This is a genomic window from Pyxidicoccus caerfyrddinensis (genome assembly GCF_010894405.1).
Taxonomy (GTDB): Bacteria; Myxococcota; Myxococcia; order Myxococcales; family Myxococcaceae; genus Myxococcus; species Myxococcus caerfyrddinensis.
Map to the genome: position 1 here is coordinate 171,482 of NZ_JAAIYA010000007.1, position 55,086 is coordinate 226,567.

At 71.3% G+C, this 55,086-nt stretch carries 53 protein-coding genes and 1 other RNA gene (2 of these 54 only partly in view); 21 read left to right on the top strand and 33 right to left on the bottom strand.

The window, feature by feature from the left end; translation table 11 throughout:
• Window positions 1-403, bottom strand: the beginning of a protein-coding gene (locus G4D86_RS18480) for a hypothetical protein (protein WP_163995296.1). 1,259 nt of this gene lie to the left of the window's left edge; only the first 403 of its 1,662 coding nucleotides appear in the window; it begins with the start codon at window positions 401-403; its stop codon lies off the left edge, out of view.
• 219 nt (window positions 404-622) lie between these two features.
• On the opposite strand from G4D86_RS18480, the gene G4D86_RS18485 reads away from it, so the two are divergent.
• The gene (locus G4D86_RS18485; RefSeq protein WP_240360329.1) at window positions 623-1,726 is read left to right on the top strand and encodes an alpha/beta hydrolase; all 1,104 of its coding nucleotides are present in this window, start codon (window positions 623-625) and stop codon (window positions 1,724-1,726) included.
• A 7-nt stretch (window positions 1,727-1,733) separates the two neighbouring features.
• Here G4D86_RS18485 and G4D86_RS18490 read toward each other — a convergent pair whose 3' ends face one another.
• The gene (locus G4D86_RS18490; protein WP_163995297.1) at window positions 1,734-2,642 is read right to left on the bottom strand and encodes an NAD-dependent epimerase/dehydratase family protein; all 909 of its coding nucleotides are present in this window, start codon (window positions 2,640-2,642) and stop codon (window positions 1,734-1,736) included.
• Window positions 2,643-2,757: 115 nt separating this feature from the next.
• Between G4D86_RS18490 and G4D86_RS18495 the strand changes: the two genes are divergently transcribed.
• Window positions 2,758-3,822: an AraC family transcriptional regulator gene (locus G4D86_RS18495; RefSeq protein ID WP_163995298.1), complete on the top strand. Its 1,065-nt coding sequence runs from the start codon at window positions 2,758-2,760 to the stop codon at window positions 3,820-3,822.
• Here the strand turns inward: G4D86_RS18495 and G4D86_RS18500 are convergent.
• From G4D86_RS18500 to G4D86_RS18510, 3 genes are read right to left on the bottom strand one after another with little or no spacing between them, the layout of a single operon-like run.
• The gene (locus G4D86_RS18500) at window positions 3,704-4,507 is read right to left on the bottom strand and encodes a hypothetical protein (RefSeq protein ID WP_163995299.1); all 804 of its coding nucleotides are present in this window, start codon (window positions 4,505-4,507) and stop codon (window positions 3,704-3,706) included. The two genes, G4D86_RS18495 and G4D86_RS18500, sit on opposite strands and share 119 nt — an antisense overlap.
• A 36-nt stretch (window positions 4,508-4,543) precedes the next feature.
• Window positions 4,544-5,731 carry an ABC transporter substrate-binding protein gene (locus tag G4D86_RS18505; RefSeq protein ID WP_163995300.1) on the bottom strand — a complete coding sequence of 396 codons (1,188 nt, stop codon included), beginning with the start codon at window positions 5,729-5,731 and terminating at the stop codon, window positions 4,544-4,546.
• A gap of 36 nt (window positions 5,732-5,767) precedes the next feature.
• Entirely contained in the window at window positions 5,768-6,505 is a 738-nt protein-coding gene (locus G4D86_RS18510; RefSeq protein ID WP_163995301.1) for a PspA/IM30 family protein, read from the bottom strand.
• Between the two features lie 253 nt (window positions 6,506-6,758).
• Between G4D86_RS18510 and G4D86_RS18515 the strand changes: the two genes are divergently transcribed.
• The gene (locus G4D86_RS18515; RefSeq protein WP_240360330.1) at window positions 6,759-8,126 is read left to right on the top strand and encodes a sensor histidine kinase; all 1,368 of its coding nucleotides are present in this window, start codon (window positions 6,759-6,761) and stop codon (window positions 8,124-8,126) included.
• A gap of 5 nt (window positions 8,127-8,131) precedes the next feature.
• On the opposite strand, the gene G4D86_RS18520 is transcribed toward G4D86_RS18515, so the two are convergent.
• From G4D86_RS18520 to G4D86_RS18540, 5 genes are all read right to left on the bottom strand, one after another.
• Window positions 8,132-9,472, bottom strand: coding sequence for a 5'-deoxyadenosine deaminase (locus G4D86_RS18520; protein WP_163995303.1), 1,341 nt, complete (start codon window positions 9,470-9,472; stop codon window positions 8,132-8,134).
• A gap of 20 nt (window positions 9,473-9,492) precedes the next feature.
• Window positions 9,493-9,897 (bottom strand): cytidine deaminase, encoded by a 405-nt coding sequence (locus G4D86_RS18525; protein ID WP_163995304.1) that lies wholly within the window; start codon window positions 9,895-9,897, stop codon window positions 9,493-9,495.
• Window positions 9,898-9,933: 36 nt separating this feature from the next.
• Complete coding sequence (locus G4D86_RS18530) at window positions 9,934-10,302, bottom strand: PilZ domain-containing protein (protein WP_163995305.1); 369 nt, start codon at window positions 10,300-10,302, stop codon at window positions 9,934-9,936.
• A gap of 391 nt (window positions 10,303-10,693) precedes the next feature.
• Window positions 10,694-11,107: an SET domain-containing protein-lysine N-methyltransferase gene (locus tag G4D86_RS18535; RefSeq protein ID WP_163995306.1), complete on the bottom strand. Its 414-nt coding sequence runs from the start codon at window positions 11,105-11,107 to the stop codon at window positions 10,694-10,696.
• 85 nt (window positions 11,108-11,192) lie between these two features.
• Window positions 11,193-12,497 (bottom strand): thymidine phosphorylase, encoded by a 1,305-nt coding sequence (locus G4D86_RS18540; protein ID WP_163995307.1) that lies wholly within the window; start codon window positions 12,495-12,497, stop codon window positions 11,193-11,195.
• Between the two features lie 76 nt (window positions 12,498-12,573).
• Between G4D86_RS18540 and G4D86_RS18545 the strand changes: the two genes are divergently transcribed.
• The 5 genes from G4D86_RS18545 to G4D86_RS18570 all read left to right on the top strand — a co-directional run bounded on the left by G4D86_RS18545 (window position 12,574) and on the right by G4D86_RS18570 (window position 19,091).
• Window positions 12,574-13,764, top strand: coding sequence for a BMP family lipoprotein (locus G4D86_RS18545; protein WP_163995308.1), 1,191 nt, complete (start codon window positions 12,574-12,576; stop codon window positions 13,762-13,764).
• A gap of 38 nt (window positions 13,765-13,802) precedes the next feature.
• On the top strand, window positions 13,803-15,530 hold the full coding sequence (locus G4D86_RS52930; RefSeq protein ID WP_275899122.1) for an ABC transporter ATP-binding protein: 1,728 nt from the start codon (window positions 13,803-13,805) through the stop codon (window positions 15,528-15,530).
• Complete coding sequence (locus G4D86_RS18560) at window positions 15,523-16,641, top strand: ABC transporter permease (RefSeq protein ID WP_163995309.1); 1,119 nt, start codon at window positions 15,523-15,525, stop codon at window positions 16,639-16,641. Before G4D86_RS52930 ends, G4D86_RS18560 begins: the two co-directional genes overlap by 8 nt.
• Window positions 16,634-17,563: an ABC transporter permease gene (locus tag G4D86_RS18565; protein ID WP_163995310.1), complete on the top strand. Its 930-nt coding sequence runs from the start codon at window positions 16,634-16,636 to the stop codon at window positions 17,561-17,563. The genes G4D86_RS18560 and G4D86_RS18565 overlap by 8 nt, the downstream gene beginning before the upstream one ends.
• Window positions 17,564-17,936: 373 nt before the next feature.
• Window positions 17,937-19,091 carry a sensor histidine kinase gene (locus G4D86_RS18570; protein ID WP_240360331.1) on the top strand — a complete coding sequence of 385 codons (1,155 nt, stop codon included), beginning with the start codon at window positions 17,937-17,939 and terminating at the stop codon, window positions 19,089-19,091.
• Between the two features lie 15 nt (window positions 19,092-19,106).
• On the opposite strand, the gene G4D86_RS18575 is transcribed toward G4D86_RS18570, so the two are convergent.
• The 4 genes from G4D86_RS18575 to deoC all read right to left on the bottom strand — a co-directional run bounded on the left by G4D86_RS18575 (window position 19,107) and on the right by deoC (window position 22,835).
• On the bottom strand, window positions 19,107-19,748 hold the full coding sequence (locus G4D86_RS18575; RefSeq protein ID WP_205519628.1) for a hypothetical protein: 642 nt from the start codon (window positions 19,746-19,748) through the stop codon (window positions 19,107-19,109).
• 56 nt (window positions 19,749-19,804) lie between these two features.
• Window positions 19,805-21,532: a phospho-sugar mutase gene (locus G4D86_RS18580; RefSeq protein ID WP_163995311.1), complete on the bottom strand. Its 1,728-nt coding sequence runs from the start codon at window positions 21,530-21,532 to the stop codon at window positions 19,805-19,807.
• A gap of 63 nt (window positions 21,533-21,595) precedes the next feature.
• Window positions 21,596-21,988 carry a TraR/DksA family transcriptional regulator gene (locus G4D86_RS18585; RefSeq protein ID WP_163995312.1) on the bottom strand — a complete coding sequence of 131 codons (393 nt, stop codon included), beginning with the start codon at window positions 21,986-21,988 and terminating at the stop codon, window positions 21,596-21,598.
• A gap of 16 nt (window positions 21,989-22,004) precedes the next feature.
• Window positions 22,005-22,835, bottom strand: coding sequence for a deoxyribose-phosphate aldolase (gene deoC, locus G4D86_RS18590; protein ID WP_163995313.1), 831 nt, complete (start codon window positions 22,833-22,835; stop codon window positions 22,005-22,007).
• Between the two features lie 113 nt (window positions 22,836-22,948).
• On the opposite strand from deoC, the gene G4D86_RS18595 reads away from it, so the two are divergent.
• Genes G4D86_RS18595 through G4D86_RS18605 form a run of 3 tightly spaced genes read left to right on the top strand, consistent with a single transcriptional unit; the run spans window position 22,949 to window position 25,795 of the window.
• Window positions 22,949-24,181 (top strand): ComEC/Rec2 family competence protein, encoded by a 1,233-nt coding sequence (locus tag G4D86_RS18595; RefSeq protein ID WP_163995314.1) that lies wholly within the window; start codon window positions 22,949-22,951, stop codon window positions 24,179-24,181.
• Window positions 24,178-25,539: an MBL fold metallo-hydrolase gene (locus G4D86_RS18600; RefSeq protein WP_163995315.1), complete on the top strand. Its 1,362-nt coding sequence runs from the start codon at window positions 24,178-24,180 to the stop codon at window positions 25,537-25,539. Before G4D86_RS18595 ends, G4D86_RS18600 begins: the two co-directional genes overlap by 4 nt.
• A 13-nt stretch (window positions 25,540-25,552) precedes the next feature.
• Window positions 25,553-25,795 (top strand): DUF3006 domain-containing protein, encoded by a 243-nt coding sequence (locus G4D86_RS18605; protein WP_163995316.1) that lies wholly within the window; start codon window positions 25,553-25,555, stop codon window positions 25,793-25,795.
• Between the two features lie 2 nt (window positions 25,796-25,797).
• On the opposite strand, the gene G4D86_RS18610 is transcribed toward G4D86_RS18605, so the two are convergent.
• Window positions 25,798-27,006: an MFS transporter gene (locus G4D86_RS18610; protein WP_163995317.1), complete on the bottom strand. Its 1,209-nt coding sequence runs from the start codon at window positions 27,004-27,006 to the stop codon at window positions 25,798-25,800.
• Window positions 27,007-27,018: 12 nt separating this feature from the next.
• Window positions 27,019-28,716: an AgmX/PglI C-terminal domain-containing protein gene (locus tag G4D86_RS18615; protein WP_163995318.1), complete on the bottom strand. Its 1,698-nt coding sequence runs from the start codon at window positions 28,714-28,716 to the stop codon at window positions 27,019-27,021.
• 156 nt (window positions 28,717-28,872) lie between these two features.
• Between G4D86_RS18615 and G4D86_RS18620 the strand changes: the two genes are divergently transcribed.
• On the top strand, window positions 28,873-29,163 hold the full coding sequence (locus G4D86_RS18620; RefSeq protein WP_163995319.1) for an FYDLN acid domain-containing protein: 291 nt from the start codon (window positions 28,873-28,875) through the stop codon (window positions 29,161-29,163).
• Window positions 29,164-29,285: 122 nt separating this feature from the next.
• Here the strand turns inward: G4D86_RS18620 and G4D86_RS52145 are convergent, their stop codons facing one another.
• Window positions 29,286-29,450: a hypothetical protein gene (locus G4D86_RS52145; protein ID WP_205519629.1), complete on the bottom strand. Its 165-nt coding sequence runs from the start codon at window positions 29,448-29,450 to the stop codon at window positions 29,286-29,288.
• Between the two features lie 183 nt (window positions 29,451-29,633).
• Window positions 29,634-30,416: a cupredoxin domain-containing protein gene (locus G4D86_RS18625; RefSeq protein WP_163995320.1), complete on the bottom strand. Its 783-nt coding sequence runs from the start codon at window positions 30,414-30,416 to the stop codon at window positions 29,634-29,636.
• Window positions 30,417-30,575: 159 nt separating this feature from the next.
• Between G4D86_RS18625 and G4D86_RS18630 the strand changes: the two genes are divergently transcribed.
• The 3 genes from G4D86_RS18630 (at window position 30,576) to rnpB (ending at window position 32,088) form a co-directional block, all read left to right on the top strand.
• A complete protein-coding gene (locus G4D86_RS18630) occupies window positions 30,576-31,307 on the top strand; it encodes a zinc ribbon domain-containing protein (RefSeq protein ID WP_163995321.1) in 732 nt (243 codons plus the stop codon).
• A gap of 20 nt (window positions 31,308-31,327) precedes the next feature.
• The gene (locus tag G4D86_RS52935; RefSeq protein WP_240360332.1) at window positions 31,328-31,600 is read left to right on the top strand and encodes a hypothetical protein; all 273 of its coding nucleotides are present in this window, start codon (window positions 31,328-31,330) and stop codon (window positions 31,598-31,600) included.
• A 90-nt stretch (window positions 31,601-31,690) separates the two neighbouring features.
• Window positions 31,691-32,088, top strand: an RNA gene (gene rnpB / locus G4D86_RS18640) — RNase P RNA component class A.
• A gap of 40 nt (window positions 32,089-32,128) precedes the next feature.
• Here the strand turns inward: rnpB and G4D86_RS18645 are convergent.
• Window positions 32,129-32,686 carry a hypothetical protein gene (locus G4D86_RS18645; protein WP_163995322.1) on the bottom strand — a complete coding sequence of 186 codons (558 nt, stop codon included), beginning with the start codon at window positions 32,684-32,686 and terminating at the stop codon, window positions 32,129-32,131.
• A gap of 69 nt (window positions 32,687-32,755) precedes the next feature.
• Here G4D86_RS18645 and ftsY point away from each other — a divergent pair, with 69 nt between their 5' ends.
• On the top strand, window positions 32,756-34,318 hold the full coding sequence (gene ftsY / locus G4D86_RS18650) for a signal recognition particle-docking protein FtsY (protein WP_163995323.1): 1,563 nt from the start codon (window positions 32,756-32,758) through the stop codon (window positions 34,316-34,318).
• Window positions 34,319-34,327: 9 nt separating this feature from the next.
• Here ftsY and G4D86_RS18655 read toward each other — a convergent pair whose 3' ends face one another.
• Complete coding sequence (locus G4D86_RS18655; RefSeq protein ID WP_163995324.1) at window positions 34,328-36,178, bottom strand: M1 family aminopeptidase; 1,851 nt, start codon at window positions 36,176-36,178, stop codon at window positions 34,328-34,330.
• Between the two features lie 53 nt (window positions 36,179-36,231).
• Here G4D86_RS18655 and G4D86_RS18660 point away from each other — a divergent pair, with 53 nt between their 5' ends.
• Window positions 36,232-36,825 (top strand): hypothetical protein, encoded by a 594-nt coding sequence (locus G4D86_RS18660; protein ID WP_163995325.1) that lies wholly within the window; start codon window positions 36,232-36,234, stop codon window positions 36,823-36,825.
• A 57-nt stretch (window positions 36,826-36,882) separates the two neighbouring features.
• Here G4D86_RS18660 and G4D86_RS18665 read toward each other — a convergent pair whose 3' ends face one another.
• The gene (locus tag G4D86_RS18665; RefSeq protein ID WP_163995326.1) at window positions 36,883-37,968 is read right to left on the bottom strand and encodes a PEGA domain-containing protein; all 1,086 of its coding nucleotides are present in this window, start codon (window positions 37,966-37,968) and stop codon (window positions 36,883-36,885) included.
• Window positions 37,969-38,162: 194 nt separating this feature from the next.
• On the opposite strand from G4D86_RS18665, the gene G4D86_RS18670 reads away from it, so the two are divergent.
• Window positions 38,163-38,576, top strand: a complete 414-nt coding sequence (locus G4D86_RS18670; RefSeq protein WP_240360333.1) for a hypothetical protein — start codon at window positions 38,163-38,165, stop codon at window positions 38,574-38,576.
• A gap of 64 nt (window positions 38,577-38,640) precedes the next feature.
• On the opposite strand, the gene G4D86_RS18675 is transcribed toward G4D86_RS18670, so the two are convergent.
• From G4D86_RS18675 to ftsE, 9 genes are all read right to left on the bottom strand, one after another.
• Window positions 38,641-40,170 (bottom strand): cellulose synthase family protein, encoded by a 1,530-nt coding sequence (locus tag G4D86_RS18675; protein WP_163995327.1) that lies wholly within the window; start codon window positions 40,168-40,170, stop codon window positions 38,641-38,643.
• Window positions 40,171-40,495: 325 nt separating this feature from the next.
• A complete protein-coding gene (locus tag G4D86_RS18680; RefSeq protein ID WP_163995328.1) occupies window positions 40,496-41,476 on the bottom strand; it encodes a D-alanine--D-alanine ligase in 981 nt (326 codons plus the stop codon).
• Between the two features lie 210 nt (window positions 41,477-41,686).
• The gene (locus G4D86_RS18685; RefSeq protein ID WP_163995329.1) at window positions 41,687-41,926 is read right to left on the bottom strand and encodes a hypothetical protein; all 240 of its coding nucleotides are present in this window, start codon (window positions 41,924-41,926) and stop codon (window positions 41,687-41,689) included.
• A gap of 2 nt (window positions 41,927-41,928) precedes the next feature.
• On the bottom strand, window positions 41,929-43,836 hold the full coding sequence (locus G4D86_RS18690) for a PEGA domain-containing protein (protein ID WP_163995330.1): 1,908 nt from the start codon (window positions 43,834-43,836) through the stop codon (window positions 41,929-41,931).
• A 69-nt stretch (window positions 43,837-43,905) separates the two neighbouring features.
• Window positions 43,906-45,297 carry a S41 family peptidase gene (locus G4D86_RS18695; protein ID WP_163995331.1) on the bottom strand — a complete coding sequence of 464 codons (1,392 nt, stop codon included), beginning with the start codon at window positions 45,295-45,297 and terminating at the stop codon, window positions 43,906-43,908.
• A gap of 45 nt (window positions 45,298-45,342) precedes the next feature.
• A complete protein-coding gene (locus tag G4D86_RS18700; protein ID WP_163995332.1) occupies window positions 45,343-46,203 on the bottom strand; it encodes an alpha/beta fold hydrolase in 861 nt (286 codons plus the stop codon).
• Window positions 46,204-46,273: 70 nt separating this feature from the next.
• Window positions 46,274-47,407, bottom strand: coding sequence for a murein hydrolase activator EnvC family protein (locus G4D86_RS18705; RefSeq protein WP_163995333.1), 1,134 nt, complete (start codon window positions 47,405-47,407; stop codon window positions 46,274-46,276).
• Window positions 47,404-48,306 carry a cell division protein FtsX gene (locus G4D86_RS18710; RefSeq protein ID WP_163995334.1) on the bottom strand — a complete coding sequence of 301 codons (903 nt, stop codon included), beginning with the start codon at window positions 48,304-48,306 and terminating at the stop codon, window positions 47,404-47,406. The genes G4D86_RS18705 and G4D86_RS18710 overlap by 4 nt, the downstream gene beginning before the upstream one ends.
• Window positions 48,303-48,998, bottom strand: coding sequence for a cell division ATP-binding protein FtsE (ftsE, locus tag G4D86_RS18715; RefSeq protein WP_163995335.1), 696 nt, complete (start codon window positions 48,996-48,998; stop codon window positions 48,303-48,305). The genes G4D86_RS18710 and ftsE overlap by 4 nt, the downstream gene beginning before the upstream one ends.
• A gap of 120 nt (window positions 48,999-49,118) precedes the next feature.
• On the opposite strand from ftsE, the gene G4D86_RS18720 reads away from it, so the two are divergent.
• On the top strand, window positions 49,119-50,591 hold the full coding sequence (locus G4D86_RS18720; protein WP_163995336.1) for an SLC13 family permease: 1,473 nt from the start codon (window positions 49,119-49,121) through the stop codon (window positions 50,589-50,591).
• A gap of 115 nt (window positions 50,592-50,706) precedes the next feature.
• On the opposite strand, the gene G4D86_RS18725 is transcribed toward G4D86_RS18720, so the two are convergent.
• A complete protein-coding gene (locus G4D86_RS18725; protein WP_163995544.1) occupies window positions 50,707-51,264 on the bottom strand; it encodes a nickel-dependent hydrogenase large subunit in 558 nt (185 codons plus the stop codon).
• Between the two features lie 236 nt (window positions 51,265-51,500).
• On the opposite strand from G4D86_RS18725, the gene carF reads away from it, so the two are divergent.
• Window positions 51,501-52,355, top strand: a complete 855-nt coding sequence (carF, locus tag G4D86_RS18730) for a plasmanylethanolamine desaturase (protein ID WP_163995337.1) — start codon at window positions 51,501-51,503, stop codon at window positions 52,353-52,355.
• A gap of 69 nt (window positions 52,356-52,424) precedes the next feature.
• Here the strand turns inward: carF and murI are convergent, their stop codons facing one another.
• The gene (gene murI, locus G4D86_RS18735) at window positions 52,425-53,240 is read right to left on the bottom strand and encodes a glutamate racemase (RefSeq protein ID WP_163995338.1); all 816 of its coding nucleotides are present in this window, start codon (window positions 53,238-53,240) and stop codon (window positions 52,425-52,427) included.
• A 124-nt stretch (window positions 53,241-53,364) separates the two neighbouring features.
• On the bottom strand, window positions 53,365-54,369 hold the full coding sequence (locus G4D86_RS18740) for a hypothetical protein (RefSeq protein WP_163995339.1): 1,005 nt from the start codon (window positions 54,367-54,369) through the stop codon (window positions 53,365-53,367).
• A gap of 158 nt (window positions 54,370-54,527) precedes the next feature.
• Here G4D86_RS18740 and G4D86_RS18745 point away from each other — a divergent pair, with 158 nt between their 5' ends.
• Window positions 54,528-55,086, top strand: the 5' portion of a protein-coding gene (locus G4D86_RS18745; RefSeq protein ID WP_163995340.1) for a MotA/TolQ/ExbB proton channel family protein. 152 nt of this gene lie beyond the right edge of the window; the window shows 559 of its 711 coding nt (coding positions 1-559); its start codon is at window positions 54,528-54,530; its stop codon lies off the right edge, out of view.

A 55,086-nucleotide genomic window follows, 5' to 3' on the forward strand; every position in this document is an offset into this window, starting at 1 on the left:
CGTCCGCGTCCTTCACGCCGACGATGGAGACGGCACGGTTGCCGCCGAGGAAGGCCGCGCCCGCGCCGCGTCCGGGGGCGATGCCCGCGGCCTCCAGCGCCTGGCGGCTGCGCAGGTCCACGCCCACCTGCCGCATCACCGCGGAGACGTAGCCCTCGGCAGTGGAGAAGTTCTGGAGCTGCGCGGCGAAGGAGGCGACCTTGAGGTTCTGGAAGCGGGCCAGCTTCTCCCCGAGCGAACCGAGGTCGTTGATGACCACGGCGGCCTGGGCGTCTCGCGGAAGGTAGCGGGCGGGACCCGCCGCGGCGCTCGAGCCGGTGGGGCCGGCGTCCTTGCCGCAGCGGGAGCAGCCCGCGACGGCGAGCACGAGGAGGAGGGTCGGAAGCCAGGCTCGGCGGAACATCCCGGCAGGACAGGATGCCTGGGCCGGAGAGTCAATTTATTCGTGGGTGCCGTGTAGGACCGACCCCAGGGCAAGGGGGCGGATGACGGGCAGGCAACGTCCGGGTCCGGGTTTCACGCGTGGCGTGGGTTGCCGGGGTGGCCGGGGACTCTCTTGAGCGGTCCCCTCCCCTGCTGGAAGCCTGCCCGCCCTCACGCACCACGGAAGGACACCCACCCCATGCATCCGTCATCCCCCCGTCCGGCGCTCGTGCCGGGCCTGCTGCTGGCATTGCTGCTGAGCTCCGCGGCCAGCGCCACCACCCTCCGCGTCCACTACGACGTGGGCTATGGCAACCGGATTACCGTTCGCGGCAGTGCGGCGCCGCTGTCCTGGACGGCCGGGCAGAACGCGACCTGGACGTCGGGCAACGTGTGGACGTACTCGTGGCCCAACAGCGCCGGGGACGTGGACCTCAAGCCGCTCATCAACGACACGCAGTGGTCCACCGGCGCCAACTACCGCGTGCGCTCGGGCACCACGGTGGACGTGTACCCGTTCTTCGGCACCGCCGTGGGCACGCGGCAGCAGTTCGACAACTTCTGGTCGCCGCAGCTGGGCAACACGCGCACGCTGCGCTTCTACCTGCCGCCCAGCTATTCGGCGAACCCGCTCAAGCGCTACCCCGTGCTCTACATGCACGACGGGCAGAACCTCTTCGACGCGGCCACCGCGTCCTACGGCGTCGAGTGGGGCGTGGATGAGACGGTCAACAACCTCATCGGCTCCGGGCAGATGGACGAGGTCATCGTCGTGGGCATCGACCACACGGGCTCCAACCGCATCTACGAGTACACGCCGTGCTGTGACTCCACCTACGGCGGCGGCGGCGCGGACCTGTACGAGCGCTTCATCCTCGAGAGCGTAAAGCCCTTCGTCGACGCGAACCTGCGCACGCTGCCGAGCAAGGCGAACACCGCGCTGATGGGCTCGTCGCTGGGCGGGCTGGTGTCCTTCTACATCGGCCGCCGGCACCCGGAGGTCTTCTCGAAGGTGGCCGGGCTCTCCAGCTCGTTCTGGTGGAACAACCAGGCGATGACGGTGCAGGTGGAGCAGTCCACCGTGAAGCTGCCGCTGCGCTTCTACCTGGACGCAGGCACGAACAACGACGGGCTGACGGAGACGACTCGCATGCGCAACGCGCTGGCGGCCGACGGGCACGTGCAGGGCGCGGACCTGTACTACTACGTGGCCCAGGGCGCGGGGCACACCGAGTCCGCCTGGGCGGCCCGGGTGTACCTCCCCCTCACGTACCTGTTCCCCTGGCAGAGCACGGTGTACTGAGCCGGGCTCAGCGACCCCGCCCCAGTGAGGCGAGGTCCGCTTCGAGCGTCGGCCGGGAGCGGTACGGCTCCCAGCCGAGCTCGGAGCGGGCCCGCACATTCGACACGCGGTTGTCCACCGCGAGGAGCGTCGCGAAGAACGGGCCGAAGTGGTCCACGGCCTGCTCGGGCAGGAGGCCCTGCGCTGGCACCCCGAGAGCCCGCGCCACGCCTTCCGCGAAGTCGCGCAGGGAGATGTCGGAGCCGCAGCCGTTGTAGACGCGGCCCGACGGCGCGGCCTCCAGGGCCCGCCCGTAGAGGTCCGCCAGGTCTTCGAGGTGGACGCACGGCAATCTGTTTTCACCCGAGCCCATCCAGCACGACCTGCCCGTTCGGCGAGCAGTGGCCAGGAGCCGCCCCAGGGGGCCGCCCCCCGCGGCCGTGTGCACCAGGATGGGCACACGGATGACGCTGGCGCGCACGCCCTTCGCGGCCTCGGCGAGCACGTCCACCTCGATGCGGTGGCGAATCGCCAGGCGAAAGTTCTCCTGCGGCGGGTGGTCCTCATCGACCGGTGTTGAGCCCGTATTGCCCAGCAGGCCGGTGGCCGAGGTCACCACCAGGGGCTTGCTCGTATTCCGAAGCGCCGAGGCAAACGCCGCGACCACCGACTGGTCTCGCGCCACCGCCGCCGCGAGGTCCGTCGAGTGTTCGAACGCGAGGTGCACCACGCCATCGCAGTCCCTCGCGGCGTCCGCGAGCCTGTCCGGTTGCTGCAAGGACGCGACGAGCGGTTGGGCCGGAACACGCTGGTCCTTCAAGCGGTCCGCCGCGGCCGCGTCTCGCACGGCGGCAACCACCGTGTGACCTCGCTCGATCAAGCGGGCCGCCACCCGTGAGCCGATGAAGCCCGTTGCACCTGTCATCAAGACTCGCATCACCCTCGCGCCTCCGTGCTTCGCGGCGAGCTCGCCGCGCAGGAAGCACAGTGGGCCGTTCGCCCTGGAGCGTGAATGCTTGCGGGTACGGATTTCCTAACCCATCGTCCGGGACATGGACCTGCTGAGCGACGTCCTGCGTGACTTGCGGCTCGAGAGCGCCGTGCTGAGCCTGGGCGAGTTCCGCGCGCCATGGGGCTTCGACAAGGGCACCGCCGGGGGCGCGCCGTTCCATGTCGTCGTCGAAGGACGCTGCCTCCTGCAAGTCGAAGACAGCGCCCCCATCGAGCTCACGCCGGGCGACCTGGTCGTGCTCCCGCAGGGGACCCGCCACGCCCTCATGTCGGACCGCCGTGCCCCGCGCACGCCCTTTCAGAAAGTCTTGGAGGCCAACGGCCATGACGGCGCCTGGACGCCGGACAGCCGCATCGAGGGCCTGAACCGGCTTCGCCTCGGCGGCCAGGGCCCGCTCACGCGAATCATCAACGGCGTCTTCAGCTTCCGTGACGGCCGTCGCAATCCGTTCCTCGAAGCGCTGCCCACCGTCCTGCTCGTGCGGGGGCGTCCGAGCTGGCTCGAAGGCTCGCTCCGCCTCCTGATGGATGAAGCCATCTCCGGACGGCCGGGGTTCCAGACCATCGCCGAGCGCGTGGCGGACATCGTCTTCGTCCAGGCCGTCAGAGACCATGCCGCGAACCTGCCTTCGAATGGGAGCGGCTGGCTTCGCGGCCTCACCGACCGGCAGATTGCGCACGCGCTCGCGCTGGTGCACCGGCGGCCAAGTGAGGCGTGGACGGTGGCTTCCCTCGCGCGGGCCGTGGCGCTGTCACGCACCGTCTTCGCCCAGCGCTTCCGAGGGCTCGTGGGCTCGGGCGTCATGGAGTACGTCACCGCCCGGCGCATGCACGTGGCGGCGGGCCTGCTGACGGGCTCCACGGAGACGCTGGCGGACATCGCCAACACCGTGGGCTACGAGTCCGAGATTTCCTTCAGCAAGGCCTTCCGGCGCTGGGCGGGAGTCCCGCCCGGGCAATACCGGCGCCGCGCGAATGGCGCTCCGCTCAGCGCACCCGAGTCCCGTGCGGCAGCGGGCCGCGCGTCTCCTCGGAGAACTCCAGGAACTGCTCCATCTGCCGCACGGACTCCTCGGTCGCCTCGGCCTCCGCGCTCAGCACGGTGAGCTGGCGGTTGACGCTCTCCGGGTCGCGGATGGCAATCGACTGCTCGTGCGTCAGGCGCATCAGATCTTCGATGCCCGCGAGCTGGTGGCTCACCACCTCGCGGCTCTCGCCCGCCTGCTCGAAGCGCGCCAGGCGCTTTCGGAGGATGTCCACCCGGTTCGCCTTCACGTCCTTCAGGCGCGGGTTCGTCTCGCGGGCCAGGTCCTCCTCCAGCTCGCGCACGTCGCGCTCCAGGTGCTCGCGGTCCGAGCTGTTGAGGAACGCGCGATACTGGTTCAGCGTGGAGATGAGCCGCAGGAAGGACGTGAGCAGCGCGTCCAGCCGGGGCTCGCTGTCCGCCTCCAGCACCTTGCCGCCCGGCAGCTTCCGGTAGTTGGCGAGGATCTTCTCCTTCAGCCCCAAGAGCTGCTGGTAGTGCTCGCGCTGCGACGGCGCCAGGTCTGACTGGAGCGCGTCCACCGCCTTGCGAGCGGCCTCCGGGTCGTCGGGCGTCTTCGCTCGCACCGCGCGCTGGAAGCGCGACATCGACGAGAGCACGCCCAGGTAGAGGCCCTCCAGGCCCAGGGCCACCAGCATCGGCAGCGGCTCGCCTGTCATCGCCGCCGAGGCCGCCGCCGTGCCCAGCCCCACCAGGTTGGCGGGCATCAGGAATGCGGCCTTGATGTAGTTGGGCGACTTCGCCACGTCCGTCCATCCCTTCCCCGTGTCCCGGGGTTCGACTCAGGGGCCTCGCGCCTCCGACACATACTTCAACGCGCCCAGGTCCCGCGTGTCCTCCGCGGGAGGCACCCGCGGACCCTGCTTCAACTTCTGGAAGAGCGCCGCGGCGCTCTGGAAGAGCTCGTCATAGGTGACCGGCGCCTCACCGGAAAGGCCGAAGAAGGCTCGATTGTCCGCCAGCGTCGCCGGCGGCGCGCTGCGGATGGCCTCAATCGGGTCTCCCAGGTACGGCGCCACCTCGCCCAGCATCCTCGCCCCCGCCGTGGGGTCCTTCAGCACGCTCTGCCCCGCATCCAACAGTCCGCGCAGCACCCGGCGCACCGCATCCGGGTAGCGCGCGGCGAAGTCCCCGCGAGCCACCAGCACCGTCGCCACCAGGTGCGGCGCGTCCGCCGTCGTGGCCAGCACCGCCCCGCCCCTGTCCCTCGCCGCCAGCTCCACGTCGCCCCACAGCCCCACCACCGCGTCCGCCCGGCCCTCGCGCAGCGCGCGGCCCGCGTCCAGCGTGGAGGGCAGGTCCACCCAGCGCACGTCCGTCGTCCTCAGCCCCGCGCGCGCCAGCACCCACAGCGCGAAGTAGTGCGAGGAGCTGTACGGGTACACGCCCACCCGCTTGCCCCTCAGCGCGGCGAGGTCCGACACGCCCACCGCCGCCAGCGCCTCCTGCCCGCGGCTGCGCCCCACCAGCAGCAACGTGCGCGGCGCCGCGTCCCGCAGCGCCGGAGCCCACGCCGCCAGCCGGTCCACGGACAGGGCGGCCATGTCCACGCCGCCGTTCTCCGCGCCAATGGCCAGCGCCTGCCGCAGCTCCTCCTCGCGCGCGAAGAGCACCGCGCGCGCGTCCAGCGCATAGGCCGTCTTCAGGAAACCCTGCGCCGCGCCCGGCGGAGGCACCGGGTTGTCCAGCGTCGTCGCGCCACCGGTGGCCACCAGCAGTGCTGACGCGGAGCCGCGCGGGGTGAAGCCGATGAGCACGGGCCGCAGCGGCACCGACGCGACGTCCGCCACGGGGGCGGCCACTCCGGCGGGGAAGTCACCCGGGGACAGCCGCACCGCTTCGCGCGCGGCGGGGAAGAAACGCTCCTGGAGCCGGTCCAGGTAGCCCAGGCGCGACGCGAGCACGTAGCCCGCGCCGAGCGCGCAGAGCATGAAGAAGAGGAAGAGGCCTGGCCCGCGGTGGAGCTTCATCCCGAGTTCCGTCGACCTCTTCCCCTGGGGGGAGGACTACTCCACCCCGACCTTCTTGCCGATGGTCTTCTCGGCGCCGCCGCTAACATCCGACACCGGCGCCGGGCTCTCGAGCAGACCCATCTCCATCTTCATCTGCTTCACGAGCTCATTGGCCTGCATCTTCTCGGCCTCTTCCTCGATGTTGACGGCCATGTGGTCCACCGACTCGAGGGCCATCTGCATGCGGGCCTCGTTGACGGCGGACTTCTCCTGCACCTTGCGCAGCATCTCGTCGTGCGTCGAGTCGATGCCCGCGACGGTGAAGGACTCCATGGTGTCGGCCACCTTGGCCTGCCACTTGGCGCGGCGCGCCTCGCGGATGGCGTTCATGGCCTCCTGCGTCTTGCGCTCCTTCTCGCGCATGAACGCCTTCTTCACCGTCAGCGCCTTCTCGTAGGCCTGGCGAGCCGTGGACAGCTGCAGCTCGTTGCGGCCCAGCGCGTCCTTTTCGATCTGGAGCTTCGCGGCGTACTGCGCGGCCAGGTCGTCACGCCCCGCCTGGATGGCGGCCTTCACCTTGGCCGTCAGCGAGCGGACGTCCTCGGAGTACTTGGCGTTCTCCTTCTCGAGCAGCGTCACGTTCGCCCGAACCATGGCGATGGACTCGTTCATCTTCGGGACCTGGTCGTTCAGGTCTCGGACGTTCTGCTCGAGGATGAGCTCCGGGTCCTCGATGGAGGAGACAAAGAAGCCGGCGAAGCTGCGCATTGCCCTCTTGAATCGTTCCCACATGTCGGCGGTCTACCTCCATCCAGCCCTACTTGCATCCACCTTATACGATTCCCTGGGGAGCAAGCAGCCACAGTCCCAACACTCTGACAACTGCTACGCGCTCCTACCTAAGGTCATTGCCTGACGCGTGAAAGTCACGCCCGGCCAGCCGGCGCGGAAGCCCCCGGCGCCCATGCGCAGCGCCGCCCGGCTGCCCGGCCCGGCTGCATGGAGCTTGCCCCTCGGAGAGGAAGCGGGGAAAACCCAGGCTCGCGTGTCCACCTCCCCGGTCCCCCAGTCCTTCGATGACGCGCTGACGCGGGCGGTGGACTCCCAGCGGCGCGGTGTGCTCGGCGCGGGCGCGGCGGTGCGACTGGTGGGCACGGCCGTCTTCCTGGCCCTCAGCACCGGCCTGTGGCTGGCGGGCGGCGAGGACTGGGCGACGTACCCGCCCGTGCTGGCGGCCTACCTGCTCATCGCGGGGGCGCTGTTCGTGCTGCGGCACCGGCCCGTGGCGCGGTGGCTGGGGGTGGTGCAGGCGCCGGTGGACGTGGGGCTCGTGTACTGGCTCCAACACATGGCGCTGCCCCGCTCGCCCTTCCCGTCCGGCGTGGCGGGCTTCAGCCTGGGGCTGTTCGCGCTGGTGGTGGCGCTGAGCGGACTGACGCTGCGGCGCAGCGTCGTCTATGGCACGGCCCTGCTGGCCTGGGTGGCCCAGGCCGCGCTGATGCGGCAGGCGGGCGTGGGCTGGGGCGCGGTGGCCATTGCCCTGGTGGCGCTCATCATGGTGGCGGCGGTGAGCCACTACGGCACCGGCCGGCTGCGGCAGCTCGCGGTGGCCCTCTCCCGCGCGGAGGTGGAACGCGCGCTGGAGGCACGGCGCTTCCAGGAAGTGGAGGAGGCACGGCGCACCATTGAGCGGATGCTCAGCGACGCGCAGGCGCACAACGACCAACTCCACGCCCTGCAGCGCGACAAGGAGCAGCTCACCCAGTTCCTGGTGCATGACCTGCGCTCGCCCCTGTCCGCGCTGACGATGACGCTGTCGTGGATGGAGCAGGAGGTGCCGGGCGGCAAGGGCGTGCTGATGGAGTCGGTGCGCACGGGCCTGGCCGTCACCGCGCGTCTGGACAGGATGATTTCGGACCTGATGGACGTGCCCCGCCTGGAGCAGGGCCGGCTGGAGCCTCGCAAGCTGCCCTTCACCGCGTCCATCCTGCTGGAGGAGGTGCGCCGCTCGCTCGACGGCGTGGCTCGCGCGCGGCGACTGACGCTGGACGTGGCGGCGCCGCCGGAGCTGGAGCTGGTGGGCGACACGGAGCTGCTCGTGCGCGTGGTGGAGAACCTGGCCAGCAATGCGCTGCGGTACGCCCCCACGGGCGGCCGGGTGCGGCTGGAGGCGGGCACCGCCCCGGACTGCCGCTGGCTGGCCGTGCGCAACGACGGCCCGCCCATTCCGCCGGAGACGCGCGCCCGCATCTTCGACAAGTACGTGCAGGGCGAGGCGGAGAAGGACAGCCGCCGGGGCTACGGGCTGGGGCTCTACTTCTCCCGCCTGGCCGCCGAGGCACACGGCGGCCAGCTCGCGGTGGAGGACGCGCCCGGCTGGTCCACGTCCTTCGTGGTGCGCCTGCCGGGCTGAGGCCTTCAGCCCCGGGCGCGCTTGCGGCGCCGGAGGATGCGCTCCACGTGGGCGTTGGCGCTGGAGAGCACCGCCGGCGCGTCCAGCGTGGTGAGCACGCCGTCCTTCAGCACGGGCTTGCCGTCGATGAAGACGTGCACCACGTCGCTGCCGCGCGCGGAGTGGACCAGCGGGGCCAGCACGTCCTCGGCGGTGGGGCCCGCGTGCAGGCCGCTCACGTCCACCACGGTGAGGTCGGCGCGCTTGCCGGCCTCGATGGAGCCCACCTCGTTCTCCAGCCCGAGCGCCCGAGCGCCGTGCAGCGTGGCCATCTCCAGCACGCGCATGGGCGTCATGGCGCGAGGCCCCACGCGAGGGTTGTGCAGCACGGACGCGAGCCGCATCTCGTGGAAGATGTCGAGCGTGTTGTTGCAGGGCGCGCCGTCCGCGCCCAGCGCCACCGCCACGCCGGCCTCCAGCAGCTCGGGCACCTTGGCGATGCCGGAGGCGAGCTTGAGGTTGGAGCCGGGGCAGTGGCACACCACGGTGCGCGTCTCGCGGAGGATGTCCTGCTCCTCCTGGGACAGCCACACGCAGTGGGCCAGCGTCACGTGCGGCCCGGACAGGCCCACCTTGTGGAAGAAGGCGACGTTGTCCTGGCCGCCCGTGTACTGGCGCACCGCCTCCGTCTCCTTCGCATTCTCGCTGGCGTGGGTGTGGATGCGCACGCCGTGCTCGCGGGCGAGCTTCGCCACCTCGCGCAGCAGCTCCGGCGTGCAGGAGAGGACGAAGCGCGGGGCGAAGGCATAGCGCAGCCGCCCGTCGTGCTTGCCGTGCCAGCGCTCCATCAGCGCCAGGCTGTGGGCGAGCGACTCGGTGGTGCTCTCGCGCAGCCCCTCCGGCACGGCGGCGCCCGCGTCCATCATCGCCTTGCCGCCCACCAGCCGGAAGCCAGAGTCGCGCGCGGACTCGAAGACGGCGTCGTAGTGATGCACGCTGCCCATGTCGAGCGCCGCCGTGGCGCCCGAGCGGATGAGCTCGGCGAAGGTGAGGTCCGCCGACGCGCGCATGGACGCCGCGTCGTGCGAGGCCTCGAAGGGCCAGATGCGCTCGCGCAGCCAGTCCAGCAGCTCCAGGCCGTCCGCGCGGCCGCGGAAGAGTGTCTGGCAGGCGTGCAGGTGGCCGTGGATGAGGCCGGGCAGCACCACCTTCCCCGCCACATCCACCACGCGCCGGGTGTTCCGGGACTTGAGGCCCCGGCCCACCTTCGCGATGCGCCCGTCCTGGACGAGCACGTCCGCCGCCACGAGCACCTCTCGCTCGCGGTTCATCGTCACCACGGTGCCGCCAGTCAGGAGCAGGTCCACGGGGGTGCTCGAGTCGCTTTCTAGAGAAAGTCCTTCGTGAAGGCGTGCGGCAGCAGCTCGCCCAGGGTGTAGCGCGCCTCGCCACCCTTTGGCGTGCGGCTGCGCACGGGCAGCGCGGGCGGGCCGAACTCGGCCATCACCTGCCGGCACATGCCGCACGGCGGGCACGGCTCGGGGGTGTCCACGACGATGGCGACGGCCACCGGCTTGGAGTGGCCCTGGGCCACTCCCGCGGCGAAGGCGTTGCGCTCGGCGCAGACGGTGAGGCCGTAGGTGGCGTTCTCCACGTTGCAGCCGGCCACCACCGCGCCGTCGGCGTAGAGGACGGCGGCCCCCACGGGGAAGTGCGAGTACGGCACATGGGCGCGCGAGCGCACCCGCGCGGCCTCCTCGAACAGGCGCTCCCAGGGAATGTCGTCCGCCATGACGCCCTTTCGTGAATCGCCGGTCCGGCAGTGGACCTAGCGGGTGCCGCCGCCCTGCGCCAACACGTCGTCCAGGTGGCGGGCAATGGCCAGCTCGGCCTCCACCGGCAGGTCCGCGAAGCGCACGTGCGCGAACGGGCCCTGCGGGCCATTGGTCACCTGGAGCACCTCGCCCGTCGCCTCGACCTCGTCGGGGAGGATGGGGAGCAGGAAGCGCACCTCCACCTTCGCCCCCGCCTCCAGCCCGGTGCCCTGCCAGGCGCAACCGCCCAGGGACAGGTCGCCGTCCCGCGTCTCGAAGTCACCCGTGCTGCCCGCCCGGCGCACCTTCAAGCGCATGGGCACCCGGGGAGAGTCGCGCCGGTCCTCGGCCTTGTCGCTCATCGAGTCGTTCCTCTCGGCCATCGCCGTTGCCTCCCTGCCGCTCATGCTCGCGTCACCGCCCGAAGAATGTGCCCCGGGGGCTGGCGGAACACAGCCGCCACCCGGCTGGCCGTCCTGGCCACGTCCGCGGGGGACGCCGGCTGCTCGCCGACAGGGAGACCGGCCTCGTGCTGGAAGTTGTTCGCGCAGGCCCCCACCGTGGCCTCCGCCTGTTCGTCACAGTGCATCGTCGGGGCATCATACGCGGACCTTTCCCGACAAGAGGCCCCGAAATGCACGGGGGGACGGTGTACGGGGCGTTCCACCGGCGGTGCCACGGGGCCACGCCCCATGTCCTACCCGTCGCGTGGGCGGAAGGCACAGGTAGAGCGGTGCAATGCAGCCCAGATGAACCGGAGCCCGAAGTCCTCCCTCAGGTCTCCGGCAGGCTCTGGCCCCGGGACTTCCACCAGTCCTCGCCGTAGCTGATGCAGATCTGCTCGCCGGGGTGGATGTCGCGCAGCGCGTGGAAGCAGAAGAGGTCGCGGTCCACGAGGCGGTAGTACGCGGCGTTGGGTTCCTGGGAGTGGTTGTAGATCATCCCACAGCCCATCACGAGGGCGACCCAGTCTCCCTCGCGGCGCTCCTCCTTCTCGCCCCACTTGATTTGAAAGACGTAGTCATCGAGCGGTGGCATCCGCGCGTGCTTGTGCAGCACCTTGAGGTAGTGACACTCCTCGATGAGCTCTCCGGCGGGAATGAGCTCATCGGTGAAGACACCGTAGCCCCACTCGCACGGCCGGACCTTCACACCCGGATGGGTGTACAGCGCTGCGCCCTGGTTCATGTCCCCTGCCTGTTCCTCCGGAGGGCAAGGATGGCGCGTTCGGTGCGCGGGGTGAAGTGCTGGATGCGCTAGTCGGCCCCGAGCGCTACTCCACCCGCTCCCGCACCAGCGGCCGGGCCACGGGCGCCGCGTCCCCGAACTTGTACGCAGCCAGCAGGCGAGCCTTCACATCCGCCACCGGGCCCACGTCGTTGTAGTGCACGCGCACCACCGGCTCGCCCTTGGTCACGGACTCGCCCGTCTTCTTCAGCAGCGTGAAGCCCACGGCAGGGTCGATCTTGCTGTCCACCCGCTGCCGCCCCGCCCCCAGCGCCACGCCCGCCAGGCCCACGCCCTCCGTATCAATCGCCGTCACCCACCCGTCGCGCGGCGCCACCACGTCCACCATCGACTTCGCCTGCGGCAGTAGCGAGTAGTCATCAATCGCGCGCGGATCCCCACCCTGCACCTGGACGATTTCCTTCAGCTTGCGCACCGCGCTGCCGTCCTCCACCACCTTGCGCAGCTTCTCGCGCGCCTCCTCCACCGTCGCCGCCGCCTTGCCCAGCACCAGCATCTCCGCCGTCAGCGCGTAGGTGATCTCCGTGTAGTCGTCCGGAGCCTCGCCGCGGAGCATGTCCACCGCCTCCATCACCTCCAGCGCGTTGCCCACCTTGCGGCCCAGCGGCTGGTCCATGTCCGTGAGGAGCGCCACCACCTTCTTCCCCATCTCCGCGCCCAGACCAATCATCGTCCGCGCCAGCGTGCGCGCGTCCTCGTCGCGCTTCATGAAGGCGCCACTGCCCACCTTCACGTCCAGCACCAGCGCGTCGATGCCCTCCGCCAGCTTCTTGCTCATGATGGAGGACGCAATCAGCGGGATGCAGTCCACCGTCGCCGTCACGTCGCGCAGCGCGTAGAGCTTCTTGTCCGCCGGAGCCACCTGCGCCGTCTGCCCAATCAGGCAGCAGCCCACCTCGCGCACCAGCCGCCGGTACTCGGACGTGGGCAGGTTGACGTTGAAGCCGGGGATGGACTCCAGCTTGTCCAGCGTCCCACCCGTGTGGCCCAGGCCCCGGCCGGAAATCATCGGCACCGGCACGCCGCAGGCGGCGGCCAGGGGCGCCAGGCTGAGCGACACCTTGTCCCCCACCCCACCCGTCGAGTGCTTGTCCACCTTCACGGCGGGCGTGTCCGACAGGTCCAACACCTCGCCGGACTCGAGCATGGCGCGGGCCCAGGCCCCCAGCTCCCGGGAGTCGAGTCCCTTGAAGAAGATGGCCATGCACATGGCCGCCATCTGGTAGTCCGCCACCGTCCCCGCCGTATACGCCTGGATGAACGCGCGGATGTCCGCCGGGTCCAGCCGGCCACCATCCCGCTTCGCCTTGATGAGCTCGTAGGGTTGCACGGGCCAGCCCATACCAGGAACTCGCCCCCCCATGCACTCCGGGAAAGGCAGGGCTTCATCTGGTAGATAGCGAGCCATGATGCTCCGCCTCCACGTCCTGGCCCTCGCCGCCCTCCTGTGCGCGTGCTCCAAGAAGGAAGAGCCGCCCCCCGCCGGTGCCCCGGGCACCGCCACCGCCCAGCAGCCGGCCAAGGCCCCCATCCCCGTGGGGCTCGTCATCGACGTGGGCGGGCGCGGCGACCACTCCTTCAACGACGCCGCCCTGCGGGGCCTGGAGCTGTACGCCGCCGGCAAGCGCTACGAGGGCGGCAAGTACGTGGACGCCTCCCCCGAGGAGATCCGCCAGTCGCTCCCGCCCTTCCTGGCCTCCCTTTCCTCCTCCATCCAGCCCCTGCCCGTGAAGCCCATGGTGCTCCAGAGCAAGGCCCAGGAGGACTACGCCCCCAACCTCCAGCTCCTCGTGGACCAGGGCGCCCAGCTCACCATCGGCAATGGCTACATGCTCGCCAACGCCGTGCGCACCGCCGCGCAGGAGAACCCCAAGTCCCAGTTCCTCCTCATCGACAGCCAGGTGCTGGACGCGCAGGGCAAGGTGCTGAAGCTGCCCAACGTGCGCACCGTCCTGTTCAAGGAGCAGGAGGGCAGCTTCCTCGTGGGCGCCCTGGCCGGCCTGGTGACGAAGACGAACAAGGTGGGCTTCGTGGGCGGCATCGAGGTGCCCCTCATCCAGCGCTTCGAGGTGGGCTACCGGGCAGGCGTGAAGACGACCAACCCCCAGGCCGCCCAGGCGCTGATGGCCGTCTACACCGGCAGCTTCAACAACATGGCCGCCGGCAAGCAGGTGGCGCAGGACCTCATCGCCAAGGGCGCGGACATCCTCTTCCACGCCGCGGGCGCGGACGGCATCGGCGTCATCCAGGCGGTGAAGGAGGCGCGCGCCGCGGGCAAGAGCGTGTATGCGATTGGCGTGGACTCGGACCAGTCGCACGTGGCGCCGGACGCCATCCTCACGTCGATGATGAAGTTCACCGACCTGGCCATCTACCAGGCGACGAAGGACCTGGTGGACGGGAAGTTCTCTGCGGGCGAGCAGGTGGTCGGCCTCAAGGAGAACGGCGTGGGCATGGCCGAGGTGCGGGTGGACTTCCCCAACAAGGCGGAGGCGCTGCAGAAGGTGGACGCCCTGCGCCAGCGCATCGTCTCCGGGCAGCTCCAGGTGCCGGCCGTGCCGGGTGACCTCGCCACCTTCCAGGCTGCCGCGCCCTGATTTCCCTCCGGCACATCCGCAAGGCCTTCGGCAACTGCGTGTCGCTGGAGGACGCGTCGCTCGACGTGAGCGAGGGCGAGCTGCTCGCCGTGGTGGGAGAGAACGGCGCGGGCAAGACGAGCCTGATGAACGTCCTCTACGGCCTCTACCAGCCGGACGCGGGCGAGCTGTCCGTGGGCGGGCAGCCCGTGCGCTTCAAGAGCCCCCGTGACGCGATTGCCCGGGGCATCGGCATGGTGCACCAGCACTTCATGCTCGTGCCCACGCTGACGGTGGCGGAGAACGTGGTGCTCGGCCGCGAGCCCACGCGCCGCGGCCTCTTCGACCTGGAGCGCGCCATCAGCGAGGTGGCCGCCACCTGCGCCCGCTTCGGCTTCCAGCTGGAGCCGCGCGCCCGCGTGGACACCCTCACCGTGGGCTCGCAGCAGAAGGTGGAAATCGTCAAGGCGCTGCACCGGGGGGCGCAGGTGCTGGTGCTCGACGAGCCCACCGCCGTGCTCACGCCGCAGGAGTCGGACGAGCTGGCCCAGGTCATGCGCGGCCTCGTCGCGCAGGGGCGCACCGTGGTGCTCATCAGCCACAAGCTCAAGGAGGTACTGGGCGTGGCCGACCGCGTCGCCGTCATGCGCCGCGGACGCGTGGTGGCCGAGGTGCGCGCGGCGGAGACCACCGTCGGGCAGCTGGCCAACCTCATGGTCGGTGAAGGCCCACGGCATGGAACGGAGGCGCGGGCTCCGACGTCCCTGGCCGGGTTGTCACCGGCAGCTTCCCGGGTCGAAGCCATTGGCGCCGCATTGCCGGAAGCGGCCGTCCCCATACCTGGGGGCCAGGTCACGACGGGCATGTCGGCGCTCGCGCTCATGGGAGGGGTCCCGCCGGGAGCCGCCACCGAGCGGCCCGTCCCCTCATCGGAGGGCACGGGCCCGACGGGAACGGTGGCACTCGCGATTACGGGCGGGACGCCGCTGGAAGCCTCCAGTGAGCGGGCGCCGGCGACGTCCGCGGGCGAGGCACTGCTGGAAGCCAGCGGGCTCCAGGCCGTGGGAGACAACGGCCGCCCGGCGCTGCGCGGCGTGGACCTCACCGTGCGCGCGGGCGAAATCGTCGGCATCGCGGGCGTGGACGGCAACGGACAGCGCGAACTGGCCGAGGTCGTCACCGGCCTGCGCGCGCTCACGTCGGGAAGCGGCACGCTGCTCGGAGGACCGCTGGCGGGCCTCACCCCGGCCAAAGCGCGCGAGCGCGGCGTGGGCCACGTGCCCGAGGACCGGCTGCGCCGCGCGGTGGTGAAGGCCCTCAGCGTGGAGGAGAACGTGGCCCTCGGCCGGCATACGCGGCCGCCCTTCGCCAGGGGCCCGTGGCTCGACTTCGCCGGGCGCCGCGAGCGCACGCTCGCCCTGCTCGAGGCGTACGACGTGCGCCCTCCGGACCCGACGCTGCCCCTCGCGAGGCTGTCCGGCGGCAACCAGCAGAAGGTGGTGGTGGCGCGCGAGCTGGACGCGAAGCCCCGCCTGCTCGTCGTGGTGCAGCCCACGCGCGGCCTGGACATCGGCGCGGTGGCCCACGTGCAGGCGAAGCTGCGCGAGGCGCGCGCCCACGGGGCCGGCGTGCTGCTGGTCTCCCTGGACCTGGAGGAGGTGCTCGCGCTCTCCGACCGCGTCTACGTCCTCTTCGAGGGGCGCGTGACGGGCCACTTCACCCGGCCCGACTACGACGAGCGGGAGCTGGGACGGCGCATGCTGGGAGCGGGGACGGGACATGCCTGAGCGTCTGAGACAAGCCCTGCCGTCGGTGCTCTCCGTGCTGCTGGCGCTCGCGGTGTGCTGGAGCCTCATCGCCCTGACGATGACGCCCGGCACCGCCACGGCCGCCTATGTGGAGATGTTGTGGGGAGGCATCGGCAACTGGCCGGCCTGGCTGAACGGGGCCGCCGCCACCGTCATCACCCGGCCCCTGGGCGAGGCCGCGATGAAGGCCGCGCTGCTCACCCTCACCGGCCTGTCCGTGGCCGTGGCCTTCAAGGTGGGCCTCTTCAACATCGGCGCGCAGGGGCAGATGATTCTGGGCGCGCTGGCCGCCGCGGTGGTGGGCGCCCACGTGTCCCTGCCCGCGGTGCTGCACATCCCCGCGGCGCTCGTGGCCGCGGCGCTCGCGGGGGCCGCGTGGGCGGGCCTCGCCGCGCTGCTCAAGCTCTACCGGGGCGTGCACGAGGTCATCTCCACCATCATGCTCAACTGGGTGGCGCTGCGCCTCGTGGACAACTGGCTCGTCATCGGCCCGCTGCGGGGCGTGGCCGAGGGCGGCCAGTCCATCACCGGCACCGCCGAAATCCAGGCCACCGCGACGCTGCCCCGGCTCCTCGGGGAGCTCTCCCGCCTCAACCTGGGCTTCCCGCTGGCGCTGCTGCTGGCGGTGGTGGTGTGGCTCTGGCTGGAGCGCACCCGCACCGGCTTCGAGACGCGCGCGGTGGGCCTGGGCGCCGAGGCCGCGCGCACCGCCGGAGTCCCCGTGGCGAAGCGCACCGGCGTGGCCATGGCGCTGGCCGGGGCCATGGCGGGCCTTGCGGGCGCGGTGCTGGTGCTGGGCACCGAGGGGCGCTACCCCGGCACGCTGGGCGCGCCCTACGGCTTCGACGGCATCGCCATCGCCCTCATCGGCAACAACCACCCGTTGGGCGCCATGGGGGCCGCGCTCTTCTTCGGCGTGCTGCGCGCGGGCGGCACCCGCATGCAGCTGCTGGACGTGCACAAGAGCTTCCCCGAGCTCATCCAGGGCCTCGCGCTGCTCTTCGTCGCCGGCCGCATGGTGTGGCTCGCCCTGCTGCGCCGCCACGAGGCCGCCGCCTCCGTCGCCTCCGTGGAGGTGCCCCGTGCTTGAGGTCCTCCACGCCCTGCTCTTCTCCACCCTGGACGCGGTGCCCGCGCTCGTCTTCGCCGCGCTGGGCGCGGTGCTCTCCGAGCGCGCCGGCGTGGTGTTCGTCGGCCTGGAGGGGATGATGCGGGTGGGCGCCTTCTGCGCGGCGGTGGCGGCGCTGGTCATGCCCATGTCCCTGGCCGTTGGCGTGGGCATGCTGGCGGGCGCGGCGCTGGCCGCGGTGCATGGCTTCCTCAGCATCCGCTGGCGCTCGGACCAGGTGGTGTCCGGCATCGCCCTCAACCTGGTGGCCCTGGCCGGCGGCACCTTCCTGCTGGAGTCCCTCTACGGCCCCAACGGCACGCCGGCCCTCCCGCAGGCCGCGCGCTGGGACGTGCCCGGCCTCGCGTCGGTGCCGGTGCTGGGCGCGCTGTCCGGCCACTCCGCTCCCACGTACCTCGCGCTGGTGCTCCCCTTCGCCCTCCAGGCCCTGCTGACGCGCACGCCCCTGGGCTTGAGGCTGCGCGCGGTGGGCGACAAGCCCCACGCCGTGGCCACGCTGGGCCTGAGCGTCGCGGGGCTGCGCTGGGGCGCGGTGCTGGGCGGCGGGCTCCTGGCGGGCCTGGGCGGCGCCGTGCTGTCCACATGCGTCCTGGGCCGCTTCGAGCAGCACACCCCCGCGGGCCTGGGCTTCATCGCCCTGGCCGCCATGGTGTTCGGCCGCTGGACGCCCGTGGGCGCCTTCCTCGCCGCCCTCTTCTTCGCCTTCGGCGATGCGCTGCGCATCGGCCTCGCCTCCAGCGCCCCCGGCTTGCTGGAAGTCGTACCCCAGGGCATGTTGCAGGCCCTCCCCTACGTGCTCACCTTGGCGCTCCTCACCCTCCAGGGGCAGCGCAGCAGCGCCCCCGCCGCACTCGGCGTGCCCTATGAGCAGGAGTCGCGCTGAGGCCCCTCCAGGCCCTGGGTATTTTTAAACCCGGGTCAGGAATGATTCCTGGTCAGGAGTGACCCCCACCCGTTACTTGAGCAACACCGCAAGTACGGGTTCCGCGAGGGAGTAGACAGTCCAACCCCCCGCAGTTGCTGGACTTATCCGCCTCTCGTTTCGTCGGAATCCGGCGAAACTCCCGCCACTCATCCGGCACGCGCCTCGCATGGTGATCGGTCAGGTTTCGGACCGCGTACCGGACTGGAAGCAGGCTCCGGGGGGGAAGTCGCATCCAGTCCGGTATGCGGTCCGTAGGGTCTACTTGGGAACTTCCGGGTGTCGCTGCCCGGTCTCACCTGGTGGGGGTGGCGTGATGCTGGAGACGACGGGAATGACCGCGACGTACCGGCCTCGGGTGCTGGCTGTTGATGTGCAATCGGGCGGAATGGAGCGGCTGTACTCCATCCTCGCACCGGCGGGTTACGACGTACTGCCCGCCAGCGGCAAGGCGGCGGCGGCGGCGGCGTCCCGGCAGTCGGCGGACCTGGTGCTGCTGGACGTGCAGCGGCCCGGCACGGACGGCCTGGCGGCCTACCGGCGCCTGGTGGCGGAGCTGGGCGGCCCTTCGTCTCCTCCAGTGCTCATGCTGACGCCCCGCGCGGACCGGCAGACGCGCCGCGAGGTGCTCGAGGCCGGCGTGGATGACCTGCTCATCACCGAGCCCTTGGACCCGATGGAGCTGAAGGTCCGCGTCCACACCCTGCTGGAGCTGAAGGCCCACCGCGAGGCGGGTGGCCAGCGCGCCGAGGCGCTGCTGGACCCGCGCATGCGCTGGGTGGAGATGGAGCGGCTGGCGCGCCTGGGCACGCTGGCGGCGGACGTGGCGCAGAGCCTGGGCCGCGTGGGCGAGGGCCTGCAGCGCGCCCTGGCGCACGTGCAGAGCCGGGCCCGGCAGGGCCTGCCGCCGGACCCCGCGGAGCTGAAGAACCTGGGCGTGGCGGGCGAGCAGATGCGGCTGCACGGCCAGCACCTCCTGTCGCTCGGCCCCACCAGCCCCAAGGACATCCAGCGCTTCGACCTGCGCGAGCTGGTGCCCGGCGTGGTGGAGCGGATGCGCGCCGCCGGCCGCCTGGGTTCCGCCGAGGTGATGGTGCTGCTGCCGGAGGACCCCATCGCGGTGGTCTTCAACCGGCGCCAGCTGGAGCAGGTGCTGGTGGAGCTGCTGGCCAACGCGGCGGACGCGGTGGAGGACGTGAATGACCGTCCGCGCCGCATCCACGTGGGCGTGGAGCTGCCGGACATGTTCGGCGACTTCGGCCCCCGCCTGTTCGTCAAGGACACCGGCATCGGCATCTTCGAGGACGAGGTGGGGGCCGTGTTCGAGCCCTACTACACGACGAAGTCGCCGGAGAAGGGCGCCGGCCTGGGCCTCACCGTGGCGCGCGCCCTGGTGGAAGCCATGGGCGGCAAGCTCACGGTGCAGAGCCGCGTGAACCTGGGCAGCACCTTCACGGCGGAGCTGCCCGAGCAGACGTCCTCCTGGTAGCCGGCGCGCCTGCCGCTAGAAGCGGTAGGCGACGCCCATGAGCGCCTCCAGGGTGAACTCCGTGGCGTCGAAGTCCGGAATCAGCGAGGGGCCCATCCGCACGTTGAAGTTGATGGCGAGGCTGCGGTCGATGAAGTACTCCAGCCCGCCGCCCACGAGGATGGGGAACACCGGGCCGATGCCCTCCCCGAAGTAGACGTGGAAGGGGAGGTCCAGCCCCAGGTTCACCATGACGGCGCTGCCGGCGGGGATGCCCACCACGAAGCCCACGGGCAGCGCCAGGCCCACATCGGTGTCGCCGTTGTCGAAGTAGAACAGCGGCCCCGGCTGGAAGGTGAGCGCCAGGGAGACGTTGTTCGTCTGCGCCAGCATCAGCCGCATCCACGCCTGGAACTTGATGCCGGGGTCCGTGAAGCGGACCCAGCCCTCGCGGCCCCAGTTGAAGGTGAACTTGCCGCCGATGTCGAAGCGCTCCGAGCCGCCGTGCAGCAGGCCGAGCGTGAGGCCGGGCCAGCCAATCTGACCGGAGAAGGCGGTGTTGCCCCGCCCCAGCGTGTCGGCGGCGAGGATGGACCAGCCCTGCCCGCGCTGCGCCAGCGCGGTGCCGGGAAGAGCCAGGAAGCAGGCGAGGAGGAATCCGGGAACGAGACGCTTCACACGGTGCCTTTCTGCGAAGGCCGCACGGGGGCGCGACCTGTGGAGTGAATCAGGACTCAGGTGGGCTGGCCGCGCTCACGCGCGAGCGCGAGAAAGTCGTCGATGAACCGGGCCAGCCGCGCTTCCGCGCGCTCGCGGGCGCGGGCCATGGGCTCTCCGGGGGCGAGCGACTCCTTGTGCTCGAAGTAGTACTTGATTTTGGGCTCGGTGCCGGACGGCCGCAGGGTGACGCGGCCGCCGCCCTCCATCTCGAAGGCGAGCACGTTGGACGGAGGCAGCCCGGCCCCGCCCTGCTTGTAGTCGCGCACGGCACGCACCGGGTCTCCGCCGATGCGCGCGGGCGGCGAGGCGCGGAAGGCGTCCATGATGGCGCGGATGGCCTGGGCCCCCGCGGCGCCGGGCAACGTGACGTTGCGCTGGGCGCCCACGTACAGGCCGTGGCGGCGCTGGATTTCCTCCAGGTAGCCGAGCACCGTCGCACCGCGCGACTCGCACCACGCGGCCAGGTCCGCCATCACGAGCGCCGCGCCGACGCCGTCCTTGTCGCGCGCCACCGTGCCCACGGTGTAGCCGAGCGCCTCCTCGTAGCCGAAGACGAACTGCGTGCCCTCGGAGCGCTCGCGCTCCAGCGCGCGGTTGGCAATCCACTTGAAGCCGGTGAGCACCTCGTCATAGGCGGCGCCCAGCGTGCGGGCGATGTCGCCCAGCTGCGTGGACGAGACGATGGTGGTGACGACGTGCGGCCGCGCGCGCTTCGTGCCCTGGGTGAGCACGTAGTGGCCCAGCAGCACGCCCACCTCGTTGCCGGTGAGCATGCGCATGCGGCCGTCCGCGTCGCGCGCCATGACGGCGAGCCGGTCCGCGTCCGGGTCATTGGCCAGCACCAGGTCCGCCTTCACGCGCTCGGCGGTGGCGAGCGACAGGTCCATGGCGCCGGGCTCCTCCGGGTTGGGGAAGCGCACGGTGGGGAAGCGGCCGTCGGGCATCTGCTGCTCGGACACGGCGGTGAAGCGCGGGAAGCCGGCCTCGCGCAGGGCGCGCTCCGCCCAGACGCCGCCCACGCCGTGCATGGCGGTGTAGACGATGGACAGCGTGTCCGAGCCGCGCTTGTGCACGCGCAGCCCTGAGATGGCGCGCAGGTACTCCTCCCCCACCCCGTCCGCCAGATCCTTCCAGAGCCCCTTCGCGCGCGCGTCCGCCGGCACCAGCAGGGGCACGCGGTTGGCGGACTCCACCCGGGCGATGGACGAGGCGATGCCAGTGTCGTGGGGCGGGATGATTTGCGCGCCGTTGCCCCAGTAGACCTTGTAGCCGTTGTACTCGGGCGGGTTGTGGCTGGCCGTCACCATGATGGCCGCGGCGGCGTTGAGGTGCAGGGCGGCGAAGGCGACCACCGGGGTGGGCACCGGGTGCGGGAAGACGTGGGCGGGGATGCCCTCCGCGGCGAGCACGGCGGCGGTGTCCTCGGCCAGTTCCGCGCTGAGGCGGCGCGCGTCGCGGCCCACGACGACGCCTCGAGAGACAACGTCCGGCACCTGCGCCTTGAGGTAGCGCGCCAGGCCCGCGGTGGTGCGGCGCACCACGGCGCGGTTCATCCGGTTGGGGCCGGCGCCCAGCACGCCGCGCAGGCCCGCGGTGCCGAACTCCAAATCCCCCACGAAGCGGTCGGCCAGCTCCGTCCAGTCGCCCCGGGCCAGCAGCTGTGCCAGCTCCGCGGCGGTGGCGGGGTCGGGGTCCGCCTGACGCCACGCCTCCGCCCGCTCTCTCAGTCCGGTGGTGTCCATGCGCGTAGAGACCTCGTGTAGCCTTGGAGGGCGCGGCGAGCACGCGGCTCGCGCGCCGGTTGTTCAGGTGTAGTCGGTAAGCTTCTTGCGGGTGGCGCGGCCCTTGGGGCCGTCCTTGGCGCCCTGGCACGTCACGCAGTACTCCGCGTAGGGCATGGCGCGCAGCCGGCCCAGGGGCAGCTCATCGCCGCACTCCTCGCACTCGCCATAGGAGTCCGGGTCGTCGCGCAGCTTGCCCAGCGCCTTCATCACCCGGGCCAGCACGCCGTCCATGTTCCGGTTCCGGTTGGAGGCGATGGCCTGCATCATCTCGTTGAGGGGCTGCTCGTCCTCGTCGCCGCCGATGCGTGCGTCGTCGGTGCGGTTGGGCTCGATTCTGGCGGGCGTCTTCTCCGTCAGCTCGGAGTGGAGCGCCAGCAGCAGCTTCTTGAATTCCTCTCGCTGTTTCGCGTTCACGTCTCGCCGCCGTGTGTCAGTACTTCGCCGTGGAGGCCTGGCCGCTGACGATGGCCACCGACGCGGACGCGCCCAGGCGGTTGGCGCCCGCGCGCAGCATCTTCATCGCGTCCTCGGCGGAGCGGATGCCGCCGGACGCCTTCACGCCCACGTCGTCGCCCACCACCCGGCGCATCAGCGCCACGTCCTCGGCGGTGGCGCCACCCCCGCCGAAGCCGGTGGACGTCTTCACGAAGGCAGCCCCCGCCGCCTTGGACAGGGCGCAGGCGAGCACCTTCTCCTCGTCGGTGAGCAGGGACGTCTCCAGAATCACCTTCACCGGCAGCGGGCGGGCGGCGTCCACCACGGTGGCGATGTCCTGGTGGACGAGCGCGTAGTCGCGCGACTTGAGCGCGCCCACGTTGAGCACCATGTCGATTTCGCGCGCCCCGGCGCGGATGGCCTCGCGGGCCTCGAAGGCCTTGGCGGACGGCAGCGACGCGCCCAGCGGGAAACCCACCACGGCGATGGGCACGGTGGTGGCGCCGGCCAGCACGCGCGCGGCGGTGGCCACGTGGGTGCTGTTGACGCACACGGTGGCGAAGCCGTGCTTGCGGGCCTCCTCGGCCAGCTTCACCACGTCCTCGGCGCGGGCCTCGGGCTTGAGCAGCGTGTGGTCGATGTAGGGCGCCAGGTCCGCCGGGGAGCGGATGGACTCCATGTCCACGCGGGCGGTGGACGTCTGGGAATCCGGAGCGGGAGCACCGGGCTCCGTGGGTGAGGTCTCCTTCCAGGCATCCATGCGACGGCGGGCCTGGTCGGCGAGCTCCTCGAGGAACTTCGCGAAGACGTCCTGGGAGTCGGACATGACGCGCCCCTTAGCCCACTTCCCGCCCCTCGGGAAGCGGTCGCACGGGGAGCACGCGTCCGCTGCCCTCCCGCAGGTGCCGAAGACAGGAGCGGAGCGCTAGAGTCCGCTGCGTGACGTCTTCCGCCCGGCTGCTCACCCTCCTCGTCCTCCTGCTCGCCTCGCTCCCGGGCCGGGCCGCGCCTTCGCCCGCCGTGAAGCCGCTCACGGTGTACTTCTTCGACGTGGGCCAGGGGGACGCCGCGCTCATCGTGTCGCCCACGGGCAAGACGGTGCTCATCGACGGAGGCCCGCCCGAGGCGCGCGAGCACCTGGCCCGCAGGCTGCGCCAGCTGGTGAAGGAGCCGCTGGACCTGGTCATCCTCACCCACCCGCACCTGGACCACCTGGGCGGCATGGCGCACGCGCTGAAGGCGGTGGGCGCGAAGCGCTTCATGGACCCGGGCTTCGACCACCCGAGCGACGCGTACAGGGACTTGCTGGAAGCAGTGGGCAGCTCGGTGGGCCAGGTGATGAACCCGGAGCCCAACCCGCAGGCGCCGCAGACGCTGCTCACCATCGGCCTGGGCGAGGGCACCTCGCTCACGGTGCTGTGGCCACGCGTGCCGCAGGAGCCCTTCCTGGACGACACGCGCTCGGACCCGAACTCCAACTCCGTCATCACCAAGCTGACGTACGGGAAGACGGCGTTCCTCTTCACCGGCGACGCCGAGCCGGACACGGAGGCCGTCCTCCTCCAGAAGCGCATCGACTTCTCCTCCACCGTGCTCAAGGTGGCCCACCATGGCGGGCGCTACTCGTCCACCGCCGCCTTCCTCGCCGCGGTGAAGCCGAAGGCCGCCGTCATCTCCTGCGGCGCCGGCAACGACTACGGGCACCCCACCCAGGAAGCGCTACAGCGCCTGGACGCGTCGGGCGCCCGCGTCTTCCGCACGGACCAGGACGGCGAGGTGGTGGCGGTGAGCGACGGCAACACCGTCACGCTGCGCTCCGAGAAGGGCCGCGCCGCGCCCCTGGCCGTGCCCGGCGTGGTGAGGCCCGGCCCCGTCGCGCTCGGCCCCATCCTCCCCAGCGCGAAGCGTGCCCGTGGCGGCTCGCGGGACAAGGAGCCCGAGCCCGGCGCGCGCGACGTGGCCACCGTCACGTCGCGGAGCACCGGGGAGTCCGCTCCGGCGTCCTCGCGGGGCGATGAGGGAGCGGGGCCCTTCGTCAGCCTGAAGGGCAGCAAGGTGTTCCACCGCGAGGACTGCGCCACCTTGAAGCGCTCCAAGTCCGAGCGCACCGTCTATTCCAGCCGCGCCGCCGCCCAGCGCGAGCGCCGCCCCGCCGAGGACTGCCACCCATGAGCCCGCGCCTGTTCTGCCTCCTGGGAGTGCTGGTGGCCGCGGCCGCCTGCGAGGAGCCTCCGCCGCCCGCGCCGCCACCGCCGGCCGCCGTCACCCGTCCCGTCGAGGCGCGCCGCTACTTCGGCGCGGCCCCGGACGGGAAGCTGCACGTCTACTTCTTCAACGTGGGCCAGGGGGACGCGGCGCTCATCGTGTCGCCGGAGGGGCACACTGTGCTGGTGGACGCGGGCCCCGCCTCCTCGGCGGACCACCTGCTCAACCGGCTGCCGGAGTTGCTCACGCAGCGGCTGGACCTGGTCATCCTCACGCACCCGCACGCGGACCACCATGGCGGGGTGGAGGCGGTGCTGCGGCGCGTGGGCGCGAAGCAGTTGATGGAGCCGCAGCTCGAGTCCACGCCCCCCGACTACGACGCCCTGCTCACCCGCCTGGGGCGAATGGGCGTGGAGTTCGTCTCCGCGGCGCCGCCGCAGAACACGCCCAACGCGCCGCTGCGCCTGCCGCTGGGCCCGGGCGTGGAGCTGAACGTGCTGTGGCCGCGCCACCCCACCGAGAAGCTGCTCGACGTGCCGGAGGCTCCGCTGGAGGCCAACTCCATCGTCCTGCGCCTCACGTACGGCGACACGGCGGTGCTCTTCGCGGGGGATGCGCACGCGAAGACGGAGGCGTCCCTGCTGGCGCGCGGCACACCCATGCGGGCCACGGTGCTCAAGGTGGCGGCGCACGGCGCGGACGGGCCGACGACGAAGGCCTTCCTGGAGGCCGTGCGGCCCCGCGCCGCCGTCATCTCCACCGGCGACACCCCGGCGGCCGCCACGCTGGCGCGGCTCAAGGCCGTGGGCGCCCAGGTGTTCCACACCGACGACGCGGGCGAGGTGCAGGTGGTGAGCGACGGGAAGCAGCTCGTCGTCACCCCGCAGCGCCTGCCCGACGACGTGCCGGAGGACACGCGCTACACGTTCCACGGGCTCGGCGACACCGACACCCTGCCCGTCGCCCAGGCCCCGAAGCAGGACACAGCGAAGCCGGACGCCACGAAGGCCCCGCCCGTCCGGGGCACGACGCCGGGAGCCCGGGGCTCGACGAACCTGGCGCGCTACGGCCAGGTGGTGGACATCGACGACCTGCCGGCCCCGGACGCGCCGCGGCCCTCGCGCTCGGAGGCGCGCCCGCCTCGCGGCGGTACGGAGTCGCGCGAGGGGGCTTCGGAGGTGTACGTCGCCAGCAGCAAGGGAGACGTCTTCCACCTGCCCTTCTGCCGGAACGCGGCGAAGATCAAGCAGTCCAACCGCATCGTCTTCAAGTCCCGCGAGGAAGCCGCCCGCGGCCGGCGGCCGGCCAAGGACTGCAACCCCTAGAGGAGCCCCGCGCATGACTCGCGCCACGCTGGACCGCATCGAAGGCGACGTCGCCGTGCTCGTCGTGGAGGGCCAGCAGCAGACGCGCCCGCTGAGCGATTTGCCGGAAGGGGTGCGCGAGGGGGACGTGCTGGACCTGGACACGCTGAGCGTGGACCGCGAGGCCACCGAGGCCCTGCGCGCCCAGGTGCGCGAGGCCCGCCAGCGGGCAAAGCAGGGCAAGAAGAAGCCGCCGTCCGGCGACTTCGACCTGTAGCCTCAGGCCAGGGGCGCCGTCACGGCGGGACGGGCCCGGGGCAGCAGCACCGCCAGCAGCACCGCGCTCACCGCCGCCAGCAGGCCCGCAGAGAGGAAGGCCGGCGCGCTGCCCCACCGAGTCCACACCGCGCCGAACAGCAGGCCCGCGGCCAACGAGGCCCCGCCGGTGAGCCCGTTGTAGAGGCCGAACGCGCGCCCCCGGGCGGACGGTGGCACCAGCGAGGTGAGCAGCGACTTCTCCGCCCCCTCCGCCAGCGCGTGGTACAGCCCGTAGACGGCCATGACGGCCAGCGTGCCGGGGATGCTGCGCACCAGGGACAGCGCCACGTAGCTGAGCGCGTACAGTCCCCACCCCGCCAGCACCACGCGCGACGAGCCCAGCCGGTCCGCCAGCCAGCCCGCCGGGTAGGACACGGCCGCCTTCACCACGTGCAGCATCAGCCACGCCATGGGCAGCAGCGCCGCCGGCGCGCCCTCCTCGGTGAGCTTCAGCAAGAGGAAGGCATCCGTGGAGTTGGCCACGCCGAAGAGCACCACCGGCGCCAGGTAGTAGCCGAGCCGGCGGGGCACCGGCACCAGCGCCGCGCCCGTGCCGTGGGCTTCTGGTGAGCGCTCGGGCTCCTTCACCACGAGGAGGCACAGCAGCGCGACGAAGCCCGGCACCGCCGCCGCGAGGAACACCTGCTCCGCGCGCAGCCCCAGCGCCACCAGCGCCATGGCCACCAGCGCGCCCAGCGCCGCGCCCGCGTGGTCCATGCCCCGGTGGAAGCCGAAGGCCCGCCCCCGCGCGCCCTCCGGCACCGAGTGGGCGATGATGGCGTCGCGCGGGCTGCTGCGCACGCCCTTGCCCACGCGGTCCAGCGCGCGGATGAGCAGGGGCTGCCATGCGAGGGTGACGAAGGCCATCAGCGGCCGCGCCAGCGAGGACACGCCGTAGCCCATCAGCACCAGCGGCTTGAGCCGGCGCGCCCGGTCCGCCCACAGGCCGGAGCGGTACTTGAGGAGCGCGGACACCAGGTCCGACAGCCCCTCCATGGCGCCCAGCAGCAGCGGCGCCGCGGGGAAGCGCGCCGCGAGGAACGCGGGCAGCAGCGGGAAGATCATGTCGCTGCTCACGTCCGTGAGCAGCGACACCAGCCCCAGCAGCACCACCGCGCGGGGCAGGCGGCCGCCCGCCGCCCGAGACAGCTCCGCCCCCTGGCTGCTCACGGGCGCGGCCGGCTACAGCGTCCCGGAGAGGACGAGCGGAATCTCGAGGTCCACGTCATCACCGGCGAAGGCGGAGAACACCATGCTCTTCGCACGGTCGCGGATGCAGGAGCCCACGGGGGAGCGGCTCAGGTCCTTCTTGTCGAGCGTGACGGCCTTCACCTTGCCGGAGCTGCCCACCGTCGCGGTGAGCGTCACCTTGCCCACGCGGAAGGACGGATTCTTCCGCAGCTCGTTCTCCACGCAGGAGCGGAACGCGTCCTGCGCCTTGTCCACCACGCGCTCCACCTCCTCGTCCGAGGGGCCACCCACCTCGTCCGAGTCCGTCGCGGCCACCTCCGCGTCCTTGCGCACGTCGGGGCCCACGTCCTTCTTGTCCGCGTCCGCGTAGACGGCCTGGAGCTGCTCGGCGGACGGAGCCGGCGCGGCGCCCGTCGGCGTGCCGGTGCCCGTGGGGGCCTGGCCCGAGGGAGCGGGAGCGGACTCCGGCTCCGGGGCGGGCGCGGCCGGACGCTTCTCGGCGGGAGGAGCCACGGGCTTCGGCGCAGGGGCCGCCGGCGGCTCGCGCCCCAGCAGCTTGTCGCGCAGCGCGCCCACGCCCCGGGTGGAGAAGATGGGCTGCTCCACTGGATGGCCCTCGGCGTCCACCGTCTTCACGCGCAGGGGCACCACGCCCAGCGTCTCCGACAGCACGTACGCGCCGCCGAGGGGGACGAGGAGCAGCAGCAGCACCGCGACGGCGTACTTCCACGCGGGGTTGCGCCGCGTCACGCCCGACTTCGCCGCGAAGTGGCGGGTGTCCTCCACCGGCTGACGCTCGTTCGGGTCGCCACCGCCCAGCGCGGCCAGCGGGTCGTCGTACTGGCCCTGGCCATCGTCCTCGTTCCCGTCGCCCCGATTGCCGGGCAGGTCCAGGTCGGAGAACAGGTCGTCATTGAGCGGCGCGGCGGCCTGCGCGGGGGCCTGGCCCCGCCGGCCCTGGGCCTGGACGCGCGGGTCGGGCTCCTCGAAGAAGGTCCGCTCCGGCTCGTCCTGCTCCGGGTCCCAGGCCTGCTGCTGGGGCTCGGGGGCCGCGGGCTCCTCGGGCTCCGGCACGAAGGCCTGGGGCTCGGGCTCACGGCGGGCCGAGGCCGCCCGTGCGCGGGATGGCGCGGGCGCCAGAGGTGGCTCCTCCACCGGAGGAGGCGGCGGCGGGGGCGGCTCGGGCGCGGGGGGCGCCGCGAAGAGGACGGCCAGCTCGGGGATGTCCGAGCCGCGCTTCCAGTCCGCCATGCCCTGCTGCCAGAAGAAGCTCCGTCCACTGACGGTTCCAGTGGCCACGAGCTCTCGGAGGGCGCCCTCGTCCAGCGGCCCCTCCTGCTTGTTGCGCACCATGACGAACCAGGGCGAGCCCGCTGGCTTCAGCGGCACCGCACGGGTCGGCTCGTCGTCCCAGGGAGTCTGGAGGGCGGCTGCAGGGGCGCGGGCCACGGCAGGTGCCGCCGCGACGGGCGCGCTCGGCTCGGGCTCCGCGAGGGAGCGCTCCTGGGCGCGGATGCGCTCCACGTCCGCGAGAGACACCACGCGGGTGCTCTCCTCCAGGGGCAGGGACGGTCCTTCGACGGTGATGACGTTCTGGCAGTTCTTGCAGCGGACCTTGACCGTCTTGCCGCGGACCTTTTCGTCCGCAATGGAATACCGCTTCTGGCAATTGTCGCAGGTGAAGTTCAAGGGGAGCGTCCGACTTCCGGGGGAAAACTCGGGGGAAAGCGCGGGTCGGATGCTACCGCTAGAAATCTCCCGCGCAAACCACAGGTTGACTCTGTCCGACAGCCCAACTATTCAGCCGCCCTCTCGTGTCTCCACTGGCCTTTCCAAAGGTGGCGAATGCCGGCGAAGGATCTTGGAACGAAGTACGTCTGCTACAAGTGCCAGACGAAGTTCTACGACATGAAGAAGCCGGACCCGCTCTGCCCCAAGTGTGGGGCAGATCAGCGGGAGAGCCCGGCCCTCAAGCCTCAGCCCGAGGGACGCCGTGGCCGTCTGGCCGCTGCCCCGAAGGTCATCGAACCCATCGAGCCGGAGGAGCCAGCCGCCGCGGGTGAGGAGGAAGAGGAGGAACTGGAGACCTTCGACGACGAAGAGGCCGCCGCGGAGCCAGAAGAGGAAGACATCTAGTCCTGAAGCACCGAGGGGCTCCACGGCACATGCCGGGAGCCCCTTCGCTTTCTTCAGGACATTGCTGTCGTGCTGCCCGGCGGGCGCCCCATGACGGGAGCGCCCCGGGCCGTGCGCCGCCCTCAGGTTCCCGAGACGGGCTTCAGCTCCAGGAGTGCCCGGCGGATCTGCTCGTAGAGGCCGGGCCCCATCTCCTGCATGCCCACCGGTCGCGCGCTCGCCTTTCGGGGCGACTCCACCGTGCTCAGGTCGCTCGTCAAAGTCGTCCGCTTCTTCGGCTGATGCATGACTCGGCCCCCCTTCGTCTCGTTGACAGCAATCTTATAGCAATATTTCCACCAGAACGGAAACGGCATTCGAAAATCCGCCTCTCACTCACTTATACGTCGAGCGCCGAAATTATTTCCGCGACGCCCGTCGCCCCGCACCGGATACGGCCGGGGCGCCTGCACCGGGTTGTCCACCCGGACCTACTTCAGCTGGTCCACCGCCCACTCCAGGTCCACCTGGACGGTTTCGCCGTTCTTCACATTCACGGTGCGTGCCAGCTCCGGCAGACGCTCGTGCCAGAAGACGAGGGTGTGGGCGCCCTCGGGCACCTCCAGGCGGAAGTGTCCGTCGGCGCCGCTGGTGGTGAAGTACCCGTGGTCGAAGGTGCGCACCATCGCGTGCATCCAGGGGTGGACGTCGCAGCGGATGGGGACGGCGCCCGGCGCGGCGGGCAGGGGACGGCGCACCGTCATCCCCTCCAGGGGCATGGCCACGTTGAAGAAGGCGCGGTTGGCACCGGAGGCGGCGCGCACGTTGTGGACCAGGGGGTCCGAGTTTCGCAGCGCCAGCGTGCCGCCGGCCCGCGCGGCCAGGACAGGCGGGTCATAGAGACAGCGCTTCTGGTCCAGCACGGGCTCGGGTGGGGACTGGCGGGACGCGGGCAGCGAGGCCCCCTCCTTCAGGGACACCACCACGTAGGCGAGCGAGCCCTCGCCTCCGACGACGAGGGAGCGGTCCTCCGCCTGCTCCCCGCACACGGACACGACGGTGCCGCTCGTGGGGCTGCGTGCAGGAGGGGGCGGAGTCCCGGAAAGCCGGATTCGGCCCTCGACGGTGCCCCACCCGGTGGCGGCGGGTGCCGGAGACGCGACGGGCGTGTCCGGGTTTCCGGCGGAGGGGGCCACGGGCGGAGGGGGCGCGGACTCGCGGCAGCCGGGGGCCAGCGCGAGCAGGAAGGAGCAGAGCAGGAGGGGGCGGAACACGCGCCCGGTCTAACCGGTGCGTGAAGCTGTTTCAAATGCAGCACGCCTGCCCGAGGCCCAGGGGATGACTCATGGGCCATTTGGGCGTTGGACCCCCATCACCCTTGTTGGTACAAGAGCGCCGCCGTACACGGTGCGGCCCTGTGGGAGGCAGCAACTTTGCGGGAGAAATTGAAAGCGCTGGCGGAGCTGCAGAACGTAGACCTCGAGGTCGCTTCGCTCCGGAAGGCCGCGGACGTTCACCCCCGTCAGATTGCCGAGCTGGAGCGGGAGCTGGGCGTGGCCCGCAGCGCCATCGAGGCCGAGCGGGCGCGGCTTACGGACATGGAGCGCCAGAAGTCGCAGCTCGAGCAGAACATCACGGACGAGAAGGACAAGGTGAAGAAGTGGGAGGCGCGGCTCAGCGAGCAGCGTTCCACCCGCGAGTACTCCGCCCTGGCCCGTGAAATCGACATCGCCAAGAAGGCGAACCTCACCATGGCGGAGGAGCTCGCGGAGCTGACGAAGCAGCTCGGCGCCGCTCGCGAGGCCATCAAGTCCAAGGAGTCCGACTTCGCCACGAAGCAGCAGGGCCTGTCCGGCCGCATGGCGGAGCTCAAGGGCAAGCTGGGCGAGGCGGAGGCGCAGGTGAAGTCGCTCGAGGGCCGCCGCTCCGGCGTGTCCGCGGGCGTCGACGCCAACCTGCTCCGCCGCTACGAGGCGATTCGCAAGAAGAAGCTGCCCGCGCTGGTGGGCGTGGTGGCTGGCACCTGCCAGGGCTGCAACATGAACGTGCCCCCGCAGCTCTACAACCAGCTGCGCACCTCGCTGGGCACCGACGTGTGCCCGTCCTGCAACCGCATCATCTACGCGGTGGAAGCCCTCCAGGAAACGCCCGCGGCGACGAAGTAGCGCTCACCGTCCCCGCCGTCATGCCCGCGCCGTCCGTCATCGACATCCTCCGCCACATCGCGCGCGAGGAGCCGTTGCCGTCGACGGTGCGCGCCTTCCGCGGCGTCACCCGCGAGCACCTCGGGCAGCTCCTCGAGGAGGTCGCCGGGCGCCTGGCCGAAGCCGCGGTGCTCGCGCCGGAGGCGCGCGAGAATTCCCCTGCCCAGCCCGCGCCTCGGGACGCCGCCGTGCCGCTGGAAGGCCGGGGTGAGCCCCGTCCCCGTGCCGCGCGCGCCGAGCGCCGGGGCGGCTGAGCCGCGCTCCCTGACTCCCGACAGCTGCTGACGGGCCCCCGCCCCCCGGAGTGGACCTGCGCCGTCCGCCTGTTGTAAGGGCACGGTGCCGGAGTGGTCCGGGTGAACGCCGGCCACCGCAGTCACGGGTGGCGGGAGGAAAGTCCGGGCTCCGTAGGGCAGGGTGCTGGCTAACGGCCAGTCGAGGCGACTCGCAGGAAAGTGCCACAGAAAACAGACCGCCCGTTCCGCAAGGGGCGGGTAAGGGTGAAACGGTGCGGTAAGAGCGCACCGCGTCCGGGGTGACTCGGACGGCACGGTAAACCCCACCTGGAGCAAGAGCCAATAGGAGCGCGTCCCTCGCAGTCCGGGGGGACAGGGATGGCCCGTCCCAAGCGTTCGGGTTGCTCGCTGATGAGGTCCCTGGGCAACCAGGGCCCTAGATGAATGTTCACTGCCCACCTCGAAAGGGGTGGTGACAGAACCCGGCTTACAGGGCCACTCCGGCTTTTTTCTCCCCTGCAAGCCACTCCGTCGCGAGGCGCGCCGTCAGCGCGCCACGGGCACCTGCCCCAGCAGGATGCGGTCCCTACCGTCGTTGCGGACGGCATCCGGGTTGGTGAGCCGCAGACGCGAGTCCGTGCGCGGCTCCCACAGGCCCAGCCAGATGTTGAGCGCGCGCGGACCGGCGCCGGCCGGCACGTAGATGGCGAACTCGTCCTTCACCGTCTCGCCGGGCTTCCACTGCGACGTCGCGTAGAGGCCACCCGCGGGCTTGTGGTCCACGTTCATGCGCTCCATGCGCCCCTCGGCGTCCTCGACGTGGACGAAGACGAGGTAGTCCTCCTCGAGGGGCTGGAGCACCTTGAAGTAGAGCGTCACCTTGGCCTGCTCCCCCGGGGTGAGCCGGCCGGGCTGCACGGTGGCGCCGACCAGCTCCACCTTGCCGCCGAGGTTGGCGCCGTTGCGCAGGGACAGGGGCGGCACCTGGGCGACGGTGGCCGCGCGGCGCTCCTGCGGGCTGGCGCCGCCGGGCGCCTCGACGATGCAGGCGGGGCCCAGGAGGAGGACCGACGGAAGCAGGACACTGGAGAGCTTGAGGCGCATGGCCTCGGGTTTCTACCCGGCCACGGGCGCTGCATCCACTTGCGCGTTGGTGTATGCGAGGCCGCGCACATGAAGACGCCCAACGCCCTCGACGCCCTGGCCGCGCAGGTGCCGCCCGCCCCCTCCCCCGCTCCCACTCCGGGCGGGGGCACCACGCAGCCGGGCACCGGCACGCCCCCGACTGAGGGCTTCCCCATAGGCGATGCCGTCGGCATTGGCGCCGCGGGCCTCTTCGTCCTGCTGATGGTGCTGGCCGCGCGGAAGATGTTCTTCCGCAAGCGCGCGCCGGAAGCGAAGAAGCCCACCGCCGTCCCCGGAGAGAAGCCCGCCCTGCCGGCGGAGCGGCCCCAGCTCCGGGTGGAGCTGCCGCCCTCGCAGGCGGAGGCCGCCCGGCTGCGCGAGGCGGAGGAGGCGCATGAGCGCGCCGCCACCCTGGCCCGCCAGCGCGAGGAGGCCGCCCGCGCCGCCCGCACCACCACGGACACCGCCGAGCGCGCCCGGCTGGAGGCGCAGGCCCGGGACCTCAAGGAGCGCGAGGAGGAGGAGAAGCGCGCCGAGTACCGCGCGAAGAAGGCCGCCGACGACGAGGCCCGTGAGCGGCGCAAGCGCGAGCAGGCCGAGGCGCAGCGGCTCGTGGAGGAGGAGCGCGCCCGCGAGGCCGCCGCCGTCGAGGAGGCCCGCCGCGCCGAGGAGGCCGCCGCGCGCGCCAAGGTGGAGGCCGAGGCCGGCCGCACGCTGGCGCAGGGCCTGGACAAGACGAAGAGCCAGGGCTTCATGGCCCGGCTCAACGGGCTGTTCGGCCAGCAGCGCCAGGTGGACGAGTCCGTGCTGGCGGAGCTGGAGGAAATCCTCTTCACGGCGGACATCGGCGTGCGCACCGCCAACCACCTGGTGGAGGTGGCGCGCGAGAAGCTCAAGCGCAACGAGCTGAAGGACCCGGAGCGCATCAAGGCCCTCATCCGCGACGAGGTGGCCCGCATCTGCGACTTGCCAGTGCCGCGCTCGCTGGAAGGCGGAGGCCCCCCGCACGTCGTCATGGTGGTGGGCGTCAACGGCGCAGGGAAGACCACCACCATCGGCAAGCTGGCGGCGAAGCTCACCGGCCAGGGCAAGAAGGTGGTGCTCGCCGCGGGAGACACCTTCCGCGCCGCCGCTACCGAGCAGCTCGACGTGTGGGCGGACCGCGCGAAGGCCCAGCTGGTGAAGGGCGCGGAGGGCGGAGACCCCAGCTCGGTCATCTTCGACGCCATCAAGAAGGCGAAGGACGAGGGCGCGGACGTCGTCATCGCCGACACGGCGGGCCGGCTCCACACCAAGGCGCCGCTCATGGAAGAGCTGAAGAAGGTCAAGCGCGTCATGGACAAGGCGCAGCCCGGCGCACCGCACGAGGTGCTGCTGGTGCTGGACTCCACCAACGGCCAGAACGCGATTCAGCAGGCCAAGCAGTTCCACGAGGCCGTGGGCGTCACCGCGATTGCGCTCACGAAGCTGGACGGCACCGCGAAGGGCGGCGTCATCATCGGCATCTGCGACGAGCTGAAGCTGCCCGTCGTCTGGGTGGGCGTGGGCGAGAAGATCGCCGACCTGCGCCGCTTCGAGCCGCGCGAGTTCGTCCAGGCCCTCTTCGACTGACGGCCGGGCTCACTCCCCCAGCAGGCCCGGCATCAGCTGCTCCAACAGCTGCTTCGACGCCGGGTCCAGCTCCATACCCTGCAAGTCCCCCAGGTCCCCGAGCCCCTGGGCGCCCAGCATCGACGCCAGGTCGGCCTTGCCCAGGTCCTCGTCGCCGTGCGCCTCCAGCCACCAGCGCACGCGCAGGGCCTCCAGTCGCTTCGCGTGGGCGGGACTCGCCTTCGCCAGCTCGCGGGTGAAGCCGTCCCCGCCGGCCCACTTGAAGCGGTACGTGTCCACGTACGCGCGCAGCGCCTGGAGGAAGGCCGCGTCCCCCACGAGCTGCCGCGAGGCCTGGTGCAGCAGCGGCGCCTTGCCGTAGACGAGCGCGCCGTACTCGAACTCGTCCGCGAAGTCGCCCGTGGGCCGGTCCGCGCGGCCGTCCTTCCCGCCCGACAACCGGTACAGGTGGTACGACGACACCAGCGCTTCCTTCCGCTGCGCGTCCGCCGCTCCCTTGCCGTGCTTCCATTCGACGTAGAGGAGCGCGGTGTACTGGGCCAGCGACTCGTCCACGACGGGCATGTGGATGGGGTCCGAGCCCACGAGGCCGGCGAAGTACTGGTGCGCCACCTCGTGCGCCACGGTGAACTCCAGCGTGCGCTCCAGCACCTCGCCCAGGTGCGCCATGACGGGGTTGCCGCCCTGCCCCATCGCCCCCAGCAGCTCCTCGAGCCCCTCCATCCCCTGGAGGCCGGCCAGCGCCTCGGTCGGGTCCGCGGAGCCGCGGTACAGCGACGTGGCCACCGTGACGAGCCCGGGGAACTCCATGCCGCCCGCGCCGCCGGACAGGGGCGCCTCCACCACGCGGAAGTGCGTGTAGGGCAGCGGCCCCAGGCGCCGCTCGTACTCCTCCAGCATCGCGCTGGCGTACTTCAGCACGCGCTCGCCCGCGGCCTTGTCCCGCGCCGCGTAGTGGCTCTCCACGGTGACGCCGCCCACCGTGGCCGTGGAGCTCTCGTAGCCCCTCGACACGAGGATGGGGAAGTCGCGCACCGCGGCCGCCGCGAAGGCGAAGCGCATCCGGCCGTTGCGCTCGGGAACCTCGCCCATGGGCGCGCCCGTGGCGTGCACCGTCCAGCCCGAGGGCACGGTGATGGTGGCCAGCACGTGCGCCGGCTCATACAGCGCCAGGTCGCCAATGCCCTGCGGCCCGTCCCAGGGGCGCCCCACGGCGTCCGTCGGCGGCACCTGGGGCACCACCCCCACCAGGCTGAGGAAGTCCTCCGTGGCGGAGAAGGCGCCGTGGTCTCCGCCACCGCCTCGCGAGCCTCCGCCCAGCAGCCCCGACAGCATCCCTCCGCCTCCCGCCGCGGCCTGGGGCACCGTGGCCTTCACCGCCACGTCCACCACCGCCGCCGCGCCGACAGGGACCGGCTCCTCCAGCGGCACGCGGTACAGCGTGGGCTCCGGCCGCTCCAGCTTCACCGGCCGCCCGCCGACCTTCGCCCCGGACAGCGTCACCCGGCGCCCCTGGGCGTTGGGCGTCAGCCGCAGGTACAGCTCCGTGAGGGGCGTCTCGCGAGCCAGGACCTCCACCTGCACCCGGCCTGTCACCTCGCGTGCGGCCGGGTCCACGTCCAGTTGCACCCGGTAGCGCGGCAGCTCGTCCAGTGGCCCCAGTGCCTTCGTCGCCCTCGCGCGCTCGGAGGGCTTGAGGTGCTGGAGGCAGAGCTGCACCTCGGGGGAGAAGGCCGGGGAGGCCGGGGGCACCGGGGGCGCTGGGGATGCCGGAGGCGCTGGAGCCGGAGGCGGACCGCTCCAGGCGGGGACACCGGAGAGCACGCCCCACAACAGGCACCCGCGCAGGAAGGTCCGCATGGGAGCCATGCTAATTGACCGGGTCCACCACTGCTCGTCTAGCCTGGAGGTCCATGCACTCTCGAACGCTCGTCCTGGCTGCCGCCTGGGGGCTGGTGGCCTGTGCGCGGCACGTCCCCGCCACCCCCACTTCCGCACCTGCGGCTCCCCGCTCCTTACGGCTCCTGCTGGACACTCCCGCGCAGGAGACGGAGCTGCTCACGAAGCTGCGCGACGACGTGGAAATCGACACCTCCGAGGGCGAGCGCACGCCGCACGTCGTGACGACGGGGCAGACGCCCGTGCTGCGGCTGGAGGGAAGCCGGGCCCGCCTCTACGGCGACGCCCGGGGCACCCTGGGCATCTCCGTGGACAACTTCCTGCTGGTGGAGGTGCTGGACGCGAAGGGCAAGCTGCTGCGCAGCGCCGTGGTGGGCTTCACCGAGGGCGTCCACATGGGCAAGGAGCAGGTGGACAGCCTGGGGCGCCGCGCCTTCAGCTTCGAGCCCGGCGAGGTGGACCTCACGAACCTGCTGCCCGAGTCCGAGCCCTTCCAGGTCCGCGCCACCGCGCTGGACTACTGGGGCGTGGGCCGGGTGAGCGACGTGTACCTCGTGCTCGCCCCGGATTCGCGCTCGTCCGCCGACGACGACCTGCGCGGACAGTGAGCCGTGCGCCGCGCCCGCCTTCGAGCAAGGCGGGCGGGACGGCGAATCAGCAGCGCATCAGAAGTGGAAGGCGTTGGCGGGAATGCGCAGAGCGCCTCCCGAGCCGCCACCGCGCACCGGGCGCGCGCCGCCCAGCACGGCATCGCAGTCGCCGCCGCACACGTCCCTGGAGTTCAGGGCAGGAGCGGTGTTGCCCTGCGTGGCCATCACCGCGCCCACCGTGCCCGCGGCCACCACCGCGCCGACGCCGGCCCACACGTACCAGCGGCCGTACCAGGGCTTGCCGGAGCTCACCTCCGTGTCGGGCTCCGTCGTGTCCGTGAGCGACAGGCCGGGCGACGTCTCCTCCGGCGTGCGCGACGGCTCCAGCGTCGGCTTCTTCGGCGAGTCCGCGCTGGCCACCGACGAGTCCACCAGCGGCCGCAGCGTGCCCTCCACCGCGTAGCTCCGGCCGGCGAAGACGGTGATGTTGTGCACGTCGGGCTTGAAGCCCGGGGCCCGGAACTCAATCTCGCGCGAGCCCGGCTTGAGCAGCACATTGCCCTGCGGCACCGGTCCCACCTCGTCGCCGTCCACCACCACCACCGCCTCGGCCACGTCCGCGGTGAGCGTGGCGAAGCCCATGGTGGCATCCAGCGACACGGACACCTCCTGCTGCGAGCCCTCCTTGACGTCGATGCGCCGCGTGTAGTCGGCGAAGCCCGGCTTGCGGACCACCAGCAGGTGCTCGCCCGGCGTCACCGTCACGGGCATGGGGGCGGCGCTCAGCGTGCCGGCGTCCTTGCCGTCCACCTGCAGCTTCGCCCCGCGCACGCCGCCCGAAATCCGCACCATCATCTCCGTCTTCCGGGGCGACAGCGGCGCGAGAATGTCGTCGTCTTCCACCACGGGCTCCACCGGCTTCTTGCCCGCCTTGCCTCGCGCCGTCGCGCCGCTCTTCGTCTTCGCCGGCTTCTTCGTCACCTTCGCGGGCTTCTCGCGCGGCGTCTTCTTGCGCACCACCTTCGTCTTCCCGGCCTTCGTCTTGGAAGACTTCGACTGCGGGGTGAGGGGAGCGAGGAGGTCATCGTCCTGCGCGAACGCGGAGGACGGCGCCGCCAGGACGGTCACCAGGGCGAAGAGGACGAGGCGGTGAGGGCTCATGACGGATCGAAGGTTAGAGAGTCATCCCTGGGGAATCAAACAGAGTCCCGCCCGCCGTGCCGTTGGGCGAATATCCGCGCCCCATGCACCGCGCCCTGTCCTCCCTGGCATTCGGCCTCAGTGTTCTCTCCCTTACGGCGTGCCCCGCCAAGACGCCTCCGCGCACGGAGGTGCAGGTCCCACCTCCCCCTCCCGTGCGCGTGCCTCCAGGCTGTGAGAGCAGCCAGGCAGGCGAGTACTTCCACGCCGAGAATCCCGCCTTCCGCTACCACGGCGAGGACGACGGCGGCACCCTGTCGCTCTCCGTGGTGCGCGCCCACGGAGATGGCGGCACCGACGCGCCGGATGCGAGCACCGCCACCATCGTCCTGCAGCGCACCCCGGACGGCTTCGTGGGCCAGACGCACGCCACGGGCTTCGCCGGCTCCGGCGCGCCCTGCCCCGTCGTCTTCCCCACCGAAGTCGAAGCGTGCGCCGACGCGGGCCTCACGCTGCGCTCGGCGGCCAGCACCTCCATCGACGAGGGCTGCCGCGCCGCGCCCTCCGGCGCGCCCACCGTGCGGCTGCGGCAGGTGCTCCTGCGCGGCGAGCCGGACGCGGGTACCTGAAACGACAAAGGGGTGAGGCCCGCGATGGACCCCACCCCTCTCGCTTCCCCGAAGGGAGTGTCGCTCAGGCCGCGCGGCGCGGCTGCTCGCCGGCGGCGTTCACCGCCGGAGCGGCGTCCGTCAGCTTGAGCTTGCCGGACAGCCCCAGGCCCTGCAGCAGGCTGGAGACGCCGACGTACAGGAAGCCCGCCTGGAACAGGATGATGAAGGGCACCGACGTGTAGATGCGCGCGTCGATGGCGAACCACAGCGCGCCCGTGAAGTAGGCCGCGAAGAGCAGCTCCACCACCGGCATCAGCGTCTTGCTGCCGCGGTACGTCTTCTTCACCGCGACGACCTTCTTGCCCTCGGCGCCCGTCTTCGGCGTGCGCGCGAAGCCGGACTGCTGGTTGAGCAGCGCTTCCAGCACCGCCTTCGCGTTGTTGATGGCCAGGCCGATGCCCAGGCTCATCAGGAAGGGCAGGTACTTCACCCGCGCCCACCCATTCACGCCCATCTCCCGCTGCGCGGCCACGTAGAACACGCAGACGCTGGCGGTGGCGCTGATGAAGAAGGGCAGGTCCAGGAACAGCGTGCCGTACAGGCCGTGCTGGAAGCGCACCACCATGCTGATGGGCATCAGCACGGACAGCAGCACCATCAGCAGATAGGCCATGTTGTTGGTGAGGTGGAAGAAGGCCTCCCGCTTCACCGCCATGGGCAAATCGCTCTTCAGGATGGTGGGCAGCAGCTTCTTCGCCGTCTGGATGGAGCCCTTCGCCCAGCGGTGCTGCTGGCTCTTGAAGGCGTTCATGTCCACCGGCACCTCGGCCGGGGAGATGACCTCGGGCAGGAAGATGAACTGCCAGCCCTTGAGTTGGGCGCGGTAGCTCAGGTCCAGGTCCTCGGTGAGCGTGTCGTGCTGCCAGCCGCCCGCGTCGGAGATGGTGCCGCGGCGCCAGATGCCCGCCGTGCCATTGAAGTTGAAGAAGCAGCCAGAGCGGTTGCGGGCGGTGTGCTCGATGATGAAGTGCCCGTCCAGGAAGATGCTCTGCGCCTGCGTCAGGATGGAGAAGTCACGGTTGAGGTGACCCCAGCGCACCTGAACCATGCCCACCTTGTCGTCCGCGAAGAACGGCACCGTGCGCAGCAGGAAGTCCGGGCTGGGCACGAAGTCCGCGTCGAACACCGCGACGAACTCACCGCGCGCCAGCTTCAGGCCGTTCTCCAGCGCGCCCGCCTTGAAGCCCTGGCGGTTGGTGCGGTGGATGTAGACGATGTCGTGGCCCTTCTGCTTGTGACGCTCCACGCACGCGCGGGCGATGCCACACGTCTCGTCCGTCGAGTCGTCCAGGACCTGGATTTCCAGCAGCTCGCGCGGGTAGTCGATGCGGCACACCGACTCGACCAGGCGCTCCACCACGTACATCTCGTTGAAGATGGGCAGCTGGATGGTTACGCGTGGGAGCGCCTTGAGAGGGCCCTTCGGCGTCGGCAGCTTGAACTTGTGCCGGTAGTACAGGAACGCCATCCGGTACCTGTGCGAGCCGTAGACCGCCAGCACGCACAGGACGCTGAAATAGACGCCCAGGAAGATGATCTCGACGGTGGTCATCGGTGACGCTCAGCCCCTCCCGCTCGGCCCCCGTGGCCCGCGGTCCTTCTCTGCGCGGCGGCACCGACACCCTTCTCACGCTGACCGCCGCCAGATGGGTCTGGTGAGCCCCCGCTCCGTATGTGCCCGAAAAGACGAGGTTTTAGCCTTCCGGGAGTGATCGGCGCCGGACAATAGGGACGCGTCAAGGTCGTGTCAAACTATTCCCCGGATTTGAACGTTCCGTTCACGGGGAACTGACACCCTGCGTCACAGTCGTCTCGGAGGTCTGTCGGGGCCGGCGCCGGGGCTGAGGCGGCGCCGGTGAGAGGGCCAACCCGCAGGGTCAGCTCACGGCGCGGCGGGGCTCGGGGGTGGCGGGGACGGGGGCCACGGCGGGGGCGTCCATGACGCCGGCCTCGTCGCGGGTGGCCAGCGCGAGGATGCGCTCGGTGAGCTCCGCGAAGTCCAGGCCGCCCTGGGCGGCAATCTTCGGCAGGAGGCTGGTGGGGGTGAAGCCGGGCAGCGTGTTCACCTCCAGCACCACGTCATTCTCCGTGTCCGAGCAGAGCAGGTCCACCCGGCCGTAGCCGCGGCAGCCCAGCGCGCGGTACGCGGCGAGCGCCAGCGACTCCACGTTGGCCACGCGCGTCGGCGACAGCCGGGGCGGGACGAAGTAGCGGGCGCCGCCCTTGTACTTGGCCTCGTAGTCGAAGCCCTCGCGCGGGGTGGCAATCTCGCAGCTGCCCAGCACCGTGTCGCCGAGGATGCCCACCGTCACCTCGCGGCCGGCCACGAAGCGCTCCACCAGCGCCTCACCGCCGAAGCGGCACGCCTGCGCCACCGCGGGGGCGAGCGCCTGGGGCTCGTGCACCAGCGCCAGCCCCACGGAGGAGCCACCGCAGGCGGGCTTCACCACGCACGGGAAGCCGAGGTCGCCGTGCAGCTCCAGCGCGCGCGCCGCGTCGTCGCGGCCCACGCGGTAGCCCTGGGGCGTGGGCAGGTTGTGCAGCCGGAAGAGCTTCTTCGCCATGGGCTTGTTCATGGCCAGCGCCGAGGCCAGCACACCCGAGCCGGTGTACGGCAGCTCCAGCAACTCCAAGAGGCCCTGCACCCGGCCGTCCTCGCCCATGCGCCCGTGCAGCGCGATGAAGGCCACGTCCAGCTCCGCCGCGCGCAGCGCCCTGTCCAGGCCGGGGCCAGCGAAGATGCGGGTGACCTGGTGGCCGCGCGACTCCAGCGCCCCCACCACGGCCTCTCCCGTCTTGAGCGAAATCTCCCGCTCCTCGCCCCACCCACCCATCAGAACTCCGACGCGCTTGCCCATGTCGATGATGCCTCCTGGACACGGGACAGAGCACGGAGGATGCCAACCACACCGCGTCCGGCCCGGGCCGGACGGGCAGCCCGGGTTTCCCCTCGGAACAAGGGGTTGGACGGACGCCCGGGCAGGCGGGCAGGCGTGGTCCTCGGGACACGGCGCGGCCCCGAGGACACGCGGGTGGGACTGTAGAAAGTCCCGTCCCCGCGCGCGGACTCAGGGGCCCGCGTCGGTGCCGGCGTCCACGGTGGTGCCGGCGTCCGCGCGGGTGCCGGCATCACCGGTGGCGGAGCCGTCGGAGACGCACGCCTCATCCTGGCAGACGTAGCCCGGGAGGCACTGATTGCGCTCGTCGCAGGGCTGCCCCTCCTCGTCGAAGTCGAGGAGCAGGCTGCACGCGGACAGCCCCAGACAGAGGGCCGCGAGCGGGACGAGGGAACGCAGGGGACGACGCATGGCTAGTAGTTCCGGAGATCGTCTTCGTCGAGTGAGGGCTTCTTCTTCTTCTCCTCTTCCTTCTTCCGCCGCTCCTCCTCCTCGCGCTTGCGCTTCGCTTCCTCCTCACGCTTGCGCTTCTCCTCCTCCTCGCGCTTCGCCGCCGCCGCCGCTTCCTCCTGCTTGCGCTGCTCCTCCAGCTCGCGGCGCTGGCGCTCCACCTCCTGCGCGCGCTTGCTGTCCGTCGGGCGCGCGGGCGCGGGGGCGGGCGTCTCCTCCTTCGGAGGCGGCGTCGAGGGCGTGGTCTTCGAGGGCGGAGGCGTCGTCGAGGGCGTGGTCTTCGAGGGCGCAGGCGTCGTCGAGGGCGTCGCCTTCGAGGGCGGGGGCGGCATGGGCAGCGACTCGCTCCGGGGCTTCGTGCTCGCCGGAGGCGGCGGCATGGGCAGCGCCTCGCGCTTCGGGTCCTGCGGTGCCGGCCGCGGGGGCTCGGCGGGGCTCACCGGGGCGGGGGCCTTGCTGCTGCTGCTTCCACCGCCACCGTCGGCGAAGGCGAAGTAGCCACCCAGGCCCGCGGCCGCCAGGCCCGCGATGACGCCGATGTCCGCCACCAGCGCGTACGTCTTGCCGGTGTCCTTGAGGTCCTTGGCGCGCGCGCTGTTCTGCGGGGCGCGCTGGAAGTCGTCCTCCTTCGCGGAGGCCTCCATGCCGAAGTAGACGCCGCCCGCCACCATGGCCACGCCCGTGGCCATCAGCACGTAGCCCACGGTGCGGCGCGTGGCGCTGCCGCCCGAGAAGTGCGTCACCGGCTTGCCGCCCTGACGGGGCGCGTCCGCGGACACCAGCTCCGTCAGCAGCGCGTCCGCGCCCGAAGCCATGCCGTCCCCGCGCGGCACCATGGCCAGCGCATAGGCCTGGTTGTGCCCGTCCGCCACGTCCAGCCGCAGCGCCGTCACGTCCAGCGGTCCCGCCCCTGCCCCGCCCCGGACGAGCAGCGCCAGCACCTGGGACACCCCGGCCAGCGTGCCCAGCTCGCGCAGGGCCTTGTCACGGTCCGGGCCCTCCGGCTTGCGGGCCGCCTTCTCGGTGGCGGTCTGCAGCGCCTTCTGCGCCGCCACCGGCTTCAGGGTGAGCACCGTCTCGCCCTCGCGCCCGCGGCGCTGCTCCAGCGCGTAGCCCGGCGCCACCGCCGTCACGTAGTGGTCCGCGGGCGTCAGGTCCGTCAGCGACACCGGCGACACGCCCCGGAACTCGCCATTCACATACACCTGCGCGGGCACCGGCTCCGTGCGCACCGACAGCGACGTCTTCGCGGCGGCCAGCGCGGACTTGCGCTCCTTCTCCACGAAGGCCATCTCGTCCGGCGGGAAGAAGTTGGGCGAGAACTGCGCCCTCGGGTCCATCGCCAGCACCGAGCGGATCTCCAGCTGGGCCGCCGTGTTCTCCCCGTTGGCCACCTGCGAGGCCGCCTTCATCACCCGCGCGCGGATGAGGTCGCCGAAGTGCCGGGACAAATCCCCCGCCTCGTACGCACGCACCGCCTTGTCGAACTGCTGGAGCGCCTGCTGCGTGTCCAGCTCGTCGTAGGCCTTCTGGCCCTCCTTCATCGCGGCGGCGGCCTCGGCCGCACGGGCCTCGCGCTCGCGCCGGCCGCTCGTGTCCAGGGCATCCGTCAGCCGCACCAGTTCCAGCCGGCCGGAGCGCACCACCGCCTGCTCCGCGAAGTGCGTCAGCCGAGCCGCCTCGGTACGGGCCGCCGCGTCCAGCGGAATGGCCACCACCGTCACCGTCGGCGCCGTGGAGGCGGCGGAAAGGGCCCGGGGCACCAGCCGCGCGGGCATGGACGACTGCGCCGCCGCGGGCCCTACCGCCAACAGCCCCACCAGCCACCCGCTCAGGGCCGCTTGCAGCGCGCGAATGCTCGAAGGTCGCATCACTCGTTCACCCATTGTTCGTTGCGCATCAAACGGAGTACGCGGCGAAATGCAAGCGGGAACGAGTCATCAGCGACCCGACGTGCGCGCCGGCCCACGCGCCTGGGCCGGGGCCAGCCCATGGAGGTAGTCGAGGGCCACCTTCAGCGGGTAATCCTTCAGTGCGGCGGTGACGTCCCAGTCCTTGAGGCCCTCGGGCAACCCGTGCGGCGCGGCGGCGGGCGTCTCGGTGACGGCGGTGGGCTCGGCGCGGAAGTGGCGCTGCAGGTCCTTCTCGCGCACCACATCGCGCGGCGTCTTGCCGCCCGGTTCGTCGGGGACGAGGTAGTCGGGGGTGATGCCGCGCTCCTGGATGCTGCGCCCCTTGGGCGTGTAGTAGCGGGCGATGGTCAGCTTCAGGCCCGAGCCGTCCTCCAGCTCGATGACCGTCTGCACGCTGCCCTTGCCGAAGGTCTGCGTGCCCATGATGGTGGCGCGGCCGTGGTCCTGGAGCGCGCCGGCCACGATTTCGGACGCGGAGGCGCTGCCAGCGTTGACGAGCACCACCACGGGGTAGTCCTTCTCCGTGTCGCGGTCCTTGCTGCGCTCCTCGGTGGCGTTGCGCCCGTCGCGCCCCCGCGTAGAGACGATGGGCAGGTTGCCCGGCAGGAAGCGGTCGCTCACCGCCACCGCCTCGTCCAGCAGGCCGCCGGGGTTGTTGCGCAAATCCAGCACCAGCCCGCTCAGCTCCTTCCCGCCGTTGAGCGCGCGCAGCCGGTCCAGCTCCTTGCGCAGGTACAGGCCCGTGCGGTCCTGGAAGTTCTTCACCTTCACGTGGCCGATGCCGCCGTACAGCGCGCCCTCCACGGAGACGATGCGGATGTGGTCGCGGATGATGGCGATTTCGCGGGGCGCGCTGAAGCCCTGGCGCATGATGGTGAGCAACACCCGCCCCCCCGCCGGCCCGCGCATCTTCTGCATCGCCCGGCCCACGTCCATGCCCTCCGTGGACTCGCCGTCGATGCCGACCAGCTCGTCGCCGGCCTTGATGCCCGCGCGCGCCGCGGGCGTGTCGTCGATGGGGGCCACCACGACGATGCGCTCACCCTTGCGCGCAATCTCGATGCCCAGCCCGCCCCACTCTCCCGAGGTGTCTATCTTCATCTCCCGGAACACCTCCGGGGGCATGTAGACGGTGTGCGGATCCAACGTCTCCAACATGCCTTGGATGGCGCCCTGGACCAGCCGCTCGCGGTCCGGCGGCTCCACGTAGTTGTTCTCCACGTAGGAGAGCACGCGCGCGAAGAGCTCGAGCTGGCGGAAGGTGGCGTCGTCGTGCTCGGCCCGCTCCGCGCGGCCGGTGGCGGCGGGCGCGCTGGAGGCCCGGGCGCCATCCTTCGTCTTCTCGTCAGCGGCTGCGGGTCCGGTCAGGAGGAGGAAGGCGGCCAGCGCCGCGCGCCAAGGCTGGGAGAGACCCGTCACGTCGGTACGTCCTTTCGAAGGCCGAGTCGGAGTCTACACCCGGCCTCAGAGCCCGGACGTGTCCGCGAAGCGCACCAGGTGCGACACCAGCTCATCCGGACGCTCGAGCTGCGGCACGTGGCCGAAGCCGTCCACCACCCGGATGCTGGCGTGCGCCGGCAGGTGGGCGCGGTACCACTCCAGCGTCACCGAGGGGAGCAACCGCTCGCTGCCGCCCCACAGAAAGAGGACGGGCATGGCCAGGTTGCGGACCTTCTGCGGCTCCAGGCTGGCGCGCGTGGCGAGCGCCTCGGCGGTGAGCGCGCGCACCGTGGGCGTGTCGTAGAAGCGGCGCAACTCGTAGGCGAACAGCAGCGCGGGCAGCGGCGGCCGGTGGAACAGCCTGCGGGTGAAGGCGCGCGCCTCCGCGGGCGAGCGCACGACGAAGGAGTTGAGCAGCGCGGTGTTCTCCGCCTCCGGCAACTCCGCGCCCGCCGGGGCCACCAGCGCCAGCGCGCGAACCCAGCTCGGGTACTCGGCCGCGAGATTCACGGACATGGCCCCGCCCAGCGAGTTGCCCACCACGAAGGCCGGCTCACCCACCACCTGCTCGACGTAGGCGCGCAGCACGTCGAACTGGTTGCGCACGCACAGCTCGCCGCCGCAGTACTCCGTCGAGAAGCCATGGCCCGGCAGGTCCGGCGCCACCACGCGCGAGAAGCGCTTCGCCAGGCCGAAGAAGGTGCGCCCGAAGCCGTTGGCCGAGCCGCCCAGCCCGTGCACCAGCACCACCGGCGGCCCCTTGCCCTCGCCCTTCAGCGAGTAGTGGTGCAGTGCCTGCCCGGCGACGTCCACGGTGGTGGACTCGACGCCGCGGGCCACCAGCATCCGCCGCATCACCTTCTGCATTCCGCCCATCAAGTCCATGCGCCTGCCTGCTCCTCGCAAGGGGATGCGGGAAAGGATAACAACCTCGACGAATCTTCGCCGCAATGCGTCAAGAACCAGGGGCCAGCCAGGGCGCCGGGTCCACGGCCTGTCCGGTTCTGCGCACCTCGAAGTACAGGTAGGCCCCCTTGAGGGAGCCGGTGTCGCCCACCTCGCCCACCACGTCGCCGGCTGCCACGGTGGTGCCAACGCCGAGCTCGGGGGTAATCGTGGCCAGGTGGGCCATGAGGGTGTGGAAGCCGTCGCCGTGGTCCAGGATGAGCAGGTTGCCGTAGCCGCGCAGCGAGCCGGCGTAGGCGACGGTGCCCTCGGCCACGGCTTGCACGGGCGTGCCCGCGGCAGCGCGGATGTCCAGGCCCTTCTGCACGGTGACGGTGTTGAAGCGCGGGTTGACCACCTTGCCGAAGCCCACCTCGACGACGCCCTTCACCGGCCGGGGCAGCTTGCCCTTCAGCGCGCCGAAGCCGTGCGTGGCGGGCAGCTCCTTCAAGTCGCTCACCACGCGGGTCAGCTCCGCGTCCGCCTGCTCCAACTCGCGCACCGCGCGCTTCGCCAGCTCCGCCTCGCCGGCCAGCGAGCCGACGACTTCCTCCAGCGCCTCCTGCTGCGCGCGGGCCAGCTTCTCCTGCTCCTGGAGGAAGGCCACGCGCGCGGACAGCGACGTCTGCAGGCGCTTCAGCTCGCGCGTCGCCTGGCGCTGCAGGTGGGCCACGCGCTGCACCGTGCGCAGCAGCTCCAGGTCGCCGGACATGCTGGCCTCCAGCGCCCGGGCCCGCCACACCAGCGCGGCGAAGTCGTCGGCGGACAGCAGCACCTCCAGCGGCCGGCGGCGCATGAGGCGGTAGAGCGTGCGCAGCCGGGGGGACAACCGGCGAAGCTGCAGCCGCAGCGCCTCGCGCAGCACGGCCTCCTCGCGCTCGGCCAGAATCACGCGGCGGCGGAACACCGCCAGATCTCCCTCCAGCGAGCGCACGCGCCGCCGGGAGAAGGCCGCCATCTCCTCCATCAGCTCCACGCCCTCCAGCACGGAGAGCTTCTTCGCCTCGATGAGCGCCAGCGTCGCGCGCTGCGTGGCCAGCTTGTCGCGCAGGGCGGCCTGCTCGGCCTCCTCGTGCGCTTGCGCGGACGCGGCGGAGGCCGCCAGCACCAGGGCCAGCGGCAGGTGGAGGAACGCCCGGCTCATACCCGGAGGAAGCGTCCCACCGCGACGAAGCTGCCGCCCAGTCCCAGGCCACACCCTGCGCCCACCAGCTCCAGCGCCAGCCGAGGCTCCACCCACGGCGCCGCCACACCCGGTCCCAGGAGGAATGCGAACAGCGAGCCCAGCGTGGGCCCCAGCACGTGCCCGAAGGCCCACAGCCCCAGCAGCGCCACGCCCGCGCCGAGCAGCCCCTGGAGCAGCCCCTCCAGCAGGAAGGGCGCCTTGACGAAGCGGTCCGTGGCGCCCACCAGCTTCTGGATTTCAATCTCACCGCGCCGCGCGTAGATGGCGAGCTGCAGCGTGGCCGCGACGATGATGACGGTGGCGCCCAGCACCACCGCGAAGGCCACCAGCGCGCCGAAGCGCAGCGCCCGGGCGATGGCGGACAGGCGCTCCACGGCCGCCTCGCCGTAGTCCACGCCCGACACGCCCGGCTGCGCGCGCAGCTCCTTCGCCAGCGCCTGGAGTGAGGCCGGGTTGCGCTTCTCCGGAGGCACGCGCAGCTCCAGCGTCGCCGGCAGCGGGTTCTCCGGCAGCTCCGCCAGCGCGTCGCCCAAATCGCCCAGCTCCGTGCGCAGCCGCGTCAGCGCGGCGTCCGGGGGCACCAGCGTCACCTCACCCGCGCTCAACTCCACCACGCGGGTGCGCACGCCATGCACCTCGTCCTCGCCTAATTCGGGGGCCAGGTACACCGTCACCTCCACCTCGCCGCCAAGCGACGACAGGAGGTTGTCCAGCACCCGCGCCGCGCCCCGGGCCATGCCGGCGGAGAACAGGGCGATGGCGATGGTGGTGACGGCGATGAAGTGCACGAAGGGCGAGTGCCGCAGCCCCACCGCCGCCGAGCGCCAGAAGTACCGCGCCTTTGCCGTCACGCTCATCCGGCCACCATCCGCCGCGCCGCCTTCACGCCGTCCTCGTCGGAGACAATCTGCCCGCGCTCCAGCCGCACCGTGCGCTTCTGGTAGCGCGCCAGCAGCGTCGCGTCGTGCGTGGCCACCATCACCGTGGTGCCGCGGATGTTGACCTGGGTGAGCAGGTCCATGATTTCCACCGTGAGCGCCGGGTCCAGGTTGCCGGTGGGCTCGTCCGCCAGGAGGATGGTCGGGTCATTCACGAGCGCACGCGCAATCACCACGCGCTGCTGCTCTCCACCCGACAGGCGCAGGGGGAACGAGTCCGCCTTGTGCTCCAGTCCCACCAGCTTCAGCATGCGGCGGACCTTCTCGCGGGCCTCCGCGCGCGGCACGCCGAGCACGTCCAGCGTGAAGGACACGTTGTCCTCCACCGTCCGGTGCGGCAGCAGCTTGAAGTCCTGGAACACCACCCCGATGTTGCGCCGCAGGTACGGCACGGCGGACTCGCGGATGCGGGCGATGTTGCGGCCGCCCACCAGAATCTGCCCCTTGGTGGCCTTCTCCGCGCAGAAGATGAGCTTGAGCAACGTCGTCTTCCCCGCGCCGGAAGGGCCGGTGAGGAAGACGAACTCGCCCTTCTCCACGTTGAGGTTGATGTCCGAGAGCACCGGCGGGTCGCCGGGGTACGCCTTGTACACGTGGAAGAACTGAATCATGGCGCGCGCGGGAGGGGCGCCAACCTACCACGGCCGGGCGGAAGCGCCCCACGCACGCCCGGCGAGAGGGCGGGCTTCCCCCTCCCACCCGTGGCGGCGCCTGTGCGAGCGTGGAGGGCCATGAGCCAGCAGGCCGCTCCGCGTACGACAACGGGACAGTGGGTGGGGCGCATCGCCGGGCCCGTCGTGGCGGCGCTCGTGTACTTCATCCCCTCAGGGCTGCACTCGATTGAAGGCATGGGCCACCGTCCCGCCGCGGCCGCCGCAGTGGCCGCGTGGATGGCCCTCTGGTGGTTCACCGAGGCCGTCCCCATGGGGTGGACCGCCCTGCTCCCGCTGGTGCTCTTCCCCGCCCTGGGCGTGTTTGGCGACAAGAGCCTCGTGGCGGCGGTGGGCCACTCCGCGCAGCCCTTCGTGGACTCGTACATCTTCCTCTTCATGGGCGGCATGGCCCTGGGCGCCGCGCTGGAGCAGTGGGGCCTGCACCGGCGCATCGCCCTGCTCATCATGCACGCCATCGGCACCAGCCCCAGGCGCCTGCTCTTCGGCATGCTGGCCGCCACCGCCGCCGTGTCGCTCTGGATTTCCAACACCGCCACCGCAGTGATGATGGTGCCCATCGGCATGGCGCTGGTGGCCCAGCTCGAGGCCGCCGAGGGCCGCCGGCTACAGCACTTCGGCGCCGCGCTGATGCTGGCGGTGGCCTACGGCTCCAACGTGGGCGGCATCGGCACCAAGATTGGCTCGCCCACCAACTCCGTCTTCGCGGGCGTGGTGTCGCGGCGGCTGGGCAGCGACGTGGGCTTCATGGAGTACATGGTCGCCGCCCTCCCCTTCGTCATCATCTTCCTTCCCATCGTGTGGGCGGTGCTGTGGCGCTGGGGACGCAAGGACACGCTGGGCCCCGGCCAGGGCGGGGACGTCATCGCCAGTGAGCTGGCCCGGCTCGGTCCCCTGTCCGGGGGCGAGCGCGTGGTGGGCGGCGTGTTCCTCACCGCGGCGGTGCTGTGGATTCTCGGCGACCCGCTGCGCGACCTGCTGGCCCCGCTCGTGGCCCGCGCCTTCGACGGCTTCAAGCTGGCCGGCAAGCACTATGAGGCGAGCGTGGCCATGGTGGGGGCGCTGGTGCTGCTGGCCCTGGGCCGGCTGTCCCTGGCGGCCCTGCGCCGCGTGCCCTGGGACACGCTGCTGCTGCTGGGCGGTGGCTTCGCGCTCGCGGCCGGAATCGAAGGGAGCGGCCTGTCCGCCTGGCTCATCACCCGCCTGTCCGGGCTGGAGGCCCTGCCGGCCCTCGCGCAGCACGGCGTGGTGGCCACCACCACCATCCTGCTGTCGGCCATCGCCTCCAACACCGCCACCGTGAATGTCATGCTCAACGTGCTGCCCGCCTCGCGGCCGCTGATGGCGGTGAGCACCTTCGCCGCTTCGTGCGACTTCGCCCTGCCGGCGGGCACGCCGCCCAACGCCATCGTCTTCGGCAGCGGGTACGTGCGCCTGCCGGTGATGATGAAGGCGGGGGTGATGCTGGACGTGCTGGCCGCGCTGACGCTCACCCTCTACGGGCGGTTCTGGGTGCAGTGGGTGCTGCCGTAGTCAGCCGCCGTCCGGGCCCGTCAAAGCGCACGAGGCCCGCAAGCCCTTGACTCGACTCGAGGAGTCCAGGGCTTGTTCAGGGTCTGTCGAGGCCGATACTGCGGGAGGGGCGGTGCTACTGCTCGCCCTCGCCGGCGAGGTAGCTGAGGATGACCTCGTCGAGGCTCTTCTCGGAGATGAGGTCCTCGCCGAAGAGGGTCTCCACGCCGACCTCGTTGATCTTCGGCTTTTCCTTCATGGCGCGCGCGGCGGCCACTTCCGGGGGCAGCGCCGCCACGGCAGGCACGACGGGCGCCTGCGGCAGCGGCTGCGGCGGGGCCATGGACTGCCCCGGCTGCATCTTCACGGGCGCCGAGTCCGTCTCCAGCTGTCCGGGCTGGTAGCTGCGCGCGGTGGACTCGAAGGTGTCGTACACACCGTTGATGAGGTTGCGCAGCATTTCCTTATGCTGCTCCTCCATCAACTCGCGCACGACCTCCGACAGGTTCTCCGCGTTGAGGATGTCCGCGTAGGACGTCTTCTTGGACGCGAGGATGTTCCCACCCACGAACAGGTGGGTGATGATGTGGGGGTTGTTGACGCCCGAGTCCTCGGTCTGGACGTGGTAGACCTTCCCCTTGTGCTTGATGTTGTGGTTGAAGCCGGTGACGGCTTTCTCGAAGGTTTTCGTCATCGCCGAGGCGGCGGAACGTACCAGCCGCACCCCCACGACACAAGGTAAGCGTGACTGTGTTCGGCGCCCGCCTCCGTGCGCCTGCCCGCCGGGCTCGAAGCGGGCCTGCCCGGGCCCACCAGCCGTGCGAGCCCTCGGGAACTTGCGACCCGTCCGTTGAAAAGCCGAAAGCGGCTGGGGTACGTACTGACTGACGGGAGCGGTTTCCAACGCCGCCGACGTCCAGGACCCCACGGATGAAGAAAAACGAGATCAAGAACAAGGTGCGCCAGCAGGACGCTCAGGTGCTGGCCCAGGGCTACTCGCCCGCCATCCGCGCCATGGAGATCAGCTCCATCGTCGCGTTCATCTCGCTGGAGCTGGCGCTGGTCTACCGGCTCTGGGGCAGTGCCTACACGGGCACATGGCTGCTACTGAGCGCGGTGCTGCTGGGCTACCTCGCCGCGGACTTCGTCTCCGGCTTCGTCCACTGGATGGGCGACACCTGGGGCTCCACCAAGATGCCGCTGCTGGGCAAGGCCTTCATCCGCCCGTTCCGCGAGCACCACGTGGACGAGAAGGCGATTACGCGCCACGACTTCGTGGAGACCAACGGCAACAACTGCCTCATCTCCATCCCCGTGGCCATCATGGCCGTGGCCATGCCGATGACGGGCCCCGGCTGGGTCTTCGCCTCCGCGTTCCTCGGCGCGATGATCTTCTGGGTGATGGCGACCAACCAGTTCCACAAGTGGTCGCACATGGACGCGCCGCCGCCGCTCATCGGCTTCCTGCAGCGCGTGCACCTCATCCTGCCGCCGGACCACCACCGCATCCACCACACGGCGCCGTACAACAAGTACTACTGCATCACCGTGGGCTGGCTGAACTGGCCGCTGCAGGTGGTGCACTTCTTCCCCCTGGCGGAGCGCCTCATCACCTGGGCCACCGGCCTGCTGCCGCGCCAGGACGACATCGGCGACGAGGCCGCCCTCGCGCTGGTGGAGGCCCAGGTCGCCACCGAGGCCCCCGTCGTCCAGGTGGCCAAGGAGCTGCTCACCAAGGCCACCGAGGAGTCCTCGGCCCCCGTCTCCACCCGCCCGTCGGCCTGAAGCCCCGGGCGGTACGGCCCGGGTGACGCCGCCTTCGCAATGGAGGCGAGGACGTCACCCGGTCCCAAGTCAGAAGGTCAGGTCCACCTGCTCCGCGGCGGGAATCGGCCGGCCGAGGAAGCGCGCTCCCACCTCGACGAAGCGCTCCGGCACGTCGGTGACGTAGTACGAATGCGTGGGCGCGGTGTGCGCCGCCGAGGCCAGGCCGCCGCGCTCCGCGAGCAGCGCCGCCACCGCCTCCGCCGTGGCCTCCGCCGAGTCCACCAGCGCGACTCCCGGCCCCACCACCTCCGCGATGACGCCCTTGAGCAGCGGGTAGTGGGTGCAGCCCAGCACCAGCGTGTCCACGCCGTCGCGGGCGAACTCGGACAGGTACTCGCGCGCCGTGAGGAAGGGCACGTCGCCCGTGGTCCACCCCTCCTCCGCCAGCGGCACGAAGAGGGGGCAGGCGCGGGCCTTCACCCGCACCCGCGGGTCCGCGGCCTCGAGCTCGCGTTGATAGGCGCCCGAGCGGATGGTGCCCGGGGTGCCGATGACGCCCACCCCGCCGCCCCGGGTGCGCCCCAGGGCCGCGCGCGCGCCGGGGGCGATGACGCCCAGCACCGGAATGGGCAGCGCCGCCTCCAGCGCCGGCAGCGCCACCGCCGAGGCGGTGTTGCACGCCACCACCAGCAGCTTCACGCCGCGCTCCAGGAGGAACTCCGCGTTCTTCAGCGAGTAGCGCGTCACCACCTCGCCGGACTTGGTGCCATAGGGCACCCGCGCGGTATCCCCCAGGTACACCGTGCTCTCGTGGGGGAGGTGGGCCATGAGCGCCTTGAGGACCGTCAGCCCTCCGACACCCGAGTCGAACACGCCAATGGGACTGTGGCTGCCTTGCCGCATGCGCTGTGTCCCTATCACGTTTGATGCCAGCCCCCGCGCGCCCCCGGAAACGACGAAGGGCCGGGGCACCCCGCCCCGACCCTCCGTTCACCTCACGACCAGGCAGGCGGACTGCCGGTAACCGTTACAACCGGATGAGCGGCACCGGGAGCGAAGCATTCGGGCCGGGGAACTGGTGGGCCACCACGTCGAGGAAGGGCCCGTTGTCCGGCGACAGGTACTCGCGGCCGTTCGAGGCCTGCGCGTACATCTCCACCTTGTAGCGACCCGGCCGCAGGAACTCGTACACCACCGGGGCGTCGTTGCAGCCGTGGGCGTCACCCATGATGCCGTACACCAGCTCGTTGGTGAAGGCGTCGCGGAAGTTGATGCGCACCGTGGTGATGCCAGCCTGCGCGCACGTCTGCGTCTGGCTGTTGGCGACGATGTCCCAGCGGATGGAGGCCCCGCCAATCGCCCACATGGAGGCCGTGTGCGAGGTGGGCGTGCCGGACTGCGTGTTGATGGTGCCGCTGTAGTAGTACCAGGGGTTGCCATTCACATCGACGGCGACGAACTCCAGCGAGTGCGTACCGGGCTCCAGGTACGGCGTCTTCACGCTGTTGGCGCCGTAGCCCTGCGCACAGTCCAGGCGCACCCATTCATCGTCGTCCACGCGGACGTCCACGGAGGCGATGCCGGCCTGGTTGCAGTTGGGGCTGGAGCTGACGTTGTTCGGGGGGAACAGCCAGCTCACGTAGGCGAACGAAGGCGGCGTGCCCGTCGGCGTCATGTCCACGGTCACCGTCACGTCGCCGTCCACCCGGAAGGTGCCGCTGGCGAAGTAGAGGCGCTCGTTGGAGTAGCTGACCGCCTCGATGGTGAAGCTGTAGACGCCCGGCGCGAAGTCGTGGAGGACGATGCCGTCGAAGCCGTTGGCCTGGCAGGGATAGCGGCCGTCGTTCTCGAGGATTTCGCCGGGGATGTCGATGTTGACGCCCTTGATGTCGCGGTCCTCGTCGCAGCGCAGCCCACCGAAGGTCCACCGGAAGGTGGCGTCGCCCGGGTAGTCGGGCGTGTCGTCGTGGATGATGCAACCGGGGGCAACCGCCGCCAGGCAGAGGAATGCGACCAGCAGTCGGGAGTTCATGGGGAACCTTCGTGGGGTGGTAGGTGTTCGGCCCGTTACAACCTCTCCGGACGGCCACCCTCGGGAATTATTCACCCACGACCGCATGCTGCTTCAAGCAACCGGGCGTCCCTCCTTTGTTTGACCCTGTTGTATCGGAGTGTTACGGCCTGCACCCCATGACGCCCCACCTACCCCTGGCGCTCGGCGCCATGAACTACGTGGAGATCATCCGCGACGCCTCCTTCATCGAGCTGGCCGTGCTGCTGCTCCTGATGGGCGTGTCCGTGGCCTCCTGGGCCCTCATCGCCATGAAGGCGGCCCAGCTCACGAAGGCCCGCGCACAGTCTCTCACCTTCCTCGACACCTTCTGGAAGGCCTCGCGCCTGGAGGCCATCTACCAGACGGCCCAGAAGCTCGACGGCTCGCCCCTCTCCAAGGTCTTCTGCGCCGGCTATGAAGAGCTGAGCAAGCTGGCCCAGTCCAAGGAAGGCGGCGCCGAGGGCGCCATGGCCGAGCGGCTGGGCGGCATCGAGAACGTGGAGCGCGCGCTGAACCGCGCCTCCACCGCGCAGATCACTGAGCTGGAGAACCGGGTGTCCTTCCTGGGCACGGTGGGCGCGGCGTCCCCGTTCGTGGGGTTGTTCGGCACCGTCATCGGCATCCTCAGCGCGTTCAACCAGATTGCCGAGCAGGGCAACGCGACGCTGGCCACGGTGGCCGCGCCGGTGGGCAACG

What these genes read in the sequence shown, in the direction of transcription:
- G4D86_RS18485 (WP_240360329.1), top strand. Translation starts at nt 623, where the DNA reads ATGCATCCGTCATCCCCCCGTCCGGCGCTCGTGCCGGGCCTGCTGCTG.
- G4D86_RS18490 (WP_163995297.1), bottom strand. Translation starts at nt 2,642, where the DNA reads ATGCGAGTCTTGATGACAGGTGCAACGGGCTTCATCGGCTCACGGGTG.
- G4D86_RS18495 (WP_163995298.1), top strand. Translation starts at nt 2,758, where the DNA reads ATGGACCTGCTGAGCGACGTCCTGCGTGACTTGCGGCTCGAGAGCGCC.
- G4D86_RS18505 (WP_163995300.1), bottom strand. Translation starts at nt 5,731, where the DNA reads ATGAAGCTCCACCGCGGGCCAGGCCTCTTCCTCTTCTTCATGCTCTGC.
- G4D86_RS18510 (WP_163995301.1), bottom strand. Translation starts at nt 6,505, where the DNA reads ATGTGGGAACGATTCAAGAGGGCAATGCGCAGCTTCGCCGGCTTCTTT.
- G4D86_RS18525 (WP_163995304.1), bottom strand. Translation starts at nt 9,897, where the DNA reads ATGGCGGACGACATTCCCTGGGAGCGCCTGTTCGAGGAGGCCGCGCGG.
- G4D86_RS18530 (WP_163995305.1), bottom strand. Translation starts at nt 10,302, where the DNA reads ATGGCCGAGAGGAACGACTCGATGAGCGACAAGGCCGAGGACCGGCGC.
- G4D86_RS18535 (WP_163995306.1), bottom strand. Translation starts at nt 11,107, where the DNA reads ATGAACCAGGGCGCAGCGCTGTACACCCATCCGGGTGTGAAGGTCCGG.
- G4D86_RS18545 (WP_163995308.1), top strand. Translation starts at nt 12,574, where the DNA reads ATGATGCTCCGCCTCCACGTCCTGGCCCTCGCCGCCCTCCTGTGCGCG.
- G4D86_RS18560 (WP_163995309.1), top strand. Translation starts at nt 15,523, where the DNA reads ATGCCTGAGCGTCTGAGACAAGCCCTGCCGTCGGTGCTCTCCGTGCTG.
- G4D86_RS18570 (WP_240360331.1), top strand. Translation starts at nt 17,937, where the DNA reads ATGACCGCGACGTACCGGCCTCGGGTGCTGGCTGTTGATGTGCAATCG.
- G4D86_RS18580 (WP_163995311.1), bottom strand. Translation starts at nt 21,532, where the DNA reads ATGGACACCACCGGACTGAGAGAGCGGGCGGAGGCGTGGCGTCAGGCG.
- deoC (WP_163995313.1), bottom strand. Translation starts at nt 22,835, where the DNA reads ATGTCCGACTCCCAGGACGTCTTCGCGAAGTTCCTCGAGGAGCTCGCC.
- G4D86_RS18600 (WP_163995315.1), top strand. Translation starts at nt 24,178, where the DNA reads ATGAGCCCGCGCCTGTTCTGCCTCCTGGGAGTGCTGGTGGCCGCGGCC.
- G4D86_RS18605 (WP_163995316.1), top strand. Translation starts at nt 25,553, where the DNA reads ATGACTCGCGCCACGCTGGACCGCATCGAAGGCGACGTCGCCGTGCTC.
- G4D86_RS18620 (WP_163995319.1), top strand. Translation starts at nt 28,873, where the DNA reads ATGCCGGCGAAGGATCTTGGAACGAAGTACGTCTGCTACAAGTGCCAG.
- G4D86_RS52145 (WP_205519629.1), bottom strand. Translation starts at nt 29,450, where the DNA reads ATGCATCAGCCGAAGAAGCGGACGACTTTGACGAGCGACCTGAGCACG.
- G4D86_RS52935 (WP_240360332.1), top strand. Translation starts at nt 31,328, where the DNA reads ATGCCCGCGCCGTCCGTCATCGACATCCTCCGCCACATCGCGCGCGAG.
- G4D86_RS18645 (WP_163995322.1), bottom strand. Translation starts at nt 32,686, where the DNA reads ATGCGCCTCAAGCTCTCCAGTGTCCTGCTTCCGTCGGTCCTCCTCCTG.
- ftsY (WP_163995323.1), top strand. Translation starts at nt 32,756, where the DNA reads ATGAAGACGCCCAACGCCCTCGACGCCCTGGCCGCGCAGGTGCCGCCC.
- G4D86_RS18655 (WP_163995324.1), bottom strand. Translation starts at nt 36,178, where the DNA reads ATGCGGACCTTCCTGCGCGGGTGCCTGTTGTGGGGCGTGCTCTCCGGT.
- G4D86_RS18660 (WP_163995325.1), top strand. Translation starts at nt 36,232, where the DNA reads ATGCACTCTCGAACGCTCGTCCTGGCTGCCGCCTGGGGGCTGGTGGCC.
- G4D86_RS18665 (WP_163995326.1), bottom strand. Translation starts at nt 37,968, where the DNA reads ATGAGCCCTCACCGCCTCGTCCTCTTCGCCCTGGTGACCGTCCTGGCG.
- G4D86_RS18675 (WP_163995327.1), bottom strand. Translation starts at nt 40,170, where the DNA reads ATGACCACCGTCGAGATCATCTTCCTGGGCGTCTATTTCAGCGTCCTG.
- G4D86_RS18680 (WP_163995328.1), bottom strand. Translation starts at nt 41,476, where the DNA reads ATGGGCAAGCGCGTCGGAGTTCTGATGGGTGGGTGGGGCGAGGAGCGG.
- G4D86_RS18685 (WP_163995329.1), bottom strand. Translation starts at nt 41,926, where the DNA reads ATGCGTCGTCCCCTGCGTTCCCTCGTCCCGCTCGCGGCCCTCTGTCTG.
- G4D86_RS18690 (WP_163995330.1), bottom strand. Translation starts at nt 43,836, where the DNA reads ATGCGACCTTCGAGCATTCGCGCGCTGCAAGCGGCCCTGAGCGGGTGG.
- G4D86_RS18700 (WP_163995332.1), bottom strand. Translation starts at nt 46,203, where the DNA reads ATGGACTTGATGGGCGGAATGCAGAAGGTGATGCGGCGGATGCTGGTG.
- G4D86_RS18705 (WP_163995333.1), bottom strand. Translation starts at nt 47,407, where the DNA reads ATGAGCCGGGCGTTCCTCCACCTGCCGCTGGCCCTGGTGCTGGCGGCC.
- G4D86_RS18710 (WP_163995334.1), bottom strand. Translation starts at nt 48,306, where the DNA reads ATGAGCGTGACGGCAAAGGCGCGGTACTTCTGGCGCTCGGCGGCGGTG.
- ftsE (WP_163995335.1), bottom strand. Translation starts at nt 48,998, where the DNA reads ATGATTCAGTTCTTCCACGTGTACAAGGCGTACCCCGGCGACCCGCCG.
- G4D86_RS18720 (WP_163995336.1), top strand. Translation starts at nt 49,119, where the DNA reads ATGAGCCAGCAGGCCGCTCCGCGTACGACAACGGGACAGTGGGTGGGG.
- G4D86_RS18725 (WP_163995544.1), bottom strand. Translation starts at nt 51,264, where the DNA reads ATGACGAAAACCTTCGAGAAAGCCGTCACCGGCTTCAACCACAACATC.
- carF (WP_163995337.1), top strand. Translation starts at nt 51,501, where the DNA reads ATGAAGAAAAACGAGATCAAGAACAAGGTGCGCCAGCAGGACGCTCAG.
- murI (WP_163995338.1), bottom strand. Translation starts at nt 53,240, where the DNA reads ATGCGGCAAGGCAGCCACAGTCCCATTGGCGTGTTCGACTCGGGTGTC.
- G4D86_RS18740 (WP_163995339.1), bottom strand. Translation starts at nt 54,369, where the DNA reads ATGAACTCCCGACTGCTGGTCGCATTCCTCTGCCTGGCGGCGGTTGCC.